The sequence below is a fragment of the Halorientalis brevis genome, from assembly GCF_042678165.1.
GTDB classification, from domain to species: Archaea; Halobacteriota; Halobacteria; order Halobacteriales; family Haloarculaceae; genus Halorientalis; species Halorientalis brevis.
Map to the genome: position 1 here is coordinate 57,672 of NZ_JBHUDJ010000015.1, position 56,983 is coordinate 114,654.

Here is a 56,983-nt window from a genome sequence, read left to right on the forward strand (position 1 = left end):
GACCCGCGAACGGTGTACTCACCCTCGTCGACGTGTCCTTCCCCATACACACTGATCGTCTCTCCGTGAACCAGTGGTTTCGCTTCCAGGAGGTATCGGTCGAGCGCGACGCCGTCGTTGTGTCGCTCTACGGTCCCCTCGAATCGACTCAGCGGGAGATGGACTGTGTGCTTCCTGAGAAAGAGGGACCATGAATCCCACAGGTCGACAGAGAGTTGTGAGCGCTTCGTGATGCCCCCGACAGTCAGGGCAGCAAGCGGCTCGCTCTCGGACGCGCTGCGGAGGTGCTCCGGGTTGATGGCGATGGTTCGATCACCTGTCTCGACGCCGAGCTGTCCCCATTCGATGCCAGATGCGAACGTGTGATAGTGTTGTGTCTGCCACCCCCCATCTTCCGCTGTGAGACCCTGGTTGGTATTGTCCGGAAATCGAGCCCGCCAGACGTACGCCCCAACCGGTGAATCGATGGTGTCGACGGGTGGATCGCCCAGTTCGATCGGTTCGTCGACGACCAGGTCGCCCTCGATCGCGATTGGGTCGCCATCGACACCCTGCGGCGGCCGCTCGGCGTCGATCGATGAGAGCAAGCGAAATACCTGGATGGCCGTCAGTGTTCGGTAGCCAGACGCGAGCGCAACCACCCCGAGAACGCTCGACAGAACGACGACGAATGCCGAAGCCATCTAGCCTGGAGGATGTGGTGACACTCCCAAAAAGCCTCACGAAACCGCTGTCTTCGTGCCGCTGTGGCGGCCTTCCTACCGTGCACTATCACGAGAGGGGCTGCTCACAGATCGGCTCGCGCTCCGGTCGTACGGTGGGCGTGACGCCACAGGTGCTTATCATCCCGGGTGCCGAGTCTCCCCATATGACATCGGACGCACCCGCTCCCGAGACCCGAGAGACCGTCGAGACAGGCCGGTCTGGCCACGTTGGCCGGATCACCCTCTCGCGACCCGACGCGATGAATACCTTCAGTACGCAACTCGCGCAGGAACTCGACGACGCGCTCCACGAACTCGACGCCGACCCGGAGGTCCGGGCCATCGTCGTCGACGGTGCGGGTGACGCCTTCTCCGCGGGCATCGACATCTCCGAGCACGACGACCACGAGTCGAAGGACGCCTACCAGGAGTGGGTCGCGCGAATGGAAGAGCCGTTCCACACCGTCGTTGAGATGCGCACACCAGTCGTCGCCGCGGTGCACGGCCACGCGGCCGCCAACGGTCTCGGCCTCGTCGCAGCCTGTGACCTGGCTGTCGCCGCCGACGGCACCAAGTTCGGGGCCACAGCGCCGAAGGTAGGCCTGTTCTGCATGGGGCCAGCCGTCCCGGTGATGACGTCGCTCACCCGCAAGCGGTACAACGAGATGCTCCTGACGGGCGAACTCATCGACGCCGAGACGGCCCTCGACTGGGGGCTGATCAACCGGGTCGTGCCCGAGGGTGAGCACGTCGAGGGTGCCATGGAACTCGCCGAACCCATGATCGAGAAGAGCCCGGTTGGCATCCAGATGGGCAAACAGGCCGTCACCGAGATGGCCGGCCTCGAGTATCACGAGGCCATCGACTACTCGAACGAGCGGTTCGCCGAGCTGTGTACGACTGACAACGCTCGCGACGGTATCCAGGCGTTCCTGGAGGGCGACCCGCTCGGTGCCGAGGAGTGGCCCGACGAGTAAGTCCGCGACGAACAGAAGGACTGCGGTGACGAGTCGCAGCAGCACGGCGTCCCAACGGAAGCCGCGCCCGTTCGCATCGCTATCGATGTTCTGTGCAGTGTGTCCATATCGTGAAGTTACCTCCTGACCGATACGGATGGTGTATGCAGCAGGTCGTGAGCGCAGTTCCCCTGCCCGACGATCACGTGTCTTCGGGTGGCTCCGATTCCTCGTCAGTGGCCGTCTCGATGTCACGATCCTCGAGTGCGTCGACCGATTCAGGAAGCCGGCGTTCCACCAGCCACAAGGTCAGCCGATAGATGCCGTAGGCAAGCCCGACGAACAAGACCAAGTCGATGATGTACAGTTCGAGAAACTCGACGAGGGAGATCTCACGCAGTGTGAGATCGCCGAAGAGAATGAGGACTTCGAGCGTGATGACGAGGATCAAAACAGGCCCGAGAAGGACGAGGAGTCCGATAGCCAGTCGGCCGAGACGGTCGCGCGAGTCAGACGAGGCCATACCCTGCTAGTCACTCGCTCGGAATAAAATACTGGGCCAGGCGCGACGCCACTACCGACTTCACGATGGCGCTCCCTGCAGGATCGGTGCGGTGTCTGTCGTACACCGGTCTCGTTCCTTGCAGACACGTTCCGCTGAATCGGCTGCGCAGTGTGGTGCCCACTTTTTACGTCGTCGGGTGTCCTCGCTTCGCTGCGGGCACCACTCCTCGTAAAACCTGGACGAAAACCCCCGGACGACTCACTCACTTCGTTCGCTCGCGTCCGGTGAACCACCTCGCTCGCGGTGCTCGCTCGGTGGATGCTTCCGTGCTTACTGCACAGCCTGTACTGTACGGCACGGCCTGGTTGTCGGCGTCCCAAGAACGCGTCGCGTTCTGGTGTCCGAACGAGGCACAGTGTTTCGCCTGCACGCCGAGAGGTGTGTAGCGCGCGACAGCGTGCGCAGCGTCAGCTACCAACGACTGAAGGTCGTTGGCTTGCCGGTGGACTCCCGTTCTACCGACACGTAGGCGTCGGACGCCACGTCAGTCGCGTTCACGGTCATCACCCCCGGCTTCAGGGCGTACTGACAGAACGCCCCTCCAGCGGGGGACTTCTGCCCTCGCTGGAGTTTGAGCGCCAATTTCCGGGCGATATTCTTTGCTGCGTTGTAGTCGGCGTTCACTGAGTACGAACAGTCAAGGCAGGCGAAACGTTGCCCGTCGCGGTTTTCTTCGAGTGTACACCCACACTTCGAGCATTGTTGGCTGGTGTAGGCCGGTTCCACATTCTCAACCGCGATGCCAGCCAGTTCCGCCTTGTTTTCTGTCTGTTGTTGGAGTTCGTTGAAGGCCCACTGTTGGAACTTTTTGTCGTCGCTGATACGCTCTCGAATCTGTTTAAGATCCTCGAAGGCGATATGCGTACAGTTGTGGCGGTGGGATTCTGCGACGATTTCGTTAGAACACTGGTGCAGATAGTCTTGACTCCAGCGTCCGAACCGATCACCGATCCGGTGGTAGGTCAAGTGGCCGCTTCGCGTGCCCGTCTGTTGTAGGCTGGCACGCCGTTTCTCGAATTCGCGGCGCTGGTGGTTCAGATAGTCAGCATTGCCGACGAACCGTCCTGTGCTGGTCACGGCGATATGGTCATCGACATTGCAGTCCACGCCAAGGACTCTCGAATCCTCGGCTTTCTCAGGACTGTTCGCGTCGATTTCGCGCTCCATCACCGCGTGCAGGTAGAACTCGTCGGTTTTACTGTCGTAGTGGACGGTACTGGTTGAGAAGGAGTAGTCCTCGTTCAGCAGGTACTCGCCGTGTGGTGTCCCCTCGGGATCGTCTGGTAAGTCGTATTTGCATTCGACTCTCCCGTTGACGGTGGCGAGACTTACTTTGTCACGGTAGTAGGTGGCTGCTCGCTTGTCGTAGACAATGCTGAACGTGTCGTAGTGGGGCTTACTAGTGTTCTCGCCATCTGCAAGCCGGTCAACACAGTTGCCGATGTCGTCGGTGGCGCGTTTGATGGCTTTCTGCACGAGGTTGGCGTGGAGGTCGTCTGTTTCATCGCGGAGGGCGTCGTAGATGGCGGCTTCAGCTTCGCTCTTGCTAGTCACGCAATTTTCGTCAGGATAGCGCCACGCCCAGTCTGCGGTTCGATTCGCACAGTACTGGAATTTGGAGTTGGTGGCGTGGAGGTCGCTCTTGCGGTCGTCAGGCACGTTGAGACGGACGCGAACCGTCCGAGTTACCTCCCCGCCATGTGTGTCACAGTAGTTTCTACTCTTTATTACTATTTTTGTGAGCGTTGGGGAGTCAGCAATGCCAATACTGGTAAATTGTGGCTCGGAGCGTACGCGCTTCCTCCACACGGCTAAAGCCGTGGGCTTCCGCGCTGTTACCACTGTGACCTTCTCATTCCTTCCTGGGGAACGGGAGACGATCGAGCGCTGTCGTTCTCGCCCAATCGCCAATGACTGCCCCGAGCAGGCCGACAAACGCACAGAGCAACACACCGAGTACGAGAGCAAGCGGTGTCGCGAGTAGTGCAACCACGGCGACCCACTGTGAGACAGACGAAATCGTGGCGAACAGGTTCAGGAGATACAACAGAACGACCGCAATTGACCCTGTGATACCGGTGAGAACACCAGCGCGACGACTCCCGGACGGCCGCTCACTGTAGAGATACCCGACAACTACCCCGGCAACGAGCAGTGGACTCCCAGTGATCCGTCCCCCAGCAATCTGTCCCTCATCGAAAACGAGTCCCCGAGACAGGAAGACAGTAAACGGGATCGAAGCGATCCCTACGAGAATCGCAACTCGGTACGACTCATCGGTGATGTCAGCTCGAAGCTCCTGCAACCGTGATGCGGCCATTGTTTGAGAGTTCCAACACAGTCCAAAAATGCTGCCGCCGAGTTTCGCGTTCAGAAACCCGTGTGCTGAATAGATGTCCTGTCCCTCGCACGCCGGTACTGATGGCAATCAAGCAGGTGGCAAAGAGGCTGCATACACAGCGCGCGTTTAGCATCCAACCCGAACGTGACTTACTCCGGTCGAACTGGTCACCGATACTGAGCAGGCACTCCTGCTTCGTGCCGAAGATCTGCGGACGGAATTAGCGGTAGCGTACAACCACTCCCGCGAGAACGGCTCCGAGCAGATAGACGACTCCAAGCGCAGCAAAAACGGAGAACGTCCACTCGTTGCATCCGTCGTACCAGACGAGAGCCCAATTGGAAACCCGAATCCCACGGACTCCGGAGCACCGTACGTCCGGCAGAGCGCCACTTCTCGGCCCCCTAATCCTGGGGTGGTAATGAAACCGAGTGCGAGGAACAGACCTCCCAGACCAGCAGATACCGTACCGACACGTCTGATGTTCACCCACGAGACGTGATCTCTATCTGTAATGTAACGTCTGCTTCGTTTCACCGGGGACCGACAGCGATAATGGCAATTGTGACACACCTCCGGGTAGATGCCCTCCTCACGACGTCAAATTCTCGGCTTGTCCGCCCTGGGGGTGAGCGGTGCGGCCGGCCTCGCATCGCTCGCAACCCAGGAGGACACAGATCGCCAGTCACCGTCCGACTGGCCGATGGCTCGGTATGACCCGCCCGGGACCGGATACAACCCCCAGGCAGCAGGACCGACCGACGACGTGGCGGTCGCTTGGACACACGAGGCACCGGCCTGGTTTCGCGGGAGCACGCAGCCGGTCCGGCAGGGTGAGACGCTGTATGTCGGTGGCAACGGACTCCTGGCCCTCGATACCGAGACTGGCCAGCGGCGATTCAGCGTCCAGGGGCCGTATCACTCGAGTCCAACGGTTGCGCCAGCGTCGATCTATCGGACCAAGACACTCGGGATCACCGGCCCGACCGGTATTTACGGGCTCAACGCTCGTGGCGGACAGCCACTCCCCCTGACGGACCAGACAGTCGGTGGCGAGCGATGGACAGGGCCACGATCGCCCGCGCCCGGCTTCTTCGGGCCGGCCGAGGCAACGAGCCCAGTCACTGCGAACGGGCGGATCTACACGGCAGTCCCCGGGACGAATTCAGTCGTGGCGGTGGAGCCGAACAATGGAGAGGTGCTCTGGCGGCAAACCCATCACGAAGACGAAGGGATCAGTGGCCCCTACAGCAGACCCGCGGTGGATGACGGACTCGTGGTCGTCACTGCCTGGCCGGAACAGGCCACTGCGTACCGTGCTGATACCGGCGAGCAACACTGGCATCGTGAACTCGGTAAATCGACGGTTCTCCCGCCGATCGCAACGGACGAGGGCGTCGTTATCCCGACGCGTGAGTCCGTGCAGTTGCGTGCCCGCGCTGACGGGTCGCTCCTCTGGGAGCGCGACCTGGCGGGGAATGCGACTGACAGCACGCCAGCAGTTGCCAACGGCACGATCTTTGTCGCCGATGAGCAGGCGTCACTCCACGCGCTGTCACTGGCCACCGGTGAGACACGGTGGACAGCACCGTTCGAGGGAGAGACGACGCCCGTCGTCACTGACAACCGGGTCTACGCCGTCGACTCGCTGTGGGCGCTGAAAGCGTTCGACGTCGCCACGGGTGAGCAGCAGTTCGAGTATCACCCATCGGAGGTCCCCCTCTCGCCACCGATCGTCGGCGACGGCATGCTCTATCTGGCCAACCGTGGCCGCATCCTCGCGCTGGAGGACGCATAATGCCTGGTGAAGAGAACGACGAGCCCGAGATGGATGCCCGATCGAGACAGGCCTCACCAGCCACTCGCCTGTCCACCGTGGGCGTGATACGGGCTGCGCTCCGACGCATTCGTCGCGATCCAGTCCTCGCTGTTCCATTCGCCGTCGTTGGGGTGCTGGTCGCGCTGGCAGACTGGCTTCGCCAGTCCGACCCGATTCCGGTGGCAGCACCGGACGCGTTCAGTGATTCGGTGAGTCTCCAGTACTCCGTGCTTCCGCAGGGGACCGCACGCACGGTCCGGCAGGTTGATGCGCTGATCGACCTCACACTGCCGTATCTCCTCTGGGCCGTCGGACTCGAACTCGTCGTTGCGCTCGCTGTCGGTCTCGCGGGGTGGCTGACGATCAGCCGAACACTCGATAGCCGCTCTCACCCCAGGACGCTGGGCAGGTATCTGCTCGCCCTGGGTGCGATCGTCTCGCTCCCGCAGCTGCTGGGCGTCTCACCCGTCAATATCGACAATTTCCTGCTTGGACTCGCTCTGCTGGCTGCACTCTTGTTCGTCTTCGTCCGGCTGTTCCTCGTCCCCGCATTCCTGGTTACAGGGAGCGGGTTTGTGGCGGCACTCCGGCAGAGCGCCCGCCGGTCACGCGGACACGGCATGACGTTCGCCGGCCTCATCATCGTCGTTGGACTCGCCTCCTGGGGACTCGCAACCGTGCCGATCGCCGGTGGCTTGCTGAGTACGGCACTCGTGGCACCGGTCCACGCCGTCGCGCTCGGAATCATCTCCTCTCCCGAAACTGATGACGTAGACGCGACTCCGTCCACTCGTCCCGGTGACCGTGATGGTAATTCAGACGGCGATCGATAACCGCGTTCGTCTGTTCGCTCCCGGCGTCGATCGCGACCAGTTCGTCCTCAGGAACACGTCGAGCCGCCACTGGTTCCTTCGTCCTCGAATGTCAGCGTGTGTTGCTGGCCTGGTCTCGTACAGGTCTTGATCGTGGTGTAGACGTGCGTCTCGTTGTCACGGAGTTCCTCGACGATGTACACCGTCACGTCGCCCCGAGTCCACCCATCGATCGTGGTCGTCACTTTTTCGCCGGGGGCAACGGTGATGTGTTGCGCTGGGATTCCATCATCGGCCAGCGTCACGTTGTGATCCCTGTCCGACCAGACCAACTGCGAGAGCGTCTTGAGGCGGCGTTCATCAGCCCGGGTCGTGACCTCGAAGTTCATGTACATCGCTTTCTCTCTGCTTTCGACAGTGTATGCGGACAGCTGATACGAGGTCGTGTCGTTATTTTCGACAGTCAGTGTGGGCTGGGCGGGTCCCGACACGGTATCGTACAGGACAACGCCACTCACGAGCGCCAACCCGAGGAGGAGCGCAATCGTTCGGCGGGAGACCATCCGTACGGTGCACTACCTGCAGGGGGCAAAATATCATTCCGATTGCTCACTCCCTCTTTGGGAGTGGGCTCGCAGTACTGGCGCTTCGGAATCTCACGAACCTCGATGGCCGCATCGCGTACGCGGACGCGAAAGAGTCCCGTTCGCAGAAAAACTAGTTCCCGCAGCCAGTGGCCTCCTCCTCGGTGGCAGTCTCGGCATCGGGGCCTGGAGGTTCCCCAAACTGTCTGCGGGCAGTATTGCGGCATTTTCCCTCGGCGTCATCCCCGTGATGCACGACTTCTGGGCCGTCGACGACGAGCAGGGGGGAGGAACCGACCTCGTTCCTACAGACCCTCACCCTCCTCCGCGCTGCGATCGCGTTCTTCCAGCGTACAAGTCAGGACTAGATCCCGGCTGGGTGCCACAGCCAGTGGGTCACCTGTTCGACCGTCGTGAGGGCTGTTTCACCCCACGAGAACAGCTCGTGAATCCCGAACCAGAGTCAGTGGGAGTAGTGGTGTATCCCGCGCTGGAAGGAGAGTACACCGAGGACTGTGCTTATCGTCGCAGAGAGGCCACCCGGCGACGTGTCACGGGATCTGTCAGACATGGGAACGACGACGTAGTACGATCCGTTCCGAGCGAGAAGCCGCTCAGCATGTTGGAGCTCACTGCGAACGGTGACGTTTCCGGTCTCGACGGCCGTTGTCAGCGGGGCAGACCAGTGCCGAGTCGACACAGAGAGATTGGCCAACACTGCTCGCGCTGGAACCGGTTGCAGTGCGAGTGTCGTGTTTTCCTGGTTCTCGGTTGAGACCTGTTTATAGAACTCACCGTGATAGCTGTATCCCCGCCAGTTGTCGGGGCCGGTTGGCACCGTGAGATTCCCCGCTGTCAGTTGTGACTCGAGGGCACATCGGTCCGATACGCCAATCGGATAGCAATCGATCTGGAGCCCCGACTGGCCGCCGATTGCGCCTTCTGCTCTGTGTGCCGCTCTGTCTGGGCCAGAAAACGAGAGCGCATCCCGTTCTGGCTGCACCTCGACAGCAGTGTACTGAACGGTCCCAGTCAGTCCGAGTGCGCTCGGTAACCCGCCGACGAGCGGATGGAGCACCAGGATACTACCGAGGCTCAGAAAGACGAGTGCCTTGAATCGGTGTGAGGGAGACCACCCACGGAACAGCGGATCCGTGGAGCCCTCTTCAGGTTCAGGGCTCATAACTCTCTCGTCGACGGCATCGTGTTTGAATATTGTCTATTCGGAGTGGCTATGACACAGAGGACAGCGACCACGTACTCGAAGTATTCAGTCGTACTATATTTGGGGCGTACAATATGATGGGGGAACGAGTCGTGTTTCGTAACGAGGCTATCGGTCTCTCACCCAGTGAGCCACTGGTGAGCACTGTGCTCCGGTAACCAAATCCTCTTTTGGCACTCGTAGTGATACCTGCATCATGGAGCAGGCCGATGAACAGCCACGGGACGCCAGTCCGACGCTCGATCGGAAGCCCTCGTTTGGCCACCTCCTCGTGGTCTGGTTTCTCGTCGGCTCGTCGTTCTGGACCCTCGGATTCGCCCTGGTCGATGCAGTTTCGGTTGCCGTCCCCCTCTCGCGAATGGGTACCGGGCTGCTGTGTGGGACGATCGTCGTTGTCCTGCTCTGGGCAGTCGGGTGGTACCCCTCACTCTCGGCCAGCGTAGGGTACTTCGTCGCTGAAGCAGCCGTCAATCTGCTGTTGTTCTTTGGGATCGCTCCTGTGTTCAGTAGCGAGCTGACGCCCTGGCTTGAAGTTGGCCTCCATACCACTTCGATAACCCTGGCGGCGGCACTCGTTTTCTCGAACAGCGGCAGACGGATACGACGCTGGATCAGCCACCGCACCCGCGCACTGCTTAAACTGCCATCCGAAGACCATTCACCCAGTCAGGAGTGAAGAAACCTCCCTGACACCCGTTCGTAAGAGGGAGGTGAATCTCCTTTATCTTCTCAGGGTTCCCCATTTACAACGGGGGCCGATTGGCCAGGTTGGTTGCCGGCCAGCCAGTTCCCAATGCGTGCGCCAACTTCGCCGATGAGGGCAGCGATCCCGAATCCACAGAGTGCAATCACGAGCGTGAGAGCAACCGTAAGGACCGTCGCGCTTGTCACGAACCAGGCTGGCCCGGCCAACCCCGATGTCGCCGCCAACAGATCGAACAGGATCCACAACACTGGGAGTCCGCCAAGAAGCCCGACCCGGATTCCGACTCCGCGACTCTCACCGCCTGTTCTGGTGACCAGATAGCCCGCGAGCATCCCACCAAACACCACTGCTCCGAGTGAGAGTTCGGACCCTGTGTGCCAGTAACTGAAGGTGGTGAACGGAAGGGAGGTCAACCCACCGACGAGGGCGTACTTCAACCGTGTCGATTCGTGCTGTGGAGGAGGACCAGTTTCAGGCATACTGTCTCGAGTCGCATGTGAGGTCGGTGTGTTATAAAGGAGGTGGCAGAGTCACACGCTCGTTAACTCTTCCGAAGAAAGACTAATATGGTTCTGTCACGAGTATGATTGGATCAAGGCGACGGTTGTTTATGAGTCACAATGGGGCAGTGCGGAAGCCCGCGAGTGGACGCGTTGGTAGCCGACTCAGGTAGGCACTCTGTTACCCCTCGGCGGGGATTGCGTGGACCCAACAACGATGCTGCAATCAAGGCATCACGCCGGCGTAGGCGTTCCGGATGTCTAATACAACGGCCCGAGACCAACACTAACTCGGACTGCATTCAGGCGTTGCGTGGTGGTCAGGAGTACGTCTGTCCCCCCGAGATGGGGACCTGCTCACTGTCGCACCAGTCGGGGATTGCTCCGGTGACTTGTTGCCGTGGTGAACTTTTTTGTCACCTGTGTGTGAATAGTATCGCAGGATTATGACGACCCTCCAACGACTGCGAACTGACCTCCACCGACAGTGGGATGCGACGACGCTCGGCTTTGGTGCCCTGTTCGCGACGCTCTTTGGTATTCAACTCTGGACGATGCTGGTCACAGAGACCACGCAGGTCATCGTGGACGGCTTCGGCCCCCAGTCAGTCCCGATGTTCACCACGTCGGCGGTGGCATCGCTCGTCGGCCTTGGGGGAGGGACGCTCGTGTACGTTCGGTATCGTGCTCTCGACCTCGGCATGTCGTGGCCCCGGGAGGGGACCTGGCCGATCGCCCTGGCGGTCATCGTCGCTCCAGCGTTGCTTGCTGTTGCCGTCTCAGCCGTGGGAAACGCGCTGTTCGGTGTCTCGCTGAGTGCGATAACACAACAGTGGCTCAGTCCACAGGTCTCGGCTGAGTTCGTCTTCTTGCATCTCGTCCCATCGGACGTCTTCCGTGGGATCGGCGCAGGCCTCCTGATCTGTGGGGTCATCTACGAGTCCGTTCACAGGTTGGTTGGAGCCGACGACGCGGCCGGCTTAGCAGCCCTGTTCATCGGGTACTATTGGCTCATGCCGTGGTCACCGATCCCCACCATTCCACCGAGTCTCACCGACAGCATCCTCTTCGCGCTGACACTGCTACTCGCCGTTGCGTTCGGCATGGCCGTGGGCGTCCTGTATCGGACACTGTCCGACTCCCAGCATGCGAGCGCCTTGGCTCGCCGGGACATCCCCGTTTTCGGCGTTGCCTTCGTTGGCATCCTGGGTATCGCGTCTGATCTGCTCACCTTCCCCCAAGACGTTCGTCACCTCCTCTGGATCCTCGTTCTCGGCCTTGCTGTCATCGGCTACGCCCGGACGCGGTCGGTGTGGGTGGCTGTCCTCTCACTCGTCACGTATCACGTTGGAGTCAGCGCTGTGGTCTGGGTCGAGGCTTCGCTCGGACTGGCCGTCATGTGATCCAGTCTGACGGACAGCTCGTGGTGGTGTCGTCCACAGTGGGGGATGGCGAGAACGACTTCCTGTTCGACCGGAAGCACGACCTGCACGCCGAAAGTGACGCCACAAGTGCCCATTCAGGCAACGACCTGCAGAGTGGCGATATTTCCAGACTCCGTCACGGTGTGATCTACTTCCGCTGGCCCCCTCGGGATAGGACTCGGAGTGACAGAGCTGATAGGTTCCTTGATCGGGTGGCTACTCGCGATCGTGTGGGCGATGAGAAACCGACGTGAGCACGAGAAAACTGTCGAATACAGCTATCAGAGATCCGATCTGCCACTGTTTGGTCCGACAGTTCCGTCTACAACCGTTAGCAATTTGATGATACTGGCCGGGGTTCATCCGCTTACGGCTGGGAACTCGAGTGTCACGATCGTCCCACGGGGTTCGTTGTCCGCGATCGTGACTGTCCCCCCAAGTCGAGTTGCCAGCCAGTTAACCAGCCACAGGCCGATCCCACTCCCGTGCATGAGCGAGGTCTCTTCCCCTTCGCTGATCGTTTTGCGCTCCATCTCTGGCAGGCCGGCCCCCGTATCCACGACGCGAATGCGAACAGACTCATCGGATTGGACATCCAGTGTGACCGTCGGAGATTCCTGATCGCTGTGACTCAGCGCGTTCTCCACTAGCTCGTCCAGGATGCGCCGGAGCGCCGCTTCATTCCCCTGAATCGACGTCTCCGCTCCGGTCACCTCGATCGTGGCGGCAGGGTACGCCTCGAGATATGACGCCGCGATATCCTCTAAAAGGGGTTGAATGGCTACCGTCTCGACGATCTGGTCGTCGTCGGCACCCCGTTCGAACTGCTGGGCCTTCTGCGTGAGATCGATGAGCTCCCGTGAGCTCTCTTTGATCTGTTTGGTTCCAGTAAGCGCCGTCTCGAAGGGGAACGAGGTGACGTGCTCTATAGCGCGGTCGAACGTCGCGAGCTCACGTTGGAGCGACGTCGACAGATCAGCTAGCTCGGCCACGTGGCCGATGACCGCTCCGGGAGAGTGGTCTTCGTTGAGGGAATCGAGGGCCTGCAGCGTCGAGAGTTCCTCTTCGAGGAGATCGGCGTAGCCCATGACTGTACTGAGATTGTTGCGGAGGTTGTGCCGAAGAATCCGATTCAGTACCATCAACCGCTGTTCACGTTGTTTCCGAGCCGTGATGTCCTGAATCGCCCCGTGGAGGACGGTCTTCCCGTTCCGGACGCACCGTTGGCCGGTCGTCCGGACCCAGCGCGTTCGCCCGTCGGCGGTCACCAATCGTGCTTCGATATCGTACTCGATTCCCTGGTTCCGGCACTGGTCGACAGCCTGCTGGATGGTCTCCTGATCGTCGGGGTGGAAGAACTCGATCGCGTCGTCGATGCTCGGCTCGTACGAATCTGGCACCCCGTGGAGCTGCCGTGTCCCATCCGTCCAGCGAAGCGTCTGCGTCTCCGCCACGTACTCCCAGCCACCTGTACCAACCAACTGCTCAGTGTGGGCGAGCAAATCACGGTTCCGTTCGAGTTCCCGTTGGCGGTCGACGAGATCGGAGATGTCCCGCATTGTGATCACGACGCCGTCGACCGTTCCGTCCGGGTCTTCCAGGGGATAGTAACGAATATCGAACGTCCGATCGCCCGTTGACGGACTCGAACGGGCCATTCGGTACGACACCACCTCACCGTCGAGTGCCTGCTCGAAGTGGGGCTCGATCGTCTCGAGCCTGTCGGCATCGAAGACGTCCGCAAGTACCGTGTCGCCGAGTTTGTCCTGCTCGATTCCGTGAAAGCGACGATAGCGGCTGTTCGCGAAGAGATATCGATGCTCCGTATCGAGGGCTGCGATCAGATCGTGTGTCTCCTCGATGGCCCGCTTGTATTTGCGGAGCTGGTCTTCACGCGCTTTCTGGTCGGTGATATCGGTCTGAATGGCCACGAACTGCTCGATGTCGCCGTTCGACGTGACCGGGGCGATCGTCTGATGAGCGGTATAGTGGTCACCATTCTTGCGACGGTTGATGATCTCCTCTTCCCACACGTCGCCTGCGCTGATCGTCTCCCAGAGGCGCTGATAGTACTCCTGGGCGTGCTCACCCGAGTTGAGAATGGTCGGTGTGCGACCGATGGCCTCCGCAGCGGCATAGCCCGTGATGGCTTCGAACGCAGGATTGACGTACGTGATCGTCCCGTCAGGCGCGGTAATGAAGATGGCATGGCCAGCCGCTTCGACGGCGCGTTCAAGGCTGGCGGTGGTGGATGGCTGATGGGTATCGGTATCTGTCATCGTTGATGAATCCGGACGAACAGGGGCTCACCTGCGGTATTCGGTGAGACATGGGTCGAGCGGTTCGTCCAGTGCTGTCCGACCTGTCGCAAGCCATGTAAATAATTGGTGGGACTCAGCTGTCACAGAGTGAAACTGGTGGCGTCTGGTTCGCAGCGATCTGGGTGGCTCGACGCTTCTGGTCGCAATCGTTCCCGCTGGAGAGCATGACGACGCCCGACTGCGATCGGTTTGTCTGGGTTCGTCGGGGATGCGTGCGTCGAGGACCTGATCGAGTGGTTCGGCGAGAGCGTCGCGACTCACGTCTCCTCCCACCGATACGGTGTGACCCGACGGGGCCGTCCATTGACATTCTCCCCGCGCTAAAGCGCGAGGATTCCTCCGTGGGGCGTCGGGCCGTTCCATCGGCCCCCGAAGGCAACTTCCTCACCTCGCGTGGTGGTACCGGGTTCGTGCGCTACACGTCGGCCCTCGAAACGAGGGGATGGCGTATTCGGCGTCCGAGAGGGACCGGTATCCGCTTGTGCCGTACCCGATACCGCCTGAACCGAGGCGTCCGAATGCCGGGCAACCGTCCACGGTTGGAACGTGAGCGGACACGGGTCGTGCCTTCGACCATACTCCGCCGACGAGGGCGGAGTGCAACCGCGAACGGGGCATGTTTTGGTGTGCTGTCGCTCCCTCGTTTGCGCGGTCGTTGCCGACCGTCTCCAGTGACGGGTAGGGGTACTGTGAGGACGGCGGACGAACCTCAACAACGTACTCCTCACCGTTTGCCGGTGGTGGGCGTGGAACCGTCCGTATCAGCGGGAAGCGACCCCGAGTCTTCCTGTTGAGAGTATACGCGAGTTGTCTTACCGCACGATACGACGCTTGACTACTTGGGAATCTCGGTTGTGGAGGGTTTGTCGGCTTCATCCCCGAGTGAACGGCGAGGCTTTCGCCTCGAATTCTCCGTAAGGGAGGGCGGACGGACTCGCGGGACTCGGCTGATAGAATCTGGCTGGTGACACTCCTCGCTCTGGGGGACCGTCGCGTCCCGCGCTGGCGCTTCGAATCGCGAAATCTCGACGACACGGTATTGGTCGGTGAACGTAACACAGATTCGACAGTTATTTTGAAAGGGGTTTCTCACCCGCTATTCGTATGCCCTCCAGCAAGAACATCGTAACAGCTGCACTGCTCTTCAGTGTCCTCCTTTCACTGACGGGATGTACAGCGCTCTTCGAGGAGCCTGCCACGGTCCGCTGTTCATCGGAAACCAGGTCTGACGGTGAGGCTGTGATCAGTGGGTTCACGGCGACCGGGCATGATGGGGCAGTGTACCTCGTTGTCCCGGCCATCCGTGAGCAACTCGACCGATTCAATGTGAGCCGCATCGCCGTCTTTGACCGCCGTGGCGAGCTGGCGTACGATATTCCCGTCGACGAAGACAACTTTGCGATGAACAAGATGGAAGCCCCCCAGGTTAGTGACGGGGAGATTCCATACGCCGTCGCCATCGGTGCGGCCCCACAGCACGGCTGGTATCGAGTCGTGGTCTACAACGGAAGCGGTGGCGCGGTCCAGACGACGACCGGCGGGTTCAACTGCTATAGCGACGAATCCCTGTCACCGTAGGCACTGACTGCCTCCCGCTCCGGGTCGGGGCTTTGAATTCCGTTACGCCCCATTCGACAGCGAAGGAGGACGGACGTTCCCGCTTGCCGACGTCCGTCGGAGTTGAGACAGTCTCTCGCGCGACCGGTGATGAACCGTCCTGCGACAGCGGTGATGAGAACCGGCCCTATGAGGAAGCATGAACTACTAGGCATTCGCAACGAAGAGGAGACTTTCAGACCGTGTCTCCTACGATTGTCGTCAGCAGCGTCGTGCAAGAAACACAGCGCGAGTCTTGCACGACGATCTGCTCACATAGCGGGCAAGGAGACTCGGTCTCACGCGGGGCCATACATCGACGCCGAACCAACTCCCACAACGTTCGTGTGGCTATCAACAATACGGATACAACCGCCACAGTTCGACAGTAGTAGCGGAATGAGATAGCCAGGAGATTCCGGCGGGCTCATAACCCGCAGACCGGTGGTTCAAATCCACCTCCCGCTATATTCTGTCGCTCACAAATCGTGAGCGACGAAATCGCTGTGTGGAGTTGAAGCAGGGAGTGGAGTATCACGGAACGACCGTGGTTCAAATCCACCGCCCGCTATATTCTGTCGCTCACAAACCGTGAGCGACGAACATAGCTGCGTGGATTAGAACCTGGGAACGAGGGAGCGAAGCGATCGACGTTCACGTGGTTCAAATCCACCGCCCGTTATAATTAGAATACCACTCTCGGGTCCGCCTCTTTCACCCGACGCTGATTTCATGCCGATTATATACGTCGGTTGAATACTCACTATCAGGTGTCTTTCTGGTGAGCCTTGCGTCAAATCTGATTCCCATCGTCGTGACGATCCTCGGGCTGGGTGTCGTCTCCCAAATAATCGCAGATCGGCTTGAAGTTCCGAGTGTCCTCTTTCTCGTCGTTGCTGGGCTCGCCGTGGGCCCCGAAGGGCTGGGAATCGTGACTGCGGATTCGTTCGGACAGAGCCTCTCCGGAATCGTGGGACTGAGTGTCGCCATCATCATCTTCGAGGGGTCGTTCCATCTGACGCTGGACAAACTCCGGCAGACGCCGCGAGAGGCGCTTCGACTCATCACACTGGGGGCCATTATTGGGCTGGTCGGAACTGCCCTAGCCGTCCGCTTTGCGCTCGGTGTCTCCTGGGGACTGTCGTTCCTGATCGGGTCGCTGCTCGTTGCGACCGGCCCAACCGTGATCACACCCATTCTGGACGTGGTCCCAGTGCGAGATCGCGTTGCAGCCGCGCTCGAAACCGAAGGGATCGTCAACGACGTGACGGCGGCGATTCTGGCAGTCGTCACCTTCGAGTTGGTGGTCCTCGGCAATCACGAGAACGCCGGGCTGGTCGAAGCCTTCCTGTCGCGGCTCGGGATCGGCATGCTCGTTGGACTGTTTACCGCTGGCGTCATGTGGTATCTCCTCGAACACGTTGACCTCTCCCCGACGAATGCGATTCAGAACTCCAGATTGCTGGTGTTGGTTGGGGCGATTGCTACCTATGGACTGGCCGAATCCATCGCCGGCGAAGCAGGTATCGCCGCGGTCGCGACAGCGGGACTGTTGCTCGGGAACGCAGACATTCCATACGAGGACGAGATTGCAGCGTTCAAAGGTGACATCACGCTCATCGTCCTTTCGTTCGTGTTCATCACGCTCGCAACCCTGCTTTCGATCGAGGACCTGCTGGCCCTCGGGCTGGGTGGGTGGCTCGTTGTGCTCGCTATCGTCCTCATCATTCGGCCGCTCCTCGTGTTCGTCTGCACAGTCGGTGAGCGGTTCACCTTCCGCGAGCGGGTGTTCATGAGTACGGTCGCGCCACGGGGAATTATCCCGGCGAGCGTCGCAACGCTGTTTGCCATTCAACTACGCCCGACGAATCCAGAGGCAGCCTCGGTACTGGTCGGGACTGTCTTCCTCGTCATCCTCACGACGGTCGTTTTCGAAGGTGGCTTGGCCCGGCACATCGCACAGTTCCTCAACGTCCTGCCTATGCGCGTGATTATCGTCGGCGGCGGTCGTGTTGGCAAAGACCTGGCCGAACGACTCGAAGAGCGTGGCGAGAACGTCGTCATCATCGATGCCGATCAAGAGATGGTCACCAACGCTCGCAACGCTGGCTACACCGTCCATCACGGGAACGGAACCGATACTGCAGACCTCGAAGCCGCTGGCGCAGCGAACGCCAAGATCGTCGCCGCTGCCACTGGTGACGACGACGTGAATCTGCTGGTTTCGCAACTCGCCAGTACGAAGTTCGGCGTCGACACCGTCCTCGCCCGTGTGAACAAACCCGGCAACGAGGAAGCGTTCGAGGAACTCGGAGTGCGGGCTATCTCGGCTGGCAAATCCATCTCGTGGGCGATGGACAACGTCATCGAACGCCCGGCACTCTCCGAGTGGATGACCGAACTCGGCCGGTCGGGTGACGTCCAAGAGATCGAGGTCACCGCAGACGACCTCGTCGGGAAATCGATCAGCGACCTCGATACAGAGTTGCCCGACGGTGTTCTCATCGCGCTCGTCGGTCGTGAGGGAGACACCCAGATGCCGGAGCCGTCCTTCGAGTTAGCACATGGCGACCACATCACGTTCCTCGGGCGGAAAGATGCTGTCCGGAAAGCCATTACCCGCTGTCATCCCGAACGAGCCTGAGCCAGATAGTAACGTTAGCTTTCCGAAGCAAGCTCTGGGTGGTCACTGGTTGCATCGTGAGAGAGAACGAGGATGGAGTCGGCATCAGACTCCTGTGTGGAAATGATGAACTGCGTTCGTTTCTCACCAGAACCACGGACCTGGTACTCGATGGTGAGTGAGTCGGGATAGTCGAACTCACCTGCGATTGCGTCGACGGCTTCTTGCAACTTGCTCGGCGACGGGTCTTTCTGCGAACGGTTCGTCTCCATGACCATTTCTTCAAAACGGACCAATGAGAATATTATGTCCGGTTTGACAGAATTTATGCCGGCACAGGAGTGAGCGTCTCGACTAGACTAAGCGGATGATGTTCCCGTTCGTGGTGATGTGGAGGTCACGACCGACTTCGTATCCCTCGTTATCGGCCAGATCGACGTAGCCCGAGAAGCCCTTCATGTTCTGGTGGGCAGGAATCACGTGCTGGGGCTGGAGTGCATCCAGCATCTGGTAGTGACCTTCCTGGCGGAGGTGGCCGGAGACGTGGACGTCGTCGTAGATGCGTGCGCCCTGCATCCCGAGGAGTTTCTCAGCCTGGTAGCGGTTGCCCTCGTTGGTTGGCTCTGGGATGACCCGTGCGGAGAAGATGACCTTGTCACCGTCATCCAGTTCGTACGGCGTCTCGCCGCGTCCCATCCGCGTGAGCATCGCCCGCGGCTCACCCTGATGCCCGGTGACGACAGGAAGGAAGTTCTCCTTGCCTTCCTTCATGATGCGCTCGAACGCTCGGTCGACGGACTTGCGGTGGCCGTACATCCCGAGGTCGTCGGGGAACGACGCGGCACCGACGCGTTCGGCCGTCCCGGAGTATTTCTCCATGGACCGGCCGAGCAAGACCGGCTGGCGACCGATGTTCTCCGCGAATTCGACGAGACTCGTGACACGGGCGATGTGGCTGGAGAACGTCGTCGCGACGATTCCCCCATCGTAGTCTTCGAGACTCCGCATGACGTCTCTGAGCTGGCTCCGGGCGACTGCCTCGCTCGGCGTTCGCCCCTTCTTGTTCGCGTTGGTGCAGTCCTCGATGTAGCAGAGGACGCCATTGTCTTCGCGCCCGATCTCGCGAAAGCGCTTCATGTCGATGGGATCGCCGATGACCGGCGTGTGATCCATGCGCTTGTCCAGCCCGTAGACGATTGCGCCTTCAGGCGTGTGGAGGACCGGATTGATGGCGTCGATGATCGAGTGGGTGACGTTGACGAACTCCAGTTCGTTGCGCTCGCCGATGGACATCGTCTCGCCGGCTTCCATCTTGATCAGGTCGTTCTGGACGTTGAACTTCCCCTCGTCGTTGATCTCCTCTTTGACGAGTTCGAGCGTGAACGGACTCGCGACGATCGGCGCGTCGTACCGGTGGGCGAGTTTCGAGATCGCCCCGATGTGGTCGAGGTGACCGTGCGTCGGCACGATCGCTTTCACCTCACCGTCGAGGTCGGACATGATCCGATCGTCAGGAATTGCGCCCATGTCGATGAGATCGAGCGAGTGCATTCGCTCGGTTTCGACGTTGTCGTGAATCAGTACTTTCGAGAGGTTCAGGCCCATGTCGAAGACGACGATGTCGTCGCCGGCACGGACGGCTGTCATCTGGCGGCCGACCTCCTCGTAGCCGCCAATAGTTGCGATTTCGATTTCCATAGGTGGATCCGATCAGAGCAGTCCCAGAACCCGTGAGAATCCGCCAGTGATGGAGAGCAGGACGTCACAGCAGGCGTCAATGCCAAATCGCTGTGAAGGAATCGAATCGCTGCGTGTCACGCCCTTCCCGGGGACAACGCGTGTTTCGGTTACGAGGGAGTCGGTGGCCCCGACGTATATACCCCGTGGAAATCTCCAGAGCAGGCCAGTTACAGGTTGCGTTGATGGAGACAGGCGGTTACCAGAGTTGATGACACTCGGACAGGTGTGACACGTCGAAACACCCGGGCTGGATTTTAGTGAAAACGCGGCTAACGTGTGTGTATGGAGTTCAGCGTGGTACAGGGAGATATTGCGGAGGAGAGTGCGGACGCACTGGTGAACGCTGCCGGAACGAGTCTGCGGATGGGCAGCGGTGTCGCCGGTGCACTCCGGCGGAACGCCAACGGCCCCATCAACGACGAGGCCATGTCGAAAGGACCGGTGGACCTTGGAGAGGTCGCCGTCACGGACGCGTTCGACCTGGATGCTGAATACGTGATTCATGCTGCCGCGATGCCACACTACGGTGACGGCCGCGCGACGCCAGAGAGTATCCGCCAGGCGACGCGGAACACGCTCGAACGGGCCGACGAACTCGGCTGTGACTCCATCGTCATGCCGATTCTGGGAACGGGCGCAGCAGGCTTCGAGTTCGAACGCGGTGCGCGACTCGTCTGCGAAGAGATCGACGACTACGAGCCAGCAACGCTTACCGACGTCCGCGTCATCGGCTACTCCGAGCGAGAGACCGAGCAGGTCCGCGAGATTGCAGCAACACTACGGGACTAACGGACACTTTCCGCGTTGTCGGACTCGAACCGGTTCTAATCGGCAGAAGAAGGGCGTCGATAGCAGTGTAGATGAAACGCGGAAAGCGGTCACTTCGTCCAGCGGATCTCGTATTCGAGTTCGTAGCGCTGTTCACCAGTCTCCGAATCGGTCAGGCGTTCCAGTTCGACTTCGAAGCGCGGTTCCTCGGGGATGGCAACATCTCTGTCTTCGGATGCGCTCTCCAGATGCACGGAACCCGACTTTATCTCTTCAGCAGCAGTGCTGAGCGCGTCGGCGATGGCGGCTCTCGTCTGTCGCTCCTCGGTTTTGAAAAGGACCTCTTCTGGCATCATCCGCTAGTAGACTGCCTGTTCGTATAAACGGAGGAGGGAATTACCACAGCGTGAACGTCAAACGCATGTCAAAATATTCGCAGTGATGGGTCATGAGCGGAGAAGTGCTCTTCTCATATTATCAGTCATCCGTGACTAGTCGCTCCTTTTTCGAGAGGAGTTACTCGGATGGATCCTTGGAGACCGAAAGTTCGCGCAGCTCTCCGCGCGTCGACCGGAGTTCGAAGGCGAATTCATCGTCGGCCTGCTTCGTCACCCAGAGGACGCGATCCACTGCACTTGCGACCGCTGAGACTGTTGATTCGTCGTGTTCAGTGTAATCAAGACCGAAGAGACCGAACCCACCGGCCGTCCGAAGGCCCGTGATGCGGTCGAGTACGTCGGTGATCTGGCTGACGGATGCGTTCGCCAACAGCGGCGTGAGCGATGGGACAACGAGATGGCGCTCTCCGTCGTCTGGCGTTCGGTTCCTCGTGAGATCAGAGAGGGCAAGAACCAGTCGTTCGACGTCCTCCGCGGAGGGGGTGAACACCGTCGGGACCGTCTCGTACATCGCAGAAATCGATTGCTGTTCGGACACCGTGTCTACGATACAGATCGACGGCTGAGCGTTTGCATCATCGAGGGCTGTGTACGTCTCGATAGTCTTCTCGACGCCACGTGTCGTCGTGACAATGACGCCGGTATCGGTCGATTCCCCGAACTCCGCGAGCGCAAGCAAACTCAAGTCGTGAGCCGTCGGATCAAACGGACAGAGGAGTAGTGTCGTCCCCTCTCCGAGCGAGTCCGGCAGTTCACTCACAGATGGCTGCACTCGCTGCTGGTCAGATTCCTGTGCGGAGTCCATCGGTCAGCTTCCCTCCTGTTGAAGATCGCTTCTAGTGCGATGAACGTCAGAGAGCGTGTCTTCGGGATAATATCGTGCGCCACAGCGGGGACACTCTGCGACAGTGATCGTCTGGTCCTGTGAGGGAAGCGTCACGGGCAGCTCACGGACATCGACGGAGCGTTCGAAGAGCCCTGCACCACAGTCCGAACACGGGAGGTCTGTTTCGTGTATCATGGATTCACTCGTTTCGAGGGGTGTGACCCATTTCCGCCAGAGAGACCTGGTGCCCGCCGCGGGACGCACTTTCATCCGGCACGCACGTTTCAGAGCGCTGCCAAAGAGGACGCTTCCACGAGATGGCGAACAACAGGGCACGCGAAGAAAGGACGGAACTGGACGCCCTGGAACAAGTGGTCCTTCAGACCTCGGCGGTAAATACTCTTCGGCAGATTCTACGGGAAGTGAACGTTCCGTCAACTGAGTGACGATCGGCACCAGTACTTTGTCGCCCACCTGAAATTGTATACGTGAATGCCTTCGACGACTCCCGTTCAGTGTCCAGTCTGTGGGTGGACAGGAGACGCAACCGACCTCGGGACGAACCGCGGCGAGTCAACGTGTCCCGTCTGTGGTGAGACGATCGATTCGTAAGCACCCGTCACCGCTTCTGTGAGAGTGGGACTGAGCTGTGCCGACGGGTTTTAGTCAGCGACGAATTCACACTAGTTGAACACGGTGATCGACGTTTCAGTCGTCGCCGCCTGGCTTGTCCTCTGTCTGGGACTTGGGCTAGCCGGTGGCATCATCGCGCTGGGGGTCCTCCCGCTGCTCGGACGATACGCCGTAGCGTTCGGACTTCCGGTTGCATTGTTCGTACTCGGTCTCGTCGGATTGTGGTTCGGACATCTGTCGATCACCGCTGGACTGTGGGTCGGCATTGCGCTCTTGCTCCTGAGTTCGCTCGTAGTGGTTCGATGCGGCGAGTGGTACGAACAGTTCCGTCGAGGAATGCCAGCCTTCGGTGTGTTTGGCGTTTCTTTCCTGTTTTTGCTCGCACTCCGGGTACTGGACCCTGCCGTCGATCCGGCCAGCGGTGAGAAGTTCCTGAATTTCGGACTCCTGCAGGCACATCTGCGAGCCGACGTCCTTCCGGCTGAAGACATCTGGTTCGCTGGCGAACCATTCAGCTACTACTATGCTGGGCATTTCGTTGCCTCACTCCTCGCTCGACTCACGGGAACAGCAGCTCGATACGCCTACAATCTCTCGTTGGCGACGTTCTATGCCACACTGGTAACGGCGTCGTACGGGCTCACCGGGGCGATCGGGAAGCGGTGGAACGCCGGCACTGCAGCCGCACTGATGGGCGCCTTCTTCGCTGGCTTCGCGAGCAACCTGTTGACCGTTTCTCGACTCCTCGTCTGGGCACTGCCTGATTCGATCGCGTCTCTGCTCGGTGATGGAACGGTGTCGGAATTTGCGCTCTCACCGGGTTCGTTCCACTACTGGTCAGCCAGCCGAATCGTCCCGACTCTGATCAGCGAGTTCCCGCTGTTTGCGTATCTGAACGGCGACCTCCATGCACACATGCTTGCGATGCCGTTCGAGCTGCTCGCTGTCGCCTGTCTCTATGCATACTTCTGCACTGATAGTTCGCAGCGACGGTACAGACAGGTATTACTGTTCGGTGTCATTCCGGCTGTCTCTGGATTCGTCGCAGCGACGAACGCCTGGTCGGTGCCTGTTATCGCTGGGTTGACGTGGCTGACGGTGTACTTCAGGCCTTCATCGCTGGGGACACTTGGACCTGGCCGGGAATGGATCTCTGTTCCGTTCAACGACTCTCGATTCCCCGCTGTGTCTCGAACGTGGGGGCGACTCCTCGGCTCGTCACTCGTGGTCGGCGTTGTACTCGTGCTTGCCGTAGTGTGGTCGCTGCCGTTCTGGCACGTGTCCGAAACGTCCGGGATGGCACTCGGTGTCTTCCCCGCTCGAAGTTCGTTGGGTGCACTGCTGTTGATTCACGGGCCGTTCCTGGCCGTCCTGGTGCCCTCCCTTCTTTCTCGCCTGTCACCCGGCGTGAGTACTTACACGACAGCAACGATGATCGGGATGGTAATTGCGGCGGGCGGCGTTCTCTTTCCGACGTACGCTGCTGTCGTGCTCTTCGGAACGTTGGCAGTCGTCGTTTGGCGCGGTCTCGAACGGACACAGCGAGGGGAACACACCGATCTCGGGTTTGAAACGCTCCTCGCCTTTGCGGGTTTCAGTTTAATCGTCTTGGTGGAACTCGTCTATCTCCGGGAACCCGCAAAGCCCGGCCGGTTCAACACGTTCTACAAGACGTACGCCCAGATCTGGGTGCTCTTCAGTGTGGCCGCTGGTGTCGTCGTTGGTCGGTTCGTCACGAGTCGTCGAGCCATCGATCTCACGCCGGTGTCGAATACTGTTGTCCGCGGATTGGTAGTGGCAGTCCTCCTCATCTCAACGGGTGTCTACGGTATGGGTGCGGTCCACCAGTGGACAACCGCTGAAAATGACGCTGTCCGATCACCGGACGAACCGACGCTTGATGCGTTGGCCTTCGCCGAACAGCGGTATCCGGACCAGATGGCCGCCATCGAATGGCTCGATAACCGGTCAGGAACACCAACCATCATCAGTGTCCCAGGCGCGTACATTTGGCGAGAGTATCGATGGGTCAATGCACCATCGAGTCTTACCGGCGTGCCGACGGTTGCCGGGTGGGCTCATGAATCAGCATATCGAGGTGCAGATACGTACTGGAACCGCGTTGATGACGTCGGCCTCATGTTTAACGGTAGTCGAAAGACACAGTCCCGTCTTCTCGCGCATTACGAGGTGCAATACATCTTTTATGGACCGCTCGAACGGGAGCGATATGGGGCCACTCTGTTCTCAAACAGGACGGCCGTGCGTGAAGTGTATGAAAACGACGCTGTAACTATCTATCGGGTGAACCAGACACGCCTCACTGACCGGCTAGCAGCGGATACTTCGGCGACTTCGAACTGACCCAACACGGTACTCAATTGACGTGTAGAACCCCAGTGCAATGCGCGACTTCGCAACCAGAATTCACACCAGTCGGAAGGTCTCGAGATTGCGTGGAGCGACTGTCCGGAGATTGAGTTTCCGATAGAGTGCAGACGAGAGCTGATCCGTCGCCCGCTCGTCGCCGTGGACACACAGGATTTCTTCGGGCCGTGGGTTCATCGAGCGGACGAAGTTTTCGAGTCCGTTTCGGTCCGAGTGCCCGGAGAAGCCACTCACTGATTCGACATCGAACCGGAGCTCTACCCGATCAGCCCCTCCGCGTCCCTTATCGAGCGTGATCTCCCGCTGTCCAGACTGGATCTGGCGGCCCAAGGTTCCATCCGCTTGGTAGCCGACGAACACGAGCGTGTTCTTCGGGTCCGGAGCGAGCAGTTCCAGCCACGACATGATCGGCCCGCCGGTCACCATCCCCGACGTCGAGAGGATGATGCACGGCTCGCCGCTGGCAATGTCTTCGCGCATCTCTTCGCCGCCGTCGACCTGCTGGAACTGGTCGGCGAGGAACGGGTTGTCGTCCTCGTGGAGGATCCGTTGCTTGAGGCCATCCCGGAGGAATTCCGGATACGCCGTGTGGATGGCCGTCGCTTCGCGGATCATCCCGTCGAGATAGATCGGCATCGTCGGAATCGTCCCCTCGCGCATCCCCTCCTCGAGGACGAGCATCATCTCCTGGGAACGGCCGACGGCGAACGACGGAACGACGACTTTCCCACCTTTGTCGTGGGTCTCCGATATCAGTTCGTACAACCGGCGTTCGCTGTCCTCTTGGTCGGTCTGGTAATCGCCGTCCTGTCCGTACGTCGATTCCATGAACAGCGTTTCGACCCGCGGGAAGTCGTTCGACGCGCCGTTGAACAGGCGCGTATCTCGGTAGTGAATGTCTCCTGAAAACACGACGTTGTAGAGGCCGTCCCCGATGTGGAAGTGCGCGACGGCACTCCCGAGGATATGGCCCGCATTGTGGAGTGTCAGCTTGATATCCGGCGCGATGTCGGTGACGTCGCCGTAATCGAGCGTGATCGTGTGTTTGAGTGCTTCTCGCACCATCTCGCTCTCGTATGGCGCGACTCGCCCTTCTTTGACGGCGACGTCGAGATAGTCGAGTTGGAGCAGACCCATGAGATCGCGTGTCGGAGCCGTCGTGTAGATCGGGCCGTCGTAGCCGTACTTGAACAGGAGCGGGAGCAACGCGCTGTGGTCGAGATGGGCGTGCGTGAGGACGACGGCGTCGAGGTCGGCGATCGGGTTTGCCTCGGGCACCTGCAGATAGGGAACCTCTCCTTCGGCACCGGGCTTGTCGCCGCAGTCGATGAGCACCCGTGTCTCCGGCGTGCTGAGAATGAAACTCGCCCGGCCGACCTCACGACAACAACCCAGCGTCGTGACGCGAACCCACTCGGTGTCTTGTGAGGGTGTTCGGTAAATTCGCTTGCCGATGTCTTCGAGTAGTTCCTGGCGTTCTGCCCGTTCCTGCGTCAGGAACGAGCGGACGTTCGCCACTGTCGAGGATTCGATCGGCGGCGTTCGGAGGACTTCCGGCGTCCAGCCGACGTCTTCTGTGATTTCCTGGAGCGTGCTCGCCCGGCGTCCGATCGCCATCCCCGGTTTTTCGGCTTCCAGCAGTACTTCGCCAGTGTCGGGATAGAACTCGATGTTCGTAATCCCGGCATCATCGGGAACGATGTCCAGAATGCGCGATCGCGCGTCGTCCGGTGAGAGCCGACTCTCTGCTGTCGGTCGAATCGTGATCCGCTTTCGGAACGTACTCGCGAGGTGACCGATGATATCGCCACGCTCAGCGAACTTTCGGGGCGTCTCGGTGTAGATAATAAGCCGTGGGCCTTCGAACGTTACACGAGAGACCGAAAGTGCGTCCGGAATTTCGTCGACAATCTCGTCTCGAATGCTCGTCAAGTCGGTTATGTTCGTCGTCATATCGTGAAAGGGTATCGTGGTGCATCAGTCGAAAGAACGGTAAACAGACGCTCTGTATCCCCTGCGTACTCTTTCGGCGAAAGAGTCGCCGACTCGTGAGAGCCGGCGACCGGGAAAGAGCAGTGGAAGTCCGCGCCAGCGGAACGGAATCGTTCCCGGGGAGTGCGGGAGTTACTCACGATCTCCCCGTAGTGGCGCTCGGACCTACCCTCAGCCAATACGGCCTCATTGGGCACTGGCCATGGGCGCTGCCGACGACGTCACCACAGCAGCAATGATCTGCTTACCTGAAGCTCCTAGGTCCGGCAACTTAACAGTTCGGATAGGAGTTATCGTACTGTCAACTCCTCTATGTGATGTCAGCAGTCGATGAAACGTTCAATTTTGCGGTCTGTGTTCGCCTCACCAGTGAGGAGTGGTTACCCCTCTGAGCCCCAGTTTCTATTAATAGATTGACTGTCGTGACAAGTTCGTCTACAGTGATCGGTTTCTGTAGCCGTGCTGAATACATAGTGCGAATCCAGCAACAAGCGTCTGAGAAAGCACCAAGATACTCGAAGTCACTCGGCGGTGACAATCAAAATATCGTGAAGGACAGGCGGGAATTCCATTTGACCAGAAGTATAAGACAGACCAACGAAATCCACAATTCAACGCCATTTGAGGTGGTGGACTCGACACCCGAAAACACGTTCTCATCCAAGCAATCCTGTGAGCGGACTGTTTGAGGAACTTTAGCCTCTCTTATGAAATCTATCTACCAATATTATATATTGAAAAACATCTTGGTAATATAGATTTACAATTATATACCACTAAGGCTGTTGCTGATACAAACCCAACACCATCTATTGATATAGGCGGATATTATCAGCTTTCAAATGGAGAAACTAACTACCTCATCTCGTCGATGAAAGATCAGACACGCCGACGCGTGCTTCAGAGCACTGGCATTGCACTGACCGCCGGCTTCGCGGGCTGTAGCTCGAATGATTCTAGTGATAGTTCTGGTGGCGACTCCGGTTCGAATGGGGACTCGCCGGGCAACAATTACGAACCGGTCACGTTCATCGAGACGCCGGCTGAAACCCCGGGAGACACGGAGGAGATGTGGGAACCGTTCAGAGAGCACGTTCGGTCCGAGGTCAACGAAGCCGATTTCAACGTCGAATTCTCGGACAGCACCTCGGCGATCATGCAGGCCTTACTCAATAATCAGGGAGAGATGACGCGTAGCGACGTGGCTCTGCTCGCCAACCCGGACGAGTTCGACGTCGTCGGTATCGTGGAGGAAGGTGGTGCAGCGGTGTACTTCTCGGCGCTCGCCACCCTTCCGGACTCCGACATCGAGGAGACCACAGACATCGAGGGCAAGAGCATCGCGTTCGCCGACCGGCCATCGAGCAGCGGGTCGTTGTATCCTAATTACATGCTCCAGAAGGCCGGTCTCGACCCCGGTGAGGCCCCGTACGGTGATTCTGTCGACTACAACGCCATCTACACGGGTAGTCACAGAAACGCCGTCAAAACGCTCATCAACCGAGACGACGTCGTCGCCTGTGGCTGTGACATCGCAGTCCTCCTGAACCACATCCCGGAAGACCAGTGGCCGGAACGGGTCCGCGAACGGTCCGGTCGGTGGAACGACGACGTCGGAACGGAGTCGCCCGAACTGGAACTGGTGGAAGCGTCGACCTCGCTCCCCTTCTCCCCGATCATCGCGCGCAGCAACTGGGAACACCCGCTGCGGTCCGACATCGAGGAGGCGATCGTCTCGATCGACGACGGGACGCTTCGAAAGCCCGACGGGGACGTCGAAAACCCGCTTACGGCAGTCGAACCGGCCACCATCGAAGATTACCAGCCGGTCATTGACGTCATCAATACGCTGGACGTCGATCTGGGCAATTAATTCCTCTCCATGACCCTACGTGTCGAGAATCTAACCAAGCGATACGGTGAGACGACGGCTTTGTCCGAGGTCTCTTTCGAGATCCCTGACGGGAACTTCGCCGTCGTGCTCGGAGAGTCCGGGGCCGGCAAGTCGACGCTGTTGCGGATCCTCAATGGGTTGACCGAACCGACCGCAGGCAGCGTGTACCTCGATGGCGAGGAGATCACCAACTCTCGGTCGGACATCGGGATGGTGTTCCAACAGCACAACCTTGTCGAAGAGCTGAGTGCCTACGGCAACGCCTTGACCGGGACACTCAACCGAACGGGGTTCTTTCGGAGTCTGATCAACCGTCAGCCCGTCGACGATCGGGAACTCGCGCTGGAGGCCTTGGAGACGGTCGGGCTGCTCGGTGAGGCTGGCCAGAAAGTAGGCAGCATGAGCGGTGGACAGCAACAGCGCGTCGGGATCGCCCGCGCGCTGGTGCAAGAACCAGCTCTCCTGCTCGCTGACGAACCCGTCGCGAGTCTGGACCCCTCGAGTGCCGAGACGGTGATGGAGTATCTCCGGGAGACGGCCGAAACCCGCAACCTCACGACCCTGGCGAGCCTCCATCAGATAAATATCGCTCGTGAGTTCGGTGAGCAGTTTATCGGCATAAAGAGCGGAGAAGTGGTGTTCGACGGACCGCGCGAGGAGTTGACGAGTGAGATGCTGGAAGAGATCTATGGTCACATCGAGACCGACGACCTTCGTCAGGGAACTGAAACCGACGAGATGAGTGAACCCATCCAGACAGCAGACAAGGGCATCGGGACCGAACAATGAGTGCGGATTCCGACTCCATGGTCGAGCGGTTCCGTTCACGATACCTCGAGGATAGCCAAGGGGAATCTGCGGTCAAACAGCAGCACGCCGCACTGAAACGAAAACGGCTGATACGGCGTCTCTCACAATCGGTTTTGGTCGTCTTCATTGCGGTGCTGTTGGTCTGGTCGCTGGACATGGCCGGGTTCTGGACGGAAGAGTGGCTCCAGTACTGGCCGGAGTTCGTCACGGCGCTCACACAGTACTTCCCGCTGACGGCGTATTTCGATCTCGTTCCATTCGTCGACGTCGGCCAGTACTACCAATTCTGGGTCGAAGAAAAGCTGGTCGGGGAAGCCGGAATCACGCTAGCCATCGCCCTCGCAGGCACCATCATGGGGGCGCCGCTGGCACTCTTGTTGGGCATCCTCGGCAACGAGCGGGTGACGCCGTTCCCAATCAACTTCATATTCCGGGGGATAATGAGCATCATTCGCTCCATTCCGTCGCTCGTCTGGGCCCTTATATACGTCCCGCTGGGCGGAATCTCCCCGGTAACCGCGACTCTCGCCATCGGGACGGATACCATCGGAGAACTGGGTCGACTGCTCACTGACGAACTCGAAGAGATAGATGACGGACCCATCGAAGGGGTCAGGAGCACCGGGGCCAACAAGCCACAGGTAATCACGTTCGGGATGATCACCCAGATCGTTCGACCGTTCATCGCCTGGGCGATGTTCATCCTGGAAAATAACGTCCGGTCCGCGGTCGGCCTCGGAATCATCGGTGCTGGGGGTCTGGGCGTGACGTTGTCGATCGAGCAGCAGACGTTCAAGTTCACCAATATGATGGCGACGATCATGTTCATCGTTCTGTTGGTCCTCTCGGTCGAGATGATCAGTCAACGAACACGGTCGTACCTTCGTGGAGATGACGACGAAGAACAGTTGAGCCTCTACCAACTCATCGTTGGCTTCCCGGAACGGATGTCAAACTCACTACTCAAGTAGAAATACCTAATCCGTGCTACTATCTACCTGTATTTTCCGTTCTGAGGTGTGCTTCGGACACAGGCACGTGACTTGAGAAAAACCAGACTTCCTGGAACCAAAGTTAGCCGTAGTTATTGACCTTGATACATGAGATGGTTGTGAAAGGTCACACCGAGCAGGCTCAAACATGACCAGATGGTGAGCAGAACGCAGTCGATGCGAAACTGGAGGCGTTCGAGGCGTTCGTCACCCGGGTATCGGACCTGCCGACTGAGTCACTGCCCTCCACATCACCTGGGGTCACAGCCACGGCGAGTCCTCACTTTTCGAACGAATCAGCGTTTGAGGAGCAGTGTCGTACGGTTCGCAGGATTTTCGACGAGACGATCCGACCGCACAGCGTTGCTGATATCGATGGGACAGAATCGTTGCTTGCGACGATTCAGACCGGACTCACAGATTCGATAGCGGTCGCGATAGCGTCAGCGACAGAAACGTCATTTTCGCCGGACCTCAATCGAATGATCGTCGCGGAGGCGAACACTCGACAAGCGGAATTAGAAGTCCTCTGTCTGGTATTCGATAAAGAAATGATACAACTGAAGAGTGCCAGGAGCATCGTTGACGACATCACTGCCTGGCTAGCCGACGCGAATGAAACACCGCTGACCGACCTCGGCTTTGAGGCGCTCCAACACCGCCACGAAACACTGGCTGACCATCGCGACCGGTGTGAGAAATTGGCCTGCCAGCGTCAAGTATCCCTAGAAGAGACTACAACTAAGAAAATTAAAACTAAAATCCAACACTGGAGTCTCGTTTTATACATCTATCAGGAATTCTCGAGTAGTTATCCGTTATTGTCAACTGTCACCCGTCTTGATGACACATGCAAAGAGCGTCAGCGAGTGGTTCGCAGGCATCTGGTCTAGAGAGCCTGACCTCTCATGGGGTTTTCCACTTCTACGGGCAGGATAGGACCTGTTTGCAAAATACACCCTCCTATGGAACTCGGAATCATCCTTGAGACGAACGACCCTGAGCGCGTCTGGAATGCCTTCCGTTTGGCAAATACGGCACTCGATGCGGACCATTCGGTCGAAGTCTTCCTCCTCGGGGATGGCGTCGAGGCACCAGACCTCGACCACGAGAAGTTCAATCCACACGGCGTGATGCTCAAATACGCCCAAAACGGCGGCAAACTCTTTGCTTGCGGGACGTGTCTCGATTCCCGCGATCTCGACGCAGACGACCTCAGACCCCGGGCTTCGATGGACGACTACCTCCGCATCGTGGAGGACGACGAGAAGGTGCTCACTATCGGATAGCCAGACAGCAAATCCTGGCGAGGCCCTCGCAGCTTAATCGGCAGCCTGTTCGGTCTGTCGTGTCTTTTCGACCTGCAACGGATCTCCCGTCGTTGTCGCGGTGACCAGTCGCAAGAACTGCCCCGCGTTCGTGAGGAGTTTGTTCTCCGCTTTCCGGAGGTGTTCTTCGTACGTCGACCGCGCGACGGCAGTTTTGTCGGCCAGATCCCGGAGTGACGTCTTCCGGGGCTGTTCGTAGTAGCCGCTTTCTAGGGCCAATCGGAGTGCTGCCAGTTGCCGCTCGGTCACGTCCTCGAACAGCTGATCGACCGGGGCGAGCATACTGTGTGGAATCTGTTGTTCAGTGATTTCGGTTTTCGAGAGGACCTCGATGTCACGGTCAGCCTCCAGATCCTGCAGAAGTGCTCGGACGTCGCTCTCGTCGAAGGCGATCACCGAGTAGTGCTCCCATCCCTGGCGGTGAATCGTCGGCGGCTGGTACAGACAGTTGTACTCCTCGAAGCGCTCGATGATGGAGTCCTCCAGCGAACAGAGACAGGACTGGGTGACGACGTGGAGCCCGGATTCGTCGACTGACTCGTGAAGAATCGTTCCGAGTTGATCGATTTCGTCGAGGAGTTGATCGGTCGGCGCTCCTGGTGCTGTGAGTTCGATCACCTGGCAGTCGCTCAGATACCACTCGCGAATCGTGAGATCCGGATAGTGCTCCGAAATCTCTCGATACGGACATTCGTGTTTGACCCGGAACGAGGCCTCGTAGAGACTCATACGCGTGTAGATGGATTAGAGCGGATTAACGGTACCGGCCATGTCCGGCAGCACCTATATTCTCGTACTGTTCTTACGAGTGACCACACATGTCGGAGATTAGTCCTGAGACGCTCAGTGACCGATTGCAGGACGACGGAGGCGACTTGCTCGTGGTCGATATTCGCCACGAAGGGGAGTACGACGACTGGCACGTCCCGGACAGCATCAACGTGGATCTCTACGACGAGTTGAAGGACGATGCTGACACAGCACAGGATGCTCTCGGAGACCTTCCTGAAGAGCAAGAGATCGTGACAGTCTGTGGTGCGGGTGCCGTTGCCGAGACCGCGACTGAACTCCTCGAAGAGATGGACTACGACGCGGCGACGCTGGCGGACGGATTGAACGGCTGGAGCCGTGTCCACCGACATGCGGAAGTGCCCGCCGATCTCGATGGCACGCTCATTCAGGTCGCACGTCCGGGGAAGGGCTGCCTCTCGCACGTTCTCGTTTCGGACGGGGAAGCAGCGATCTTCGACCCCTCTCACTACCTTGAGGAGTACGAGGCGATTCTCGCCGACTACGACGCAGCGTTGGTCGGCGTCTTCGACACGCACGCCCACGCCGACCACGTCTCCGGTGCGGCGGACCTCGCAGAACAGCACGACGTCCCGTACTACCTCCATCCGAAGGATGCGCTGGCGCTCGACGCCACCCCGATTGAGGATGGGCAAACCGTCACGGTCGGCAAACTCGACGTCGAGGTGATTCACACCCCTGGACACAGCGAGGGAAGTGTCTCGTTCGATGTCGACGGTGCAGCACTGATTACCGGCGATACGCTCTTCCACGAGAGCGTGGGCCGGGTCGAACTCGGCGTCGAAGCCGGCATCGAAGACTCCGACGTGGAGGAGAACGCTGCGACGCTCTACGAGAGCCTCCAGCGACTGCTCGACCGCCCTGACGACGCCGTCGTCCTCCCGGCGCACGACCCTGGCTCACCAGAACCCCCGGTGACCGCGACCCTCGGTGACGTCAAAGAACGGAACGAGGATCTCAGACGCGACCGCGATGAATTCGTCCAAGAGCTTGCGTCGGATATTCCAGATCATCCGCCGAACTTCGAGCGCGTCAAACGGACGAACGTGGGCCAGGAATCGGTCCCTACCGACGAACTGGCCGAGTTAGAACTGGGTCCGAACAACTGTGCTGCGGAGTAATCCATGAGTACGGCAACAGATCTCACACAGGGAATCCGTGAACACCTCGGCCAGTTCTCGCTGCACGTCCTGCTCGTGTTCGCGACGGGGCTGACCATCGGCTCCGAACGCGCAGTCGTGCCCGTCCTCGGCGAGGAGGTACTCGGCGTGAAGTCGTTCCTCGTCATCGGCTCGTTCGTCGTCTCCTTTGGCTTCGTCAAGTCCATCCTCAACCTCTACGCCGGGAAATGGGGCGAGGAGTACGGCCGCAAGCCGGTGCTCATCCTCGGGTGGGCGACGGCACTGCCGCTGCCCCTCATCCTCATCTTCGCGCCGAGTTGGGGGTGGATCACGGCCGGGAACGTCCTGCTGGGCATCAACCAGGCGCTGACCTGGAGCATGGCGATCAACGCGAAGATCGACCTCGCAGGGCCAGACCAGCGCGGGCTTGCAGTTGGAATCGACGAGGCGTTCGGCTACACTGGCGTCGCCGCCGGTGCCTGGATCACGGGCGTCATCGCTGCACGGACGAGTCTCCGACCCGAGCCGTTCTACTTCCTCGCAGCGGTGGTCGTGCTGGCGTTCCTCATCTCGATCTTCCTGATCAAGGAGACCGTCCAGTACGCGGAGGCCGAGGGTGACGACGACCACCACGATGCGAACCTGCCGTTCATGGATGTACTGAAGCGAGCGACCTACGGGGACAAGACGTTGTTCGCGGCGGCCCAGGCTGGGCACATCGAGAACTTCGTGGACACGCTGTTCTGGATCGCCGTCCCACTGTATCTGACGAGCCAGGGCCTCGGCATCGAAGCCGTCGGTGTCGTCGTCGGGGTTCACAGTGCGATGTATTTCTCCCAGATCGCGACCGGCGGCCTCGCCGACCGAATCGGGCGTCGCCCGCCGGTTATCGCCGGCATGTTCCTGGCAGGTGGCGGTGTCCTCGGGATGGTTCTCGTCGAGGGATACCTTCCGTGGGCAATCTTCGCCGCCGTCTCCGGCCTTGGAATGGCGCTCCTCTATCCCAACCTGATGACCGTGCCCGGCGACGCCGCCCACCCGACCTGGCGATCTGCGGGCATGGGTGTCTACCGGATGTGGCGTGACTCCGGCTACGGCGTCGGCGCAATCCTGATCGGCCTCGCAATGCAGTTTGTGAACGCCGAAGCCGCGTTCTACATGACCGCCATCCTCATGTTCGTTTCCGGGGCTATCGTGTACGTCTGGATGGAAGAAACCCATCCTGACTTCGGCACCCACGAGCCACCCGCACCTGCTCCGGAACAGACAGCCCGGACGGTTCCGCAAGACTAGCTCTGCAGTCCCCTATTTTCATGGGAACCTGCTGTATCCACGTATTCCCGTCCCCAATTTGAACAATATCTGAGACAACCGTCTGCTGGATAGACGTTATGTGGCTCTCGACTCTTAATGGTATGTGTCCAGCTTCGGCGGGCGATTCATCTCTGCCCTACTCGCTCACCACAACTGCGTTCGCTCCTTGCGGCCGGAGGCTTCTCGCCCGAATCAGCTAATTGTGATTACGCCGACACTGATCCCGTGGAGTGGTCCGAAGGGCTCGTCGGGTTCAAGCCGACGTCGGTATTCGACATCTCCCAAATCGAGGGCGAGCCACTGCCCGAGCGACATACGGACAGTACAGTCAGCATGCGCAGTGGCCTGCAATCCACGCCGGATCGTGAGTTAACACATATATCCGCCACCCGTGCATTGCTACGTAACATGCAATTCTGTGACGAGTGTGGTTCGATGATGCACACGGAGGGCGACACGTGGGTGTGTCGCTCCTGTGAGAACGAGGAGCCGCGCGACTCGCAAGCGGAAGCGGCGATGGCGATCCAGGATGGACAGCGGGACGACGGCGCACCCGCCGTGGCCGACGCGACCCAGGGCGCCACCGAGACGATGCAGGAGCCCTGTCCGGCGGACGACTGCGACAGCGACCGGGCCGACTACGAGATGCTGCCGAAGCCGGGCGGCTCCTACGAGGTGCGGCTGTTCACCTGCGTCGAGTGCGGCCACAAGTGGCGCGAGTCCTGACGGCGCATCTCACGAATTCCGCGGCTACTGAGCGGCTGGTTCAACGTCTCCAGCACGAACGAACAGCAGCTGCCGTGCTGCATGCGGCCTCTATCGGTCATGGCGATTTCACCATGGCTGGAAACACCTCCGTTAGAATGGATGGGTACGTTCGCTAATACCTCTACCAGGAACTACAGCAGGTGCCCATGCTCCAGTGGCAGACGGTGGCTCAATCGCGCTCCGTGCAAAGTGTGGTGGCTGTCACTCCGGCAATGATTGACGTTTGGTGACGTAGAGGGAGTAGGCGACGAGACAGAAGCCAATGGCTGTCAACGTGTTTTCGACGACGAGCGCGGTCGCGCTGTCGACCCGCAGGAGTTGATCGACCACCCCCGCGAGTAACGACCCGAAGGTGATGATGCCAAACCCGACCGCAAGGACCGACAGGCCGTCGATCTCGGTTCGCTGCGAGGCTTTCACGGCGAGGTACGTGATGAGACCGCCGACGACGAGCGTCACCGTCTTCAGAGCGATGACGACGAGTGGGATGTGGTCGCTCATAATTGCTCACTCAGAAGGGTCCAGAACCTGCCCAGTCGCTCCTCCGCCGACTCCGGTTCGCGGAGCAGATTCGGTTCGAACGAGTCGCTCCCTTCGAGCGCCACGAACACGCCCGAACAATTCCGGACGTAGGCCGTCGTGTGATGTCCATCCGTTCGAACGTTCGTCCGTTCCTCGACCAGGTCGGCCGCGACGAGGTGGTCCAGTTTTCGGTAGCAACTCGTCTGGGGAAGTTCACACGCGGCGATGATCTCCTGTGCCGTCATCGGTTCGGTGAGTCTCTCCAAGATGGTGCGGCACTCCGGGTCAGCGAGCGCCTCGAAGACAGCCTGTTCGTCGATATCGTCGTTTGTCACGTGGGGGACCTCCTGTCTGGATGCACCCGACAGGGCATCGGTGACAGCCGTCCTCGCGGACAGCGTGAATGTGGACGGTGCATCGATGGGTTCCCGCTGTGTGGACGGTCGTGGAGGGACAGTCACAGCGGCAGGGGCTGGGCTACGTTCTGTGCGTCCGGTGATGTCGCACTCTCAATATAAATCGGGGGCGATTCTTTCCAGAATCTGGAAATCGGGATCCGGCTTTTCGGTCGGGCAGGGCGTACACCAAGCCGCAATGGAACGGTCCCCCAAACGCAGACGGTTCCTCAAGAGTACCGCCGTCATCGGGATTGCGGCGAGTGCTGGCTGTCTCTCGGCTGGACAGTCCAGTTCCGACGGCCCCGCCACCGATGATGAAACGCCTGCGAGTGGTGATCGTACATCACCGACTGCTGACCCCACCGCAACGGCCGAGTCACTCACGCCGCCGGACGACCTCGACGAGTGGCTCGCTGACGCTAATGGCTACACCGGCAGACCCGCTCGATTCGGCGCCGGGGACCGCCCGACCATTCGGGTGGGTGAACCGGTCGACGATGCACTGGCGTTTGCACCGGCAGTCATCGAAGTGCCACCTATGACCAAGGTCCGCTGGGACTGGACCGGGCATGGCGGCCAGCAAAACGTCGTAGCGCTCGACGGCACGTTCGACAGCGGCCGGACGAACGCGCAAGCCGGCACGGAGTACCACTACGTGTTCGAGGACACTGGCGAGTACCCTTTCGTCTCCGAACCACACCGTGATGAGGGGATGAAAGGCGCGGTGATCGTCAGGGAACCACCGTCGACCGGCAACGAAACCGTCGATATGTGGCTCCGGGATGCCGACAACTTCGAGGGTGAGATCGCTGATCGAACCGATGCAGGAACCGTGACGATCGAGACCGGCACGGAGCTGAATAACGGCTACTTCGGGTTCGAGCCACCAGTCCTGAAGATCTCGTCGGGGACGAGAGTCGAGTGGAACTGGAGTGGCGTTGCTCCACACAACGTCGTGTTCCAGAACGCGGATATCCACTCGGGGAAAGTTCGTGACGACGCCGGCGTTCACTTCCAGCACACCTTCGAGGAGTCCGGGACTTATCGGTATGCCTGTCAGCCGCATCGTGGGCTGGGTGAGAAAGGGGCAATCATCGTCGAGTAGGTGTTCACGCGTCGACGGTGGTCGTCTCGCCGCTCGATTCTTCTCTCTTGCCTCGATCGCCGACAACAAGAGGACGGCCCTCCTAGTTGCTTGGCCTTCGCAGGAGGTGAACTCGGCCCATCTCGGTGGGTGAGGACGGCACTTCACTCCGGATCTCGAGTCAGCAGTCTGGACTGTGAGCTACTGCTCTGCCTGTCGAACTGCTGGTTGGTATGTGACGATCCCGTCTCCGGTGTCCAACGCGCCTTCATATAACGGTTTGACCATGAATCCCTCGTCGGCGTCATACTCGGTCCCAAGTCCGTACTCGCTCGCCCGTTCGAAGCCGAAACGGGAATAGTATCCTGGGTCCCCCAGAACGACCACCGCGTCAACGCCGACCTTCCGACACTCTTCTAGCCCTCGCTGGATCAGCGACGAGCCGACTCCCTCGTTTTGCGTCGCCGGTCGGACGCCGATCGGGGCTACCCCGACCGGATCGACATCCGCTCCCAGATTTTCTGCGCGCGCTGGAGAAAACAGGACGTGGCCTCCGATTCGGTCGTCTTCGACTGCCACGAGCGAGACGACGGCCTTGTCAGCGTCGTGTAGTCGCTGTACGATGTGCGATTCGTCCGCCCGTCAAATGCACGTCGATGGACCTCGAAGACTGTCTCAGCATCACCAGCAGTGAACTACCCCGGCCTACTCAGCCGCGACAGCGGCTTCGTTGAGTCCGGGGCTTCCGTTCCTCTCGGGCGGGCTTCCTGATTCAACGACGGTGCGTGCAGACACCGACCGAGAATGGTCGTCACCCACAGCGGCTCCAGTCTCCAGCAGGCGTTGTACTTCGGACTGTCCCAGCCCTAGCTTCCGTAATCCGCGTTCTACCACATTCAGTGCGGCGTTCCAGTCACGATCAAGTTCGAACCCGCAACTCGGACAGCTGTGTTCTCTGACCCAGAGCGGTTTCTTGGTTTTCACACCACACTCGTGACACTGTTTCGTCGTGTTCGCTGGTTCGACCTGTCGGACGTGACACCCGTGCAGGTCGGCTTTATACTCCAAGAGCGTGATGAATTGCCGCCACGCGGCGTCCTGCTTGTTCCGAGCATTCTGACTTCCTTCCAGCATCGGTTTCACGTCTAAATTCTCGACGAACACGGCGTCGTACTCGATAATGAGCCACGTCGTCAATTTGTGCTGGAAATCAAGGACCTTCCGCCGAATGCGACGTTTGATGGACGCGACGTGGCGGCGCTGTTTCTCCCAGTTCTCGCTGCCGTGTACACGCCGTGACAATATGCGCTGCGCCTTCCGAAGATGTTCGTACTCGGCTTCCACGTCCAGTTTCCTGACGGAGAGACCGTCGCTCGTATGAATGTAGTTCAGGATACCGAGGTCAACACCCACACAATCGTCGGCTTCGAGTTCGTCGATCGCTGGTTTCTCCGGCAGGTGGTCGTCGTCGATCTCGAGGGCGAAGGAGACGAACCAGTCGCCGGTGGACTCGTGTTTGACCGTGACCTCCTTGATCACGGCTTCGTCGGGGATGTCGCGGTGGTAGCGGATCGGGATGTCGCCGATTTTCGAGAGCCACAGCGTCGCGGTCTGGCCGCTCGTGTTTTTGAGCTCGAAGCCGGACTGCGAATACGTCATGCTCTGAAAGTCCCGCGGCGACTTCCACTTCAACCGTCCAACGTTGTATCCGGCGTCCTTCTTGTCTTTCAGGTTCGAGAGGTTGTCGTAGAACCGTGCGACTGTGCGTTGCAGTGCCTTCGAGTGAACCTCGCCGAACACCGGAAATTCTGATTTCCAGTCGGTTAGCCGCTTATGATGTCTGTACGCGCTACCGATCGTGTCCGTGTCACTGGGCAGCGTCTCGTATTCGTAGCGGGTGTAGTTGTAGGCCTGGCGATGGATGTCAATGTGTCGGCGGAGTTCCACCGCTACCTCGTTGTTCGGGTGGGCGCAGTAGCGGTGCGTGTATTCCATCGCAGTACAGTGGTTACGGGTCGACAGAATCCTAAATGTTTGCACGAGGTGCGGCGCTGTATCCCCTCCCTACTCGCTCACGGCCAGTTCGCTCGTTGAGGAAGGGGCCTTAGCGCCTCAATTCAGGTAAACGGTCGTATCTGCACGAACTGTTCTTGTATTGGGGGATGATCGCACACAGCGTGAACTTCTCGAATTTGGGCGGCACTGATTCTCGTCTCCGTTGGCAACTTCGCCAGCCGCTCAGTGAATTTGGAGTGCCCGATAGGCGCTGTGTATTCAGCAGACAGTAAGCGAACTGGGTACGCTCGAACACTGCCGTGAACGCAGAAGGCACCGGTGCAAGGCCAGTCTGGTGTTTCGATGCTGCTTCGAGTATTGAATCATGGACACAATTCTCTGTAGCGAGAGGCTGTGCCCCCTCACGTGCGACACAATATCCGTTCAAATAAGGGTGACAGAATGGAATGCAGTTCTACTAATCTGACTCGTGTTGCACTAAATTAGTTCGGTTTTCCAATGCCAAACCAAACTTTGTGCATCAGAAAGTATATTAGAACAGAATACATTATTCTCTGATAGTCACCGACCGTTGAATTGTGCAAATCCACCACCGATGTGAACGCGAACAGACGGTGGCCAACGGTTGGATTATCCAGACGAGCACCCATGACGGCTATGCAAACCCCCACGACCGACGGTCTCGAATCATTCAGTGACCTCAGCACGTTCCAGCAGGAGACGCTGCTGGCAATCGCGAAACTGGAAGGCGCTCAGACAGCGTCGTACGGGCTCGCAATCAAACGGCAGTTAGAAGACGTGTACAACAGCGAGGTCAACCACGGCCGCTTGTATCCCAACCTCGACGACTTAGTGACCGACGGACTCGTGGAGAAGACGGCCCTTGACAAACGCACGAACGAATATACGCTGACCGAGCAGGGGGAACAGTTCCTTTGTGAGCAGCGTGATCGAATCGCCGCCATTCTCGACGACTACCACGACGCGACCGCGTAGAGACGTGGTCGGTCACCGGGACAGTCTCCGGTGTTAGTGATACTATAGGCGCGTGTACCTGCCCGACGAGGGTGCTATTTGAGGAACAACGTTGTAACCCGGTGTATGCCTCCAGATGAGTCTACTTCCAGTGGGAGGTCTCATCGCGCTCCGGACGGGCAGTCGCGCGTCCAGTACTGGGCCCCAGCGATCGCCGTGAGCCTGACGACGTTTCTGATCGTCATCAATGCATCCCTGATGAACGTGGCCATCCCCACGATGGTCGCGGAGTTCGATACCTCGATCACCGTGATTCAGGGGGCGGTTGCCCTCTACTCGCTGGTGATCGCTGCGCTGATCCTCCCAGCCGGGACGCTCCCGTCGCGGCGGAATACGAGGCGTGTCATGGCTATCGCACTGCTCCTCTATGCCGGTGGGACGCTGGTGGCGGCGATCAGTTGGAATACGGCGATCCTCTATCTCGGCTGGGCAGTCATCGAGGGTGCCGCGGCCGCTGTGTTGTTTCCCCTGACGTTCACTGTCTTGACAGTCAGTTACGATGACGACGCTCGGGCGACAGCGTTCGGATTGCTGGCCGGCGTCAGCGGGCTCGGCTCGACGCTCGGCCCGATTCTCGGTGGCGCATTAACCACCTACGCGAGTTGGCGGTGGGGCTTTGCGCTCCAGCTCGTCGGCGTCGCGGTCATTCTCGTCTTCGTTCGGTACGTGACGCCGCACCCACTGTCGGACCAGCCCAGCGCGCTGGATACGGGCGGGACGGTGCTGTCCATCGTCGGGTCGACGTCGCTCGTCACTGGATTCCTCGTGAGTGGCAAATACGGGTGGGTCGTCGCACGGCAGCCGTTCGTCGTCGGGGGGAGGCAGGTCAACCCGTTCGGGACCTCACCGGCGCTCTGGTTGCTCGGAGTGGGCCTCCTCGCGTTCGCGGCGTTCATTCAGTACGAACGGCGACTGGAGCGTGCGGGGCAGTCGCCGCTCGTTCCGCTGCACGTCCTGACGAACCGCGCGTTCCTCTCTGGCGTTCTCACGTACAACCTTCGCTCGATCGTCTCGGCCGGCTTCTTTTTCATCTTCCCGGTCTATCTCCAGGCCGTCCTCGGGTACACTGCCTTCGAAACCGGGCTCGCGTTGTTGCCGTATTCGCTCGCGTCGGTCCTGTTCGCGGCGTTTACGACCGGCTGGCGGAAGTTCATCGCGCCACGGACGCTCATTCAGATCGGTATCGTGTGTATGGGCGTCGGTCTGGGGGTATTGTACGAGCAGACGGGGCCTACTCAGACGATCACCAGGATGGCGCTCCCGGTGGCGCTCGTTGGGACCGGTGTCGGGCTCATACTGGCTCAGATCTCCAATATGACGATGTCGGCCGTCCCGACTGCGGACTCTGCCGAGGCATCCGGCGTCCTGAACGTCAGCAGTTCGATCGGCTACGCCATGGGGACGGCGGTCGTCGGCTCGTATTTCCTCGGCCACTTCTACGGGGGCGTCGTCGACGGGGTCCTCCGGGCAGAACACGTGACCGTTTCGACGGCGGACCGAAACGACCTGGTGATCGCCCTCGAAGACGCCGCAGAGACAGCGACCGAAGCCACGCGCCAACAGTTCCTGACCCACCTGCCGCCAGCACAACGGCAACTACTCAGGGGGATCTTTGAGAACGCGATGTTCGACGCGCAACGGGCGGCACTCCTCCTGCTCGTCCTGTTCGTGCTGGTCTTACTGCTCGCGTCGACGTTCTTGCCACGGCAGATACCGGACGTCGACGACCCACCTGCCCACCCCGAATCACGCCCCGAGCCATCGCGTGAGACGGCTGACACAGCCGTGGAGGACTGACCGACACCTGCTTCGAAAGAGAAGACCTGGCTCTGGGCGCCGGGTCGTCTCTCGAAAAACCGCCGGTGGCTGCTACTACGCGGGGACTTCGACGTGGCTGAGGTAGTCGCCTTCCCACTCGCGGCGTGAGGTGACCTCTGTCGTCCCCTGTTGCGTGAGTGAGTACATGTTGGTCCGGCGGTCTTTTTTGCCCTTCTCGACGAGACCACTTTCGACGAGGTCATCGAGATTGGGATACAGTCTCCCGTGGTGGATCTCTTCCTCGTAGTAGCTCTCGAGTTCGTCCTTGATGGCGAGTCCATGGGGTTCGTCTTTGCCAGCGATGATGTACAAGATGTCTCGTTGGAATCCAGTGAGGTCAAACATCACGAGAAATCTCCACAAATATCCGGAAGAAAGTGGCGTCTAAATGGTTAGGTAGGGTCGAAAAACGTCCCACCCGAACACGCCGGAAATCGGGCATTCACCGTCAGTATCGTAGTCACGTGCGTCCGGAGGTCGAGGGTGATCTAGACGGCTCAGGGTTCGAGCACGACTCTGAACCGCGCCTCGTTGTCGATCATCCGGTCGTAGGCCGTCTCGACCTCGTCGAGCGGGAAGGTTTCGATTTCCGGCGTGATGTCGCGGAGCGAGCTGAACTCGAGGGTGTCCTGTGAATCGCGAGCGTGACCCGACGCCCACCCCGAGACACTGCCGCGCGTCCCGACGAGTTGCTGGGCGTCGACCGAGACCGGCTCCCCGGGAACGCCGACGACGACGACCGAGCCATCGATCCCGAGGCCGCCGACGACCGAGGAGATGGCGTCGCTAGCTGGTGCAGTCGCGAGGACGACCGACGCCCCGCCCAGGTCCTGTAACCGCTCGGCCGGGTCAGTCTCGGTCACGTCGACGAAGTGGTCGGCACCCAGTTCGCGGGCGAGCGATTCCTTGTCGCCACTGGTCGACAGCGCGACGGTCTCGAAGCCCGCCGCGTGGGCGTACTGGATGCCGAGATGGCCGAGTCCGCCGACGCCCTGGACGGCGACGAGATCCCCCGGGCGTGCGTCGCTGTTTCGCAGGGCGTTGTACGTCGTCACGCCGGCACACAACAGCGGTGCGGCGTCGACTGCGTCCAGTTCGTCGGGCACGGCCGCGACGGCTTCCGCGGGCACGGTCGCGTACTCGGCGTACCCGCCGTCGTAGGTGATGCCCGTTACCTCGCCGTTCTCACACTGGAGGAAGTCCCCACGGCGACACGGTTCACAGGTGAAACAGTGGCCACCGTGCCAGCCGACGCCGACGCGATCGCCCACCGACCAGTCGTCGACGTCCGCGCCGACGGCATCGATCTGACCCGCGATCTCGTGGCCGGGAATCCGCGGGTACGAGAGCCCGGGATAGCCGCCCGATTTCACGAACGCGTCGCTGTGACAGATCCCACAGGCCTCGACCGCGACCCGGACCTCCCCTGGCTCCGGGTCGGGGATCTCGCGCTCGACGATCTCGAACTCGGCACCCGGTTCCGGAACGACCGCTGCCTGCATTGTATCGGACATACGATAGATTGGTGGGGACCGAGTCGGATAAAGTCTGGAAAGCCGGAAACAACCGCCCGCTTACCTGCCTCCGGGCGGTGGACAGTCACAGCGAGTGCGTTATGTCGATAATACTAAATGACGCGCACGTTCGTCGCACTCGTGACACGCCGCCCGAAGCGACGAATTGAGGTCAAAGCCATCGCGTACGTCGGCCTGGAGACGAGTAATCCAGCGGGCTGCACTCTGAACGGTGGTCGTCTCTCAAAGGAGCAGTGCTGTGGCACCGAGTCCGAGCAGCGACCCCCCGATACCGACAGCGCCATTCCGCAAAAGATGCTTTCGCTTGCTCGCAACGAGGCCCTCTTCTGTCCCGCGTCCAACCCAGAGTTTCCCCGTGTCTGGCGTGAGGACTCCGTTTTCGTTGGCCATACCCAGTATGTAACACGCCTCTCCCGGTGTCAATAGCGCTTCTCGGTACCGACGGCTTCCGTGCTGTCTGCCGATATCGACGAGGTTCGTGAGCGGTGAGCCTGTTGCGGGTTGTACCGCCGCTGTTTCGTCCACGAATCGCTGAATCGAAGCCGGCGGTGATTCCTCAGCTCCGACTTCAACTGCGGCGTCCCACTGTTGCATCTCCACCGAGAGCTCTTCGTCCACGTAGCCAGCCCCGACTGAACCCTGAGTTGTCTGGGGTAGCTCTCCCAGTACTTTGAGTTGCCCGACGAGATCGAACGAACTGTTGGGAAACTCGTGTGCGTGTGTCCCGGGAGCGACGCGCAGCTGTCCATATTCGTCTTCGATCGCGAACGGCACGCTCGTGACACCGATCGCTGTTGGCCGCCACATGTTGTATTTCGTGGCCTCATCCCACGTCTCAACCTGCCACGCACAGCAGACTGCCTCCGTGCCCGTGACAGGCGATGGAATCGTCTCGGCGGCTGCCGAGACTGTCCCCGACACCTCAACGGCAGTGTTTGGCCGCACCTCGCGCGTTGGGGTGGTTTCCGCGTTCCCCATCTGCCGGAGCGTACGATAGTTTTGACGGGCCAACCACATGCCGTACGCGCCTCCGAGGAGGCCTCCAACTGCAAGGGCATGTACCACGACACTCATTGCTCTCTGGTTGGTCTCAGACTCACAAGTTAAACCTGGATTTCATTATCTGGTTTGGATCTGCTGCTAATAATTATAGGCACCGAGCTTCGGTTGGTGGCGTTACCGGTCGGTCCAACTAGCCGAAAAACTCCCCAGTACGTGAGGGCTGTCCACCCCGGCGAAGTCTTCCTACTGTTGATCGACCGGAGAACTCTCACGTCGGTATCGAAGAACACATACGAGTCGTCCTGACGGTCGAAGAGGTGAAGTCCGCATCCACTAGCGGACGACTGTCACGGGGGCAGCCGCCCGTCTCGCAACGGTTTCGGCGACACTTCCGAGGAGAATCCTCGATGTCCCAGACCGGCCATGGCTCCCCATAATCACGTGGTCGATGTCGCTGTCTTCGACGTAGTCCAGGATCGCCTCCGCTGGTAGATTCGGTCTCGATTCGGTGAGTGTCGTCGTCGTGACGTTGACGTCGTACTCTGCAGCGAGCGCCGCTGCGTCTGCGAGTACCTGCTCTGCTTGTGCTTCGATTTGCTCGTACTCTGCTTCGGTGTGGACGAACTCTCCGTCGCCGAAGTGTGTCTCTAGTGGGTCGATCGCGTGGACGACTGTCGTTTCGACCTCCGGAAAGACCGAGACGGCGTATTCGAGCGCTTTTCGCGATTGTTCTGAGCCGTCGATGGGGACGAGATGGTGCCTGTCGCCCATCCGTTGCTGGGGGCGTACGATCGTGACGGGGACGGGCGCTCGCCGCAGGACGCGCTCGGCGATACTTCCCAACAGGATTCGTGACGTCCCCGATCTGCCGTGGCTTCCCATCATGATCTCGTCGACGTCGGTTTCCTCGCTAACGGTCACAATCTCACGCGCCGGATGACCAACGCGGATCTCGGTTGCTACCTCGACATCGTGACGGTCAGCGATCTCGAGCAACTCGGGAAACTGCCGTTCAGGTCGCAACTCGTCGTCGTCCGGGGTAGTGAAGCGAGCGTCGACGACGTAAAGGAGCGTAATGTTTCCATCCGGAAACGTGGCGATGGCATGTTCGAGTGCCGCTTGCGAGAGTGGCGATCCGTCAGTCGGTAGTAACACTTCCCGTGCCATAGCAGATGGTTCGGCCCCAACTCTGTTAGGGGTTATCGCACGATTTCTGAGACGACTGTGTGACTGAATCCATAGGCGATGCGAGGCCGATGCCCCGACCCTCGAGGTCGGGGAGGAAGCGGACACCCGATGACACAAACCCCATCACGGTGGCGGGCGGACTCTCAACTGTCACCGTAAGTTTGTGAATACTGTCGCACGAAGACACGACAGGAAGCGGCTGGTCCTGCAATCGTGTTGGCTAGGCAGAAGGTATATCCCAGTACGAATAGGTAGCTCTGTGTGATGCACTCCCGCCTTGCCCTCCGCCGTGGGGTCGCCAGTGCACTTCTGTCGGCACTGTTCGTCTCCGGCACCTTCCTCGCGTTCACAGTGCTTCAGGCAGCGCTCGCGAGTAGCCTCCCTGCGACCGGGCAGTTCCTGTTCGTCGTGGTGGGTAGTTGGGGATCGTCGTTCGTGTGGTATGCGCCGGTCCTCCTGGCCGTGGTCTTCGTCGTCGGCCGCGGCGTTACGCGACGGACACTCGTGGGCGGTGTGGCGCTCATCTACCTCGGGCATCTCTCCCTCGCTGTCGTACAGCGACTCGTTACACCGATGGTTCCCCTCACACCACGGGTGGCCGCCGAGCCGCTGGTCCAGGTGAGCCGCTTTCTCGGCATCGCGGTGGCGTACTGGATCGCCTTCGGTGGCGGGTACGAGTTCATTACGCTCGAAGCGCCAGCACACCCGCTGCTCGCCGTCCTCACCGACACCGAGATCGCGATGGACCTCGACGTGGGCCGTGCCGCCGTCGCGGCATCGGTCGCGGGCCTGCTCGCTGTGACCGGGGCTGTGGTGACAGCATTCGTCCAGGACCTCCTCGTGCAGCCAGCCGGCGCTCCCTTCCCGGTGACCGTTTCTGCAGGGGGTACTCCCGCCAACGAAGCCCCGATCGAGTGGGTGGTCGAGACGGCATTCATGCTGGCCGTCTTGTTCGTTACCGGCCCGGAGCCGACGCTTCGTGGCGTGCTGAAAGGTCTCGCTGTCGTCTTCGGTGTCGGCGCACTCGTCCGAATCGCGCCGGCCCTGCTCCCCCCGTACAGACCGGTCGACCTCTGGGATCCGGCCGGTCCGATTCTGGTACCCCTCGGTGACGGCGTGTTGCTGCTCGGGATCGCACTCGCCGTCTGGCTCGCACTCCGTGACGGCTTCGACCGCTTCCAGATACGACACGACGACCGCTCGGTCCCGGAATAAACTGCGTCCCGACCGGTCTGGGTCCGGTTAGCTGTGGTCTGCTTCCCTCGGAGGCCGGGTATACCAGAGTGCCCAGAGGAGCAACACGCCCTGAAGGGGGAGGCGCCCCCACCGAACGAGGGCGGAGGGGTCGCCGCCACCGGGTAGCCCCTCGATGACGACACCACTGGTCGCCATGTAGACGTTGGCCGGGAAGATGGCGACGAGTAACGCGACCGTCGCCCACGCTGCATACCGTCGCGTGCGCGGAATCAAGAGGCCGATACCCACAGCGACTTCAGCGACGCCGGATAGATAGACGAGTGCCAGCGCTGCCGGCAAAACCGGAGGCACGATCTGGACGTACAACTCCGGCACGACGAAATGCAACACGCCTGCGACGACGTACAGCGGTCCCATTAGATACAAGAGCGGACGCTTGAACCGCTGCAGAACCTCGTTCATCGTTCACTGGTACTGTACACGACGGTGAAACGGTTTCGCTCAACTGTCGCGTCGCGACTGAAGCCTCTGCTCAGGAGGCATCCCTAGACCAATGGTCGATATCGACGCGGGAACTCTCCGACACAGAGTCTGTCTCTGGTGGAGAAGGGATTATCCTCCTCCAGGACGTAGGCGGACAGATCTTCCGCGCGTGATGATTCACCGCACTTCGGTCAATTGATCTCCGAGTGCGAGACACAGGCACGCCTTTCTATCTCTCCCAGCTGAACTGGTACGTGTCCGAATCATCTGGAAGGGACCGGGCAACCGCAACTGGCGTCGGACTCGGACTCGCTCTCGGTGCTGGCGTTGGTACAGCGATGGAGAATATCCCCCTCGGCATCGCGATCGGGTTCGTCCTCGGAGCAGCAATCGGTCGTACGCGGGAAACGAGGCACGAGCAGGCGACGAAGCCGGAGTAGTTCACACCTTCAGTACCGTTGTTCCACTCCTTCTGACAGCACCTGGATCGGTCCCAGTGATCGTGGGAAGGTCAGTGTTTGCTCAGCAATCAATCCGAGATCGGCCCGTTGAGTTCTCTACGAAACAATCTGGGGATGGCTGCGCCAATCGACCGTCTGGGGATACTTCGTTCGATGTCAATTCCCCTGTATTCCATCGATAACAACTGTTCCCGCCACGATCGGAGCGAGTGGGACCGAACTGCGATCGCTGATCGTGATTTCGTACTTGTCAAACACGGCGAACCCGCTCTCGATGGTCCCCACTGAGTTGCCCTCGGCATCGGTCACCTCGAACTTGTGTCCGATCCACTGGCCCACTGGCAGGAGCTTTCGAGCGACGGTGTAGAGTGCGCCACGTGAACTGATTTCGGCCAGGAGCGACTCGTCTTCGGCGTCACGGATGCGCCAGGTGTCCTGGAAGAGCGAAAAGTCGTTGTCCAAAATGACGAGTTCCTCTCCGGTCTGGCTATCTGTGAGCAGATAGTCGCCGGCGATGTCCCACTTGCCGCTGGCCTCGACAGTGAACAGTTCAGTTCCGTCGTCGTCGACGAAGGGGAACCTATCGTTGCTCTCGTACATCTGGTGGGTGCAGTGAAAGAGCGTCTCGCCAGTGACGTCCCTGGCTTCGTATTCGGGGCGAAAGTTCTTGTCCGTCCCTGTCTGTTCGACGGTATACTCGGTGCCAGAGAAGTCGAGGGCAGCGATCTCGTATTCCTGTGGTGCTCTCATTGTTCGAGGTTGTTTGCCTATGATACACTTAAAGCCGGGCCACCAGTTTCAATACAACAATGAGTTTACATAGGGAGTAGAGGAACCAACCCCTGTCGATCACCTCGCGTCGCGATCTGCGTCATAAACAGACCAGTTGCTGTCAGAATCGTCGTACCGTTATCGAGGTGCCAGTTAGCACGCGATTCCTCCCGAAGATTCTGAGGGTTTCAACAGAGTCGGTAGCTCAACCGGCGTGACACCACTACCCAGGTCCGAGCGCCGCGATATCCGCACCTACTGTCGCGAGCGCGTCGGCGGGGTTCGGGTCACTGTCCGCTAGATGCGTGTACTGGTGGTTCGGGATGCTCGACAGCGCCGCCGTGACGGCCTCGCTGTACGTTTCGACGCCTTGTTCCGTTGGGTCATTGCCGCCCCAGATGTCTCGGATGACCGTCATCGAGTCGATACGCACCTCCAGACGCTGTGGCTCGTAGCGGGCCAGGAGTTCGGAGAGACCTAGCTGGAGGGCGACGTACTCTGCGGTGTTGTTCCCCGTCCGGGAGCCGACGGGGCGGCCGAGACGGGCGAGTTCGTTCTCCCCAGCGTCCATGATGACAGCGCCCGCACCTGCGGGGCCGGGGTTGCCCCGTGAACTGCCGTCGACGTACAGGACGAAGGGTCCGTCCGTCGGCTCGGGGATCGATGGCTGGGTGACCCCCGACGCCAGCAGCCGTTCGAGTGCGCGACGTAACTCGCTCTGGGTGGTCGCGGGATCGAACAGGCCGCCGTAGCCGGGGACCGCGTCGTCGATACCGTCGGTAGCAGCTGCCATGTCGTAACCGACATTCGCGAGTACTTCGTCGACGAGCGTGGCGAGCGGTGAGAGGTGTTCGGACGGGTGCGGGTCGTCAGTCACGCCCTCTTCTCCCTTCGGCTTCGGTAGCGGGCTCTCACATCCGCACTCCCGGATACGGTCGTTGGCCGATTGAACCACTGCATGGAGACCTCTCGGTGGTCAAGCGGGATAATCCCTTCAGATGGTACCGGTTGTGACACGTTTCGAGTCAGTCACTCGTAATGGGACCACTGATTACTACAGCTCCCACAGACTGTGTCCGTCGATGGAATCCGAAGCTGACTGGGCGTAGACTGCTGATTTTGCCATCAGTGACATTGCAATGGTTCAGTCGACGATGGATTCGGCCCCACTCGTAAACTGCATGTGGCTATATGAAACGAGGGCCCTTTCCTTCGCCGCGGTGGCCGCACCTAGCTCGTTCGAGAATCACCGGGAGAACGGCGTCACTGGTAATCGTAGCCCCACTCCCGGAGTTGATCCGCAACCTCGCTGGGGTGGTTCATCGCAACCAGAATTGCGGCTTCGCGGAGGTCAGTCAACTCGACACTTTCCCCGACGTTCTCCTCGACTTCAGAACGGAATGCGCTCTCTTGTTGTGCGGTAGACTGTTGAAGGTGCAATTGCTTCGTTTTTTCCCGACCGTCCCTGGCGTTTTCCCGGTGATAGATCCAGGGCAGCGGCTGATTGGTCGTGGGTCTGTCGTCTGTCGTCGTCGTTGTGGTTTCAGCTTCGGCCTGTCCTGTGGTTTCTGTGGGCTCTTCCGTGACGGTCGTCGGCTCTGAGTTCGACGCTGTCTCAGTCGACGACGTCGTCGGGGACTCTTCCGATGGTTCGCTGGCGAATGGATCGTCAGCTGACCCTTGTTTCATGCTTCGACCTCCGTCGGTGCTCGAATGTACTCGGCGAGTTGGTCGAATTTTTCGAGCGTCTCTAATTCGTGATCGCGCTCCCTTTCGCGGTGCTCGTCAACGTACGTGAACGCTGTACACTGTTCTGCCCAGCACCCCTCGAGGAGGGAACTGCGCTCGCGGAGGGTGATCGGGATATCCCACCCGTCTCTCTGGAGTTCTTCGAGGAACCGGTCCTGATCGTTCATTCCTTTGTAGCGATTCGGGACGACTGCGAGCACACCGACCTCGATACCGAGATTATTTTCGAGCCCACTGACGAGTTGGTCGAGTCCCTGGACGGATTCATAGCCTTTGCCCGATGGTTCGAACGGGATCACCAGGTGCCGCGTCGCATGGATCGCATTATGGAGCTTGATGTCTGCCGTCGCCGGGGGGTCGATAATCAGGGTATCGTACATGTCCTGGACGCCGGCTTCCCGAAGCACTCGGAGCAGTTGCTTGTTCGGGTTGAACGACTCGCCGAAATCAGCTGCTTCCTCCTCGCGACGCCGCAGGTGTTTCGAGGCGTATTCGAGGATGTTGTGGGCCGGGACGATATCGATCCCCTCGCTCGTTTTGATGAGGTCCTCGAACGGTCCCCGCGGTCGATCGATCATGTGACGTAACAGGCTATCCGCCTGATCGTTCCCGCGGTCATCAGCGACGTCGAGGAGATGCGAAAGGGACGCTTCCTGTGTGTCGAGATCGATTACCAACACGTCGCGGCCGGCACGTGCCTCCGCCTTTGCCAGGTTTGCGGCGAGCGTCGTTTTCCCGACGCCCCCTGCTTCACTGTAAACAGTGTACGCCAGCATACTCACGCATATGTCTGGGGGAGATAAGTAACTTCGTCAGACAAGTGACGTTCGATATATATCTAAGTGAGTAATATGGCTGTGTTTTCTACCACACTAATCTAACTCAGAAATCTAACTAACACATCTTAGATAGGGACATAAGATAAATTTATAAGTTGGAAATATGTGTTGTGTTAATAATATATATGTGTACCGTAGATGTGTGAGTATGATATAATAGTAACCTATGCATGTTTGCTGTCTGTGTTTGGTATCTATGTTTGTCGTATGGGGTGGTTAAATGACTTACATGCATTAGTTTGGTTACAAAGATCGCTATCTCTGGTAGTGAGCAAACGAAGTAACTATTCTCTCCAGGGAAACGATACGCTTGTCGGCAACGTACACACGAGCTGAATCCCCGTCTGATCTGAATGTTGTCTCACCAGTAACAGCGGACGCTATCCCCTGCTCGGGACGTCTCTCTTCCCGAGGTCTTCCTCAGGAAACACGGACTATATCTAAGTTAGATATCTAACTTAGGCACACGTCTTAGATGCTTGGGTGAGCTGGCGTCTCGATCGGCTTCTGAAGAGCACACCCGCAGTGCTTCTGTGCTCCTCTCGAGGACTAGGCGATCCCTCACTTCGGGGTCCGTCGGACTCGATACGACCCTCAGAACTGATAGTGAACCACGTCGTTGTGACGGCTCGATTCTTTCGTAATCGGTGTGGCGGATCGGGCTAGCAAAAAATATCGTGTAGCGAACAGTCATCCCGTCAGCCTCTAGCGCCGAACTGATAGTTGTTATTCCGCGCGCGCAAGAGGCCTGCACTATCGATCGGGTTCCATCGAATTACGGCGAGTGATCGTACCTCTCATTCACTGCAGTGGACTCCAGTGAACTACGCGAACTGTCAGCATCGGCTTCGCTTAGGGAAACAAATACGCTCGCGGGAACGGCGGCCGTACTGGTACCCTGGTAGTCTCCTCGCTGAGGGAACTGGCGAAAGACGAATTCTCCAGGCTGGGCTGATGGTTCTCCTGATCTGGGCCCTCTTAGTGATGCTCGTGATGGGCTGGTTTGATTCTCCATGGATAATCGGGCCGCCCTGATTCTATATAGCGGTATGCGGTTCATTCCTGCCTGTAATACTACCTCCGCCATGTTGTGTTGTGTACTTGTCTGACCGAGACAACTACACAACATCAATTATTGGTGTATTGTTATTTTGTCTCTGGTGGGCGAATACGGCACTCTCAGCACCGACACCGGAGACAGCAACTGAGTTCCTCCCTCGCTTTTCATCACGTGCAGAAACGACTGCAGAGAACTCTCTCGGGCAGTCGCGCGACAGCGACCAACGCCGGACAGAGACGCAGTCGGCAAACGCCACGAGTCTGGCGCTGGAGGGTAGGCAGAGTGGAAGACACAAGTTCGGCTCGCACGAGGCGAGTTCGTCCCGGCCGCTGATGGCACATCGGGCTCCCTCAGATAACGAGCGCCCAGGCCGCAGCGACCGCTGCACCGCCGACGAGAGCGCTCACGGCTGCGTGCGTCCGGAGGCGGTCTTGGAGTTGGTGGACGTCACCCGAATGGTCCGACGCGTCGACGGGACAGGTGTCACTGCCGGTGGTGCATTCGGGGAGGAGGTCCACGGCGACGTGCAGGAACACCCCTGCTGCGATGCCAAACAGCAACCCTCGCAGTCCGCTCGCCGGCGAGAACCCAACGATACCGACGGGGAGAGCGACGAGCCCGACTGCAGCCGCTGGCAACAGGAGCGTGACGACGGATCGACCCCTCGCCGCCAGCCGTCGCGCTGCCGCGTAGCCGGCCGGCGCTTTGTGTGAGACCAGAGCGATGCCGAGGATCGACGTCAACGACGGCATCGCGGTGTAAATCGCCCCGATGATGGCCCCTGCAGAGAGTGCGTGGACCGTCAGCTCGGACGCCGTGTGATCGATCGGGAGTTCGAGGTGGGTGAAACGGTGGCTGACGGTGTGACCGACGTACCCGCCGAGAAACCCGAGTGCGATCCCGAGACTCCCGAGCCGAGTGTGTTGGCCGAGTGCCTGGGGCACGAGGAAAAGCGCCGCGCTGGTCACCATCGCACCGCTGGCGAGCCCGTAGCCCCAGACGGGTTCCAGTGGGTGGTCAGTCGATACCGCCCGAGCGCCGAGCGGGGCACCGACCGCCATCGCCGCGAACGCCGTCCACGAAACCGCGATGAGTTTCCAGTTCACGCCTGCCAACGCCCCACCGACTGAGAAGACGAGTAGCACAGCTACTCCGAGACCACCAAGCAGCCATGCTTGTTTGTCGTGCTGCTGATACCCCGCGCCTGAGTGAAGGTTGTTCCCGGTCACTATTGTACGTTAATAACTATACTCTGTATATTATTAATAGTTGCGCCCGTTCCCACAACGTGCAGTCCGATCGCACCGGGCAATTCACGACTGCGGTGGCTGGAAACACGTCTTCGCCTCATTTCTCGTCCCTCTGCGTGCCCTCGGTACAGCCCCGCTTCTTGAATCAGCGCATCAGTCACCGGGCGATCGCGCCTCGGCGGACGTCTCCAGCCACCAGCCAATACGGCGTAATTGTGTATGTATAACACATCTGCCACATCGACGTAGCTATCACTGAGCCGATGAATGGGCCATATTCTGCGTGTGAGGCACTTGGCCAGCGTTGCCTGCTGAAGTGCAGCTCCCCGCATGTCGGTTGTCCGCCAACGGGACGAGCAGCCAGGCTCAGAGAGTCACAGGCTCGGTTGGAAAGGATCTCTCAAAGCGTCGCGAGCGGCAGACGGCAATTGCGACGGGAACAATCGTTCCACCAGCCGCAAGATTGGACTGATACACGCCATTTAAATATCAAATTTGTCGATGTACCTGCGTTTGGTGACCTCAACCACTGTTCTGACCCAACCATCTGCTATGGCACGGGAAATGCTCATACCAACGGATGGGTCGCCACTCTCGAAAGACGCGCTCGCCCTGATAGAACACGACGATCTCGACTACTCACTGTTCACAGCTCGGCCGATGCAGACGTGACCTCCCCCCGTCGTGAACAGTAGATGCCGAATCAAATTGTGACCGGAAGTAGTCCGGTACTCTCGACAGTTCAGTTGTCTGGTGTTGTTTAATATAGGCTTAGAAATACATTACTGTACTTGAATCAATTGCCATCTTTTTGACGCTATGTCTTCGCATCTCCGGCCAGTTAAACGGAATCACATGCTACCGTTTCCCGTTAGTATTGCAGATCAAAGACAATATTAGATGCGAGAACTGAGTCAGGGTTGATGACCTACGAGTTCGAGCTCCCGGAGCTTGGAAACGACGCAGATGAGGGGACGTTCGTCGCCTGTCACGTCGAACCGGGTGACGTCGTTACCGAAGGCGATCTCGTCGCTGAAGTCGAAACCGACAAGTCCGTCATCGAGGTGTCGGCACCGGTCGATGGCACCGTTACCGAAGTCGTCGCTGACCTCGACGATACCATCTCCGTCGGCGAAGTCGTCCTGCGTTTTGATACCGACGGGACAGTCCCAGACGACACCTCCGATGACGCGGATGCCGATGACCTCACTCCGGCTGTAACGCGACTCGAGACGCCGGACGAGGAAAACGACGCGCACGAGTCGGCTGAGGGCGTGACCCCGGCTGTCACCCGCATCGAGGAGGGGACCGGGTCCACGGGACCGTCAAAAGCGTCCGCGAACACCGCAGATGGCGTTCCCGCGTCGACCGAAGTACTCGTTATCGGGGCTGGTCCCGGTGGCTACGTCGCGGCCATCCGCGCCGCCCAGCTCGGGCTCGAGGTCACGCTCGTCGAGAAGGACGCCTACGGAGGCACTTGCCTCAACGACGGCTGTATCCCGTCGAAGGCACTCATCCACGGGGCAGACGTGGCCCACGAAGCGACGACTGCGGAGCATCTGGGAATCTCCGCCGAGATCAGCATCGACGTCGACCGACTGACCGACTGGAAAGACAGTGTGGTCGATCAGCTGACCGGCGGCGTCGAGAGCCTGTGTCGCGCAGCCGGCGTCACGCTCGTGGACGGCCACGCGGCGTTCGTCGACGACCACCGCGCCCGCATCTCAACCGACGACGGGGAGGCCACCCTCTCGTTCGAGTACGCGATCGTCGCCACCGGGAGCCGCCCCATCGAGATCCCGGGATTCGAACCTGACGGCGAATACCTTCTCGACTCAAGTGACGCACTCGAGTTGTCCACCCGGCCAGACGAGCTAGTCGTCATCGGCGCGGGCTACATCGGCATGGAGCTGTCAACAGCCTTCGCGAAACTGGGTACAGACGTCACTGCCGTCGAGATGTTCGACGACGTCCTGCCGATGTACGACGACGACATCTCACGGGTCGTCCGCGAGCAGGCCGTCGAGTACGGCGTCGAGTTCCGGTTCGGAGAGCGCGCCGCCGACTGGGAGCCAGCCGACGACGGCGTCCTCGTGACGACCGAGGACGAAGACGGCGCGACGGCGCAACTCGCCGCCGACGCCGCGTTGGTCGTCGCCGGGCGTGAACCGGCGACCGACACTGCCAACCTCGAGGCGCTCGGCATCGAACTCGACGAAGACGGATTCGTGCCGACCGACGCACAGGGACGGACGGTCCGCGATCACGTCTTCGCCATCGGCGACATTGCCGGCGAACCGATGCTCGCACACAAGGCCAGCTACGAGGGTGAGATCGCCGCGGCCGCGATCGCCGGCCAGCCGGCCGCACTCGACCACGAGGTGATGCCAGCCGCGGTGTTCACCGACCCCGAGGTCGCGACGGCCGGGCTGACACGCGACGAAGCTGCCGACGCCGGCTACGATCCAGTCGTCGGACGGATGCCTCTCCAGGCCAACGGCCGGGCGCTAACCGTCGAAGCGACTGATGGGTTCGTTCGCGTCGTCGCCGATGCGGCAACAGAACGTGTCCTCGGCGCCCAGATTGTCGCCCCGAACGCCTCCGAACTGATCGGCGA

The 56,983-nt window shown here is 59.8% G+C and carries 50 protein-coding genes, 1 tRNA gene and 3 pseudogenes (2 of these 54 only partly in view); 26 read left to right on the forward strand and 28 right to left on the reverse strand.

Features of this window, described 5'->3' with window-relative positions; all coding sequences use genetic code 11:
* On the reverse strand, nucleotides 1–683 hold the 5' portion of the coding sequence (locus ACFR9U_RS20285; protein ID WP_247381282.1) for a hypothetical protein. 223 nt of this gene lie to the left of the window's left edge; only the first 683 of its 906 coding nucleotides appear in the window; the start codon lies at nucleotides 681–683; the stop codon falls past the left edge of the window.
* A gap of 185 nt (nucleotides 684–868) precedes the next feature.
* On the opposite strand from ACFR9U_RS20285, the gene ACFR9U_RS20290 reads away from it, so the two are divergent.
* Nucleotides 869–1,681, forward strand: coding sequence for an enoyl-CoA hydratase/isomerase family protein (locus ACFR9U_RS20290; RefSeq protein ID WP_247381280.1), 813 nt, complete (start codon nucleotides 869–871; stop codon nucleotides 1,679–1,681).
* A gap of 181 nt (nucleotides 1,682–1,862) precedes the next feature.
* On the opposite strand, the gene ACFR9U_RS20295 is transcribed toward ACFR9U_RS20290, so the two are convergent.
* From ACFR9U_RS20295 to ACFR9U_RS20305, 3 genes are all read right to left on the reverse strand, one after another.
* Nucleotides 1,863–2,183, reverse strand: a complete 321-nt coding sequence (locus ACFR9U_RS20295; protein ID WP_247381278.1) for a hypothetical protein — start codon at nucleotides 2,181–2,183, stop codon at nucleotides 1,863–1,865.
* 453 nt (nucleotides 2,184–2,636) lie between these two features.
* On the reverse strand, nucleotides 2,637–3,884 hold the full coding sequence (locus ACFR9U_RS20300) for an RNA-guided endonuclease InsQ/TnpB family protein (RefSeq protein ID WP_247381276.1): 1,248 nt from the start codon (nucleotides 3,882–3,884) through the stop codon (nucleotides 2,637–2,639).
* Between the two features lie 193 nt (nucleotides 3,885–4,077).
* Entirely contained in the window at nucleotides 4,078–4,545 is a 468-nt protein-coding gene (locus tag ACFR9U_RS20305) for a DUF5518 domain-containing protein (protein ID WP_247381275.1), read from the reverse strand.
* 634 nt (nucleotides 4,546–5,179) lie between these two features.
* On the opposite strand from ACFR9U_RS20305, the gene ACFR9U_RS20310 reads away from it, so the two are divergent.
* Entirely contained in the window at nucleotides 5,180–6,364 is a 1,185-nt protein-coding gene (locus tag ACFR9U_RS20310) for a PQQ-binding-like beta-propeller repeat protein (protein WP_247381272.1), read from the forward strand.
* Complete coding sequence (locus ACFR9U_RS20315; protein WP_247381270.1) at nucleotides 6,364–7,218, forward strand: hypothetical protein; 855 nt, start codon at nucleotides 6,364–6,366, stop codon at nucleotides 7,216–7,218. Before ACFR9U_RS20310 ends, ACFR9U_RS20315 begins: the two co-directional genes overlap by 1 nt.
* A gap of 47 nt (nucleotides 7,219–7,265) precedes the next feature.
* Here ACFR9U_RS20315 and ACFR9U_RS20320 read toward each other — a convergent pair whose 3' ends face one another.
* Nucleotides 7,266–7,760 carry a hypothetical protein gene (locus tag ACFR9U_RS20320; RefSeq protein WP_247381268.1) on the reverse strand — a complete coding sequence of 165 codons (495 nt, stop codon included), beginning with the start codon at nucleotides 7,758–7,760 and terminating at the stop codon, nucleotides 7,266–7,268.
* Nucleotides 7,761–7,792: 32 nt separating this feature from the next.
* Between ACFR9U_RS20320 and ACFR9U_RS20325 the strand changes: the two are divergent.
* A pseudogene (locus ACFR9U_RS20325) lies at nucleotides 7,793–8,149 on the forward strand (DoxX family protein).
* 95 nt (nucleotides 8,150–8,244) lie between these two features.
* On the opposite strand, the gene ACFR9U_RS21420 reads toward ACFR9U_RS20325, so the two are convergent.
* Nucleotides 8,245–8,964 carry a DUF8127 domain-containing protein gene (locus ACFR9U_RS21420; RefSeq protein WP_465262025.1) on the reverse strand — a complete coding sequence of 240 codons (720 nt, stop codon included), beginning with the start codon at nucleotides 8,962–8,964 and terminating at the stop codon, nucleotides 8,245–8,247.
* Between the two features lie 238 nt (nucleotides 8,965–9,202).
* Here ACFR9U_RS21420 and ACFR9U_RS20330 point away from each other — a divergent pair, with 238 nt between their 5' ends.
* A complete protein-coding gene (locus tag ACFR9U_RS20330) occupies nucleotides 9,203–9,682 on the forward strand; it encodes a hypothetical protein (RefSeq protein WP_247381266.1) in 480 nt (159 codons plus the stop codon).
* A 53-nt stretch (nucleotides 9,683–9,735) separates the two neighbouring features.
* On the opposite strand, the gene ACFR9U_RS20335 is transcribed toward ACFR9U_RS20330, so the two are convergent.
* Nucleotides 9,736–10,191: a DUF5518 domain-containing protein gene (locus tag ACFR9U_RS20335; protein ID WP_247381264.1), complete on the reverse strand. Its 456-nt coding sequence runs from the start codon at nucleotides 10,189–10,191 to the stop codon at nucleotides 9,736–9,738.
* Between the two features lie 467 nt (nucleotides 10,192–10,658).
* Between ACFR9U_RS20335 and ACFR9U_RS20340 the strand changes: the two genes are divergently transcribed.
* Entirely contained in the window at nucleotides 10,659–11,615 is a 957-nt protein-coding gene (locus ACFR9U_RS20340) for a hypothetical protein (RefSeq protein WP_247381262.1), read from the forward strand.
* Between the two features lie 380 nt (nucleotides 11,616–11,995).
* Here ACFR9U_RS20340 and ACFR9U_RS20345 read toward each other — a convergent pair whose 3' ends face one another.
* Entirely contained in the window at nucleotides 11,996–13,915 is a 1,920-nt protein-coding gene (locus ACFR9U_RS20345) for a sensor histidine kinase (RefSeq protein WP_247381260.1), read from the reverse strand.
* 1,146 nt (nucleotides 13,916–15,061) lie between these two features.
* On the opposite strand from ACFR9U_RS20345, the gene ACFR9U_RS20350 reads away from it, so the two are divergent.
* The 3 genes from ACFR9U_RS20350 to ACFR9U_RS20360 all read left to right on the forward strand — a co-directional run bounded on the left by ACFR9U_RS20350 (nucleotide 15,062) and on the right by ACFR9U_RS20360 (nucleotide 18,197).
* Nucleotides 15,062–15,535 carry a hypothetical protein gene (locus tag ACFR9U_RS20350; RefSeq protein ID WP_247381258.1) on the forward strand — a complete coding sequence of 158 codons (474 nt, stop codon included), beginning with the start codon at nucleotides 15,062–15,064 and terminating at the stop codon, nucleotides 15,533–15,535.
* A 411-nt stretch (nucleotides 15,536–15,946) separates the two neighbouring features.
* A tRNA-Met gene (locus ACFR9U_RS20355) sits at nucleotides 15,947–16,021 on the forward strand.
* Nucleotides 16,022–16,334: 313 nt separating this feature from the next.
* Nucleotides 16,335–18,197, forward strand: coding sequence for a cation:proton antiporter domain-containing protein (locus ACFR9U_RS20360; RefSeq protein WP_247381256.1), 1,863 nt, complete (start codon nucleotides 16,335–16,337; stop codon nucleotides 18,195–18,197).
* A 14-nt stretch (nucleotides 18,198–18,211) separates the two neighbouring features.
* Here ACFR9U_RS20360 and ACFR9U_RS20365 read toward each other — a convergent pair whose 3' ends face one another.
* Complete coding sequence (locus tag ACFR9U_RS20365) at nucleotides 18,212–18,448, reverse strand: hypothetical protein (protein ID WP_247381254.1); 237 nt, start codon at nucleotides 18,446–18,448, stop codon at nucleotides 18,212–18,214.
* An 82-nt stretch (nucleotides 18,449–18,530) separates the two neighbouring features.
* Nucleotides 18,531–19,874 carry an RNase J family beta-CASP ribonuclease gene (locus ACFR9U_RS20370; RefSeq protein WP_247381251.1) on the reverse strand — a complete coding sequence of 448 codons (1,344 nt, stop codon included), beginning with the start codon at nucleotides 19,872–19,874 and terminating at the stop codon, nucleotides 18,531–18,533.
* 324 nt (nucleotides 19,875–20,198) lie between these two features.
* On the opposite strand from ACFR9U_RS20370, the gene ACFR9U_RS20375 reads away from it, so the two are divergent.
* The gene (locus ACFR9U_RS20375; RefSeq protein ID WP_247381249.1) at nucleotides 20,199–20,705 is read left to right on the forward strand and encodes a macro domain-containing protein; all 507 of its coding nucleotides are present in this window, start codon (nucleotides 20,199–20,201) and stop codon (nucleotides 20,703–20,705) included.
* Nucleotides 20,706–20,794: 89 nt separating this feature from the next.
* Here ACFR9U_RS20375 and ACFR9U_RS20380 read toward each other — a convergent pair whose 3' ends face one another.
* Nucleotides 20,795–21,037 (reverse strand): amphi-Trp domain-containing protein, encoded by a 243-nt coding sequence (locus tag ACFR9U_RS20380; RefSeq protein ID WP_247381247.1) that lies wholly within the window; start codon nucleotides 21,035–21,037, stop codon nucleotides 20,795–20,797.
* 163 nt (nucleotides 21,038–21,200) lie between these two features.
* On the reverse strand, nucleotides 21,201–21,887 hold the full coding sequence (locus tag ACFR9U_RS20385; protein WP_247381245.1) for a DUF7504 family protein: 687 nt from the start codon (nucleotides 21,885–21,887) through the stop codon (nucleotides 21,201–21,203).
* Between the two features lie 717 nt (nucleotides 21,888–22,604).
* On the opposite strand from ACFR9U_RS20385, the gene ACFR9U_RS20390 reads away from it, so the two are divergent.
* Nucleotides 22,605–24,905, forward strand: coding sequence for a DUF2298 domain-containing protein (locus tag ACFR9U_RS20390; RefSeq protein ID WP_247381364.1), 2,301 nt, complete (start codon nucleotides 22,605–22,607; stop codon nucleotides 24,903–24,905).
* Nucleotides 24,906–24,968: 63 nt separating this feature from the next.
* Here the strand turns inward: ACFR9U_RS20390 and ACFR9U_RS20395 are convergent, their stop codons facing one another.
* Entirely contained in the window at nucleotides 24,969–26,882 is a 1,914-nt protein-coding gene (locus tag ACFR9U_RS20395; protein ID WP_247381243.1) for a beta-CASP ribonuclease aCPSF1, read from the reverse strand.
* A 910-nt stretch (nucleotides 26,883–27,792) separates the two neighbouring features.
* On the opposite strand from ACFR9U_RS20395, the gene ACFR9U_RS20400 reads away from it, so the two are divergent.
* The 5 genes and pseudogenes from ACFR9U_RS20400 (at nucleotide 27,793) to ACFR9U_RS20420 (ending at nucleotide 31,906) form a co-directional block, all read left to right on the forward strand.
* Nucleotides 27,793–28,794, forward strand: coding sequence for a PhnD/SsuA/transferrin family substrate-binding protein (locus ACFR9U_RS20400; protein ID WP_247381242.1), 1,002 nt, complete (start codon nucleotides 27,793–27,795; stop codon nucleotides 28,792–28,794).
* 9 nt (nucleotides 28,795–28,803) lie between these two features.
* Nucleotides 28,804–29,604 (forward strand): phosphonate ABC transporter ATP-binding protein, encoded by an 801-nt coding sequence (gene phnC / locus ACFR9U_RS20405; protein ID WP_247381241.1) that lies wholly within the window; start codon nucleotides 28,804–28,806, stop codon nucleotides 29,602–29,604.
* Nucleotides 29,601–30,596 (forward strand): phosphonate ABC transporter, permease protein PhnE, encoded by a 996-nt coding sequence (gene phnE, locus ACFR9U_RS20410; protein WP_379815048.1) that lies wholly within the window; start codon nucleotides 29,601–29,603, stop codon nucleotides 30,594–30,596. The genes phnC and phnE overlap by 4 nt, the downstream gene beginning before the upstream one ends.
* 194 nt (nucleotides 30,597–30,790) lie before the next feature.
* Nucleotides 30,791–31,510 (forward strand): annotated as a pseudogene (locus ACFR9U_RS21425) (DUF7260 family protein); the annotation flags it as partial.
* A 72-nt stretch (nucleotides 31,511–31,582) separates the two neighbouring features.
* Complete coding sequence (locus tag ACFR9U_RS20420; RefSeq protein WP_247381238.1) at nucleotides 31,583–31,906, forward strand: DsrE family protein; 324 nt, start codon at nucleotides 31,583–31,585, stop codon at nucleotides 31,904–31,906.
* Nucleotides 31,907–31,939: 33 nt separating this feature from the next.
* Here the strand turns inward: ACFR9U_RS20420 and ACFR9U_RS20425 are convergent, their stop codons facing one another.
* On the reverse strand, nucleotides 31,940–32,674 hold the full coding sequence (locus ACFR9U_RS20425) for a helix-turn-helix domain-containing protein (protein ID WP_247381237.1): 735 nt from the start codon (nucleotides 32,672–32,674) through the stop codon (nucleotides 31,940–31,942).
* A gap of 89 nt (nucleotides 32,675–32,763) precedes the next feature.
* Here ACFR9U_RS20425 and ACFR9U_RS20430 point away from each other — a divergent pair, with 89 nt between their 5' ends.
* The 3 genes from ACFR9U_RS20430 (at nucleotide 32,764) to ACFR9U_RS20440 (ending at nucleotide 35,916) form a co-directional block, all read left to right on the forward strand.
* Entirely contained in the window at nucleotides 32,764–33,876 is a 1,113-nt protein-coding gene (locus tag ACFR9U_RS20430; protein WP_247381236.1) for an MBL fold metallo-hydrolase, read from the forward strand.
* Between the two features lie 3 nt (nucleotides 33,877–33,879).
* A complete protein-coding gene (locus ACFR9U_RS20435; protein ID WP_247381235.1) occupies nucleotides 33,880–35,169 on the forward strand; it encodes an MFS transporter in 1,290 nt (429 codons plus the stop codon).
* Nucleotides 35,170–35,598: 429 nt separating this feature from the next.
* Complete coding sequence (locus ACFR9U_RS20440) at nucleotides 35,599–35,916, forward strand: RPA12/RPB9/RPC11 RNA polymerase family protein (protein WP_247381361.1); 318 nt, start codon at nucleotides 35,599–35,601, stop codon at nucleotides 35,914–35,916.
* A 243-nt stretch (nucleotides 35,917–36,159) separates the two neighbouring features.
* On the opposite strand, the gene ACFR9U_RS20445 is transcribed toward ACFR9U_RS20440, so the two are convergent.
* Nucleotides 36,160–36,459 carry a DUF7521 family protein gene (locus ACFR9U_RS20445; protein WP_247381234.1) on the reverse strand — a complete coding sequence of 100 codons (300 nt, stop codon included), beginning with the start codon at nucleotides 36,457–36,459 and terminating at the stop codon, nucleotides 36,160–36,162.
* Complete coding sequence (locus tag ACFR9U_RS20450) at nucleotides 36,456–36,815, reverse strand: winged helix-turn-helix domain-containing protein (protein WP_247381232.1); 360 nt, start codon at nucleotides 36,813–36,815, stop codon at nucleotides 36,456–36,458. The genes ACFR9U_RS20445 and ACFR9U_RS20450 overlap by 4 nt, the downstream gene beginning before the upstream one ends.
* A 259-nt stretch (nucleotides 36,816–37,074) precedes the next feature.
* Here ACFR9U_RS20450 and ACFR9U_RS20455 point away from each other — a divergent pair, with 259 nt between their 5' ends.
* Entirely contained in the window at nucleotides 37,075–37,983 is a 909-nt protein-coding gene (locus tag ACFR9U_RS20455; protein ID WP_247381231.1) for a halocyanin domain-containing protein, read from the forward strand.
* 180 nt (nucleotides 37,984–38,163) lie between these two features.
* Here ACFR9U_RS20455 and ACFR9U_RS20460 read toward each other — a convergent pair whose 3' ends face one another.
* Complete coding sequence (locus tag ACFR9U_RS20460; RefSeq protein ID WP_247381229.1) at nucleotides 38,164–38,541, reverse strand: GNAT family N-acetyltransferase; 378 nt, start codon at nucleotides 38,539–38,541, stop codon at nucleotides 38,164–38,166.
* Nucleotides 38,542–38,667: 126 nt separating this feature from the next.
* Nucleotides 38,668–39,957 carry an RNA-guided endonuclease InsQ/TnpB family protein gene (locus ACFR9U_RS20465; RefSeq protein ID WP_247381228.1) on the reverse strand — a complete coding sequence of 430 codons (1,290 nt, stop codon included), beginning with the start codon at nucleotides 39,955–39,957 and terminating at the stop codon, nucleotides 38,668–38,670.
* A gap of 678 nt (nucleotides 39,958–40,635) precedes the next feature.
* Here ACFR9U_RS20465 and ACFR9U_RS20470 point away from each other — a divergent pair.
* Together ACFR9U_RS20470 and ACFR9U_RS20475 are read left to right on the forward strand one after the other, a co-directional pair.
* Nucleotides 40,636–40,974, forward strand: a complete 339-nt coding sequence (locus ACFR9U_RS20470; protein ID WP_379815054.1) for a PadR family transcriptional regulator — start codon at nucleotides 40,636–40,638, stop codon at nucleotides 40,972–40,974.
* A 105-nt stretch (nucleotides 40,975–41,079) separates the two neighbouring features.
* Nucleotides 41,080–42,810, forward strand: a complete 1,731-nt coding sequence (locus ACFR9U_RS20475; protein ID WP_379815056.1) for an MFS transporter — start codon at nucleotides 41,080–41,082, stop codon at nucleotides 42,808–42,810.
* Nucleotides 42,811–42,885: 75 nt separating this feature from the next.
* Here ACFR9U_RS20475 and ACFR9U_RS20480 read toward each other — a convergent pair whose 3' ends face one another.
* The 4 genes from ACFR9U_RS20480 to ACFR9U_RS20495 all read right to left on the reverse strand — a co-directional run bounded on the left by ACFR9U_RS20480 (nucleotide 42,886) and on the right by ACFR9U_RS20495 (nucleotide 46,535).
* Entirely contained in the window at nucleotides 42,886–43,176 is a 291-nt protein-coding gene (locus ACFR9U_RS20480; RefSeq protein ID WP_247381225.1) for a PadR family transcriptional regulator, read from the reverse strand.
* Nucleotides 43,177–43,328: 152 nt separating this feature from the next.
* Nucleotides 43,329–44,333 carry an alcohol dehydrogenase gene (locus ACFR9U_RS20485; RefSeq protein WP_345893426.1) on the reverse strand — a complete coding sequence of 335 codons (1,005 nt, stop codon included), beginning with the start codon at nucleotides 44,331–44,333 and terminating at the stop codon, nucleotides 43,329–43,331.
* A gap of 255 nt (nucleotides 44,334–44,588) precedes the next feature.
* Entirely contained in the window at nucleotides 44,589–45,440 is an 852-nt protein-coding gene (locus tag ACFR9U_RS20490; RefSeq protein ID WP_247381223.1) for a hypothetical protein, read from the reverse strand.
* Between the two features lie 261 nt (nucleotides 45,441–45,701).
* The gene (locus tag ACFR9U_RS20495; protein WP_247381222.1) at nucleotides 45,702–46,535 is read right to left on the reverse strand and encodes a universal stress protein; all 834 of its coding nucleotides are present in this window, start codon (nucleotides 46,533–46,535) and stop codon (nucleotides 45,702–45,704) included.
* 285 nt (nucleotides 46,536–46,820) lie between these two features.
* On the opposite strand from ACFR9U_RS20495, the gene ACFR9U_RS20500 reads away from it, so the two are divergent.
* On the forward strand, nucleotides 46,821–47,771 hold the full coding sequence (locus ACFR9U_RS20500) for a hypothetical protein (RefSeq protein WP_247381221.1): 951 nt from the start codon (nucleotides 46,821–46,823) through the stop codon (nucleotides 47,769–47,771).
* Between the two features lie 27 nt (nucleotides 47,772–47,798).
* Here ACFR9U_RS20500 and ACFR9U_RS20505 read toward each other — a convergent pair whose 3' ends face one another.
* Nucleotides 47,799–48,215, reverse strand: coding sequence for a DoxX family protein (locus ACFR9U_RS20505; protein ID WP_247381220.1), 417 nt, complete (start codon nucleotides 48,213–48,215; stop codon nucleotides 47,799–47,801).
* 275 nt (nucleotides 48,216–48,490) lie between these two features.
* On the opposite strand from ACFR9U_RS20505, the gene ACFR9U_RS21430 reads away from it, so the two are divergent.
* Entirely contained in the window at nucleotides 48,491–48,676 is a 186-nt protein-coding gene (locus tag ACFR9U_RS21430; protein ID WP_465262026.1) for a glycine zipper domain-containing protein, read from the forward strand.
* 177 nt (nucleotides 48,677–48,853) lie between these two features.
* Here the strand turns inward: ACFR9U_RS21430 and ACFR9U_RS20510 are convergent, their stop codons facing one another.
* From ACFR9U_RS20510 to ACFR9U_RS20530, 5 genes are all read right to left on the reverse strand, one after another.
* The gene (locus ACFR9U_RS20510; RefSeq protein ID WP_247381219.1) at nucleotides 48,854–49,447 is read right to left on the reverse strand and encodes an LURP-one-related family protein; all 594 of its coding nucleotides are present in this window, start codon (nucleotides 49,445–49,447) and stop codon (nucleotides 48,854–48,856) included.
* Between the two features lie 244 nt (nucleotides 49,448–49,691).
* Entirely contained in the window at nucleotides 49,692–50,345 is a 654-nt protein-coding gene (locus ACFR9U_RS20515; RefSeq protein ID WP_247381218.1) for a ribonuclease HI family protein, read from the reverse strand.
* A 386-nt stretch (nucleotides 50,346–50,731) separates the two neighbouring features.
* Nucleotides 50,732–51,157, reverse strand: a complete 426-nt coding sequence (locus ACFR9U_RS20520) for a DUF7970 domain-containing protein (protein ID WP_247381216.1) — start codon at nucleotides 51,155–51,157, stop codon at nucleotides 50,732–50,734.
* On the reverse strand, nucleotides 51,154–51,993 hold the full coding sequence (locus tag ACFR9U_RS20525) for a ParA family protein (protein ID WP_247381214.1): 840 nt from the start codon (nucleotides 51,991–51,993) through the stop codon (nucleotides 51,154–51,156). Before ACFR9U_RS20525 ends, ACFR9U_RS20520 begins: the two co-directional genes overlap by 4 nt.
* A gap of 1,473 nt (nucleotides 51,994–53,466) precedes the next feature.
* On the reverse strand, nucleotides 53,467–54,177 hold the full coding sequence (locus ACFR9U_RS20530) for a ZIP family metal transporter (RefSeq protein ID WP_282594401.1): 711 nt from the start codon (nucleotides 54,175–54,177) through the stop codon (nucleotides 53,467–53,469).
* A gap of 1,112 nt (nucleotides 54,178–55,289) precedes the next feature.
* Between ACFR9U_RS20530 and ACFR9U_RS20535 the strand changes: the two are divergent.
* Nucleotides 55,290–55,502 (forward strand): annotated as a pseudogene (locus ACFR9U_RS20535) (biotin/lipoyl-containing protein); the annotation flags it as partial.
* A gap of 159 nt (nucleotides 55,503–55,661) precedes the next feature.
* On the forward strand, nucleotides 55,662–56,983 hold the 5' portion of the coding sequence (lpdA, locus tag ACFR9U_RS20540) for a dihydrolipoyl dehydrogenase (RefSeq protein WP_379815114.1). The gene runs 133 nt beyond the window's last position; 1,322 of the gene's 1,455 nt are visible here — the first part of the coding sequence; it begins with the start codon at nucleotides 55,662–55,664; its stop codon lies beyond the right edge, outside the window.

Bases quoted from the DNA above. Each gene is read 5' to 3' on its own strand.
- ACFR9U_RS20290 (WP_247381280.1), top strand. From the start codon at position 869: ATGACATCGGACGCACCCGCTCCCGAGACCCGAGAGACCGTCGAGACA.
- ACFR9U_RS20295 (WP_247381278.1), bottom strand. From the start codon at position 2,183: ATGGCCTCGTCTGACTCGCGCGACCGTCTCGGCCGACTGGCTATCGGA.
- ACFR9U_RS20305 (WP_247381275.1), bottom strand. From the start codon at position 4,545: ATGGCCGCATCACGGTTGCAGGAGCTTCGAGCTGACATCACCGATGAG.
- ACFR9U_RS20315 (WP_247381270.1), top strand. From the start codon at position 6,364: ATGCCTGGTGAAGAGAACGACGAGCCCGAGATGGATGCCCGATCGAGA.
- ACFR9U_RS20320 (WP_247381268.1), bottom strand. From the start codon at position 7,760: ATGGTCTCCCGCCGAACGATTGCGCTCCTCCTCGGGTTGGCGCTCGTG.
- ACFR9U_RS21420 (WP_465262025.1), bottom strand. From the start codon at position 8,964: ATGAGCCCTGAACCTGAAGAGGGCTCCACGGATCCGCTGTTCCGTGGG.
- ACFR9U_RS20330 (WP_247381266.1), top strand. From the start codon at position 9,203: ATGGAGCAGGCCGATGAACAGCCACGGGACGCCAGTCCGACGCTCGAT.
- ACFR9U_RS20335 (WP_247381264.1), bottom strand. From the start codon at position 10,191: ATGCCTGAAACTGGTCCTCCTCCACAGCACGAATCGACACGGTTGAAG.
- ACFR9U_RS20340 (WP_247381262.1), top strand. From the start codon at position 10,659: ATGACGACCCTCCAACGACTGCGAACTGACCTCCACCGACAGTGGGAT.
- ACFR9U_RS20345 (WP_247381260.1), bottom strand. From the start codon at position 13,915: ATGACAGATACCGATACCCATCAGCCATCCACCACCGCCAGCCTTGAA.
- ACFR9U_RS20350 (WP_247381258.1), top strand. From the start codon at position 15,062: ATGCCCTCCAGCAAGAACATCGTAACAGCTGCACTGCTCTTCAGTGTC.
- ACFR9U_RS20365 (WP_247381254.1), bottom strand. From the start codon at position 18,448: ATGGAGACGAACCGTTCGCAGAAAGACCCGTCGCCGAGCAAGTTGCAA.
- ACFR9U_RS20370 (WP_247381251.1), bottom strand. From the start codon at position 19,874: ATGGAAATCGAAATCGCAACTATTGGCGGCTACGAGGAGGTCGGCCGC.
- ACFR9U_RS20375 (WP_247381249.1), top strand. From the start codon at position 20,199: ATGGAGTTCAGCGTGGTACAGGGAGATATTGCGGAGGAGAGTGCGGAC.
- ACFR9U_RS20380 (WP_247381247.1), bottom strand. From the start codon at position 21,037: ATGCCAGAAGAGGTCCTTTTCAAAACCGAGGAGCGACAGACGAGAGCC.
- ACFR9U_RS20385 (WP_247381245.1), bottom strand. From the start codon at position 21,887: ATGGACTCCGCACAGGAATCTGACCAGCAGCGAGTGCAGCCATCTGTG.
- ACFR9U_RS20395 (WP_247381243.1), bottom strand. From the start codon at position 26,882: ATGACGACGAACATAACCGACTTGACGAGCATTCGAGACGAGATTGTC.
- ACFR9U_RS20400 (WP_247381242.1), top strand. From the start codon at position 27,793: ATGAAAGATCAGACACGCCGACGCGTGCTTCAGAGCACTGGCATTGCA.
- phnC (WP_247381241.1), top strand. From the start codon at position 28,804: ATGACCCTACGTGTCGAGAATCTAACCAAGCGATACGGTGAGACGACG.
- phnE (WP_379815048.1), top strand. From the start codon at position 29,601: ATGAGTGCGGATTCCGACTCCATGGTCGAGCGGTTCCGTTCACGATAC.
- ACFR9U_RS20420 (WP_247381238.1), top strand. From the start codon at position 31,583: ATGGAACTCGGAATCATCCTTGAGACGAACGACCCTGAGCGCGTCTGG.
- ACFR9U_RS20425 (WP_247381237.1), bottom strand. From the start codon at position 32,674: ATGAGTCTCTACGAGGCCTCGTTCCGGGTCAAACACGAATGTCCGTAT.
- ACFR9U_RS20430 (WP_247381236.1), top strand. From the start codon at position 32,764: ATGTCGGAGATTAGTCCTGAGACGCTCAGTGACCGATTGCAGGACGAC.
- ACFR9U_RS20435 (WP_247381235.1), top strand. From the start codon at position 33,880: ATGAGTACGGCAACAGATCTCACACAGGGAATCCGTGAACACCTCGGC.
- ACFR9U_RS20440 (WP_247381361.1), top strand. From the start codon at position 35,599: ATGCAATTCTGTGACGAGTGTGGTTCGATGATGCACACGGAGGGCGAC.
- ACFR9U_RS20445 (WP_247381234.1), bottom strand. From the start codon at position 36,459: ATGAGCGACCACATCCCACTCGTCGTCATCGCTCTGAAGACGGTGACG.
- ACFR9U_RS20455 (WP_247381231.1), top strand. From the start codon at position 37,075: ATGGAACGGTCCCCCAAACGCAGACGGTTCCTCAAGAGTACCGCCGTC.
- ACFR9U_RS20465 (WP_247381228.1), bottom strand. From the start codon at position 39,957: ATGGAATACACGCACCGCTACTGCGCCCACCCGAACAACGAGGTAGCG.
- ACFR9U_RS20470 (WP_379815054.1), top strand. From the start codon at position 40,636: ATGCAAACCCCCACGACCGACGGTCTCGAATCATTCAGTGACCTCAGC.
- ACFR9U_RS20475 (WP_379815056.1), top strand. From the start codon at position 41,080: ATGCCTCCAGATGAGTCTACTTCCAGTGGGAGGTCTCATCGCGCTCCG.
- ACFR9U_RS20480 (WP_247381225.1), bottom strand. From the start codon at position 43,176: ATGTTTGACCTCACTGGATTCCAACGAGACATCTTGTACATCATCGCT.
- ACFR9U_RS20485 (WP_345893426.1), bottom strand. From the start codon at position 44,333: ATGCAGGCAGCGGTCGTTCCGGAACCGGGTGCCGAGTTCGAGATCGTC.
- ACFR9U_RS20490 (WP_247381223.1), bottom strand. From the start codon at position 45,440: ATGAGTGTCGTGGTACATGCCCTTGCAGTTGGAGGCCTCCTCGGAGGC.
- ACFR9U_RS20495 (WP_247381222.1), bottom strand. From the start codon at position 46,535: ATGGCACGGGAAGTGTTACTACCGACTGACGGATCGCCACTCTCGCAA.
- ACFR9U_RS20500 (WP_247381221.1), top strand. From the start codon at position 46,821: ATGCACTCCCGCCTTGCCCTCCGCCGTGGGGTCGCCAGTGCACTTCTG.
- ACFR9U_RS20505 (WP_247381220.1), bottom strand. From the start codon at position 48,215: ATGAACGAGGTTCTGCAGCGGTTCAAGCGTCCGCTCTTGTATCTAATG.
- ACFR9U_RS20510 (WP_247381219.1), bottom strand. From the start codon at position 49,447: ATGAGAGCACCACAGGAATACGAGATCGCTGCCCTCGACTTCTCTGGC.
- ACFR9U_RS20520 (WP_247381216.1), bottom strand. From the start codon at position 51,157: ATGAAACAAGGGTCAGCTGACGATCCATTCGCCAGCGAACCATCGGAA.
- ACFR9U_RS20525 (WP_247381214.1), bottom strand. From the start codon at position 51,993: ATGCTGGCGTACACTGTTTACAGTGAAGCAGGGGGCGTCGGGAAAACG.
- ACFR9U_RS20530 (WP_282594401.1), bottom strand. From the start codon at position 54,177: ATGGCGGTCGGTGCCCCGCTCGGCGCTCGGGCGGTATCGACTGACCAC.